Below are 57,671 nucleotides of genomic sequence, written 5' to 3' on the forward strand. Positions count from 1 at the left end.
GGATAACTACGGACAAGAGAACCTACCATGAAAACAGCCAGGCCTGGATTTACCGTTTTCCTAAGGAAGCCTGCCAGGCTTGCGAATTAAGAGAAACCTGCACCAAAAATAAGAACGGGCGCACCATCTCGGTAAACAAATATTACCAGGTCCAGATGGATGCCCTGGCATACAGCAAAACCGAGGAATACAAACAGGAGATCAAAAAGCGCTGTCCCATTGAAGGTACGGGAGCAGAACTGGTTTACCATCATGGATTGCGGCGTGCCCGCTACTGGGGTACGCTTAAAGTCGAGTTTCAGGCTGTGTTTACCGCCCTTGCGGTGAATATCAAGAGGTGGGCCAGGATCAGGCTGGCCAGCCTGAAGACTGCTAAAATTCGTCATGCAGTATAAATAGGGGGTAGTCTACCCTTTTTCAAGGAACAAACCTTCAAAAGGAGGCTTCTTGGAATGGACAGCAGTTAAATTCGTTTTTTAAAATAGCAAATCCACCATTAAATTCCAATTAGATGGTATTGTCTACCAATACAAACTGGTTGGGAAAAGGAATTATGCTTTTAGTTGGGGTTTATCGACTGTCTCTTATTACTAAACCAATTAAACTAACCTTTGCATCAAACTCTTTAATTTGTCTGTTCATGTCGAAAGCCCTCCTAAAAATACAAACCCGCTATCCAGCGGTTTTCTTGGCTATCTGCCTCCATTAGTTTCCTTTAATCCATAAATTCCCTACGACACCCAGTCCTCCAGGTTCGGCACTTCGTACCCCATGATTTTCAGCAACTCCGGCCCTCTGGTTTCGATTTCCCCGGCCACCACGTCCGCCGCGGCCCGGAAAAAAACCGTACAACTCCACAAACCGGTACGCGCTGTACCAGCGGTCCTCGAACCCCTGCCTGTCCCAGTCCCGCATCAGTGCATGGATGAGGTCACCAAGGTCCGCTTCAAATTCGTATCTGGTCGGCCGCCCCATAGGGTTTGACTCAATGAAATATCTCGCCCAGCCAAGTGATAAGCCGTACATTGGGATTTATCGAAGGCGGGATCTCTTCCACCCCGGTTTTAGGCGCGTCGAACAATTTCAAAAGAGCGAGAATCATCAAATCAGATACTCTCCCGTAAGGAGCGGACACGCTCATGCAATACCGCGCTCCGTCTTCGCTGACGGTTTTTGTGAAACAGACGCGGGTTCTCCCCGGGAACAAGGCCCAATGCCGGAGATGCGGCATCGTATGGGGATCGTGGACGTATTTTTCCGCCGCTTCCTTTAATTTTTTCGCTATCTTTTTTGCGGAAAGCACGTCGGTGGCTACGTTTTCAATCATATCTTCCGTAAACACAACGAAACCTCCCCTTTCATTTTATCGACACCTTCCGACATTTGCTCCATAAACAACAAAAAGCCTTCCGGCTTATTTTTAAGGCGTATAGAGTTCCGGGTCCGGCGGCGTTATACCGAAAATTTCGAGACCATTTTTCTGAATGCCTTTATCGACGTAATAGGCAGCACTTTGAGACAGCCCGTACATTTCGGCGAACCGGTACACATTATAACAGCAATCCTCAAATCCCTCCTTGTCCCACATGATGGCGTAAATCAACGCGCCCATGTGCGCTTCGAGTTCGAGTTTTTCACTCCGATTAATTATGTAAACATCATCCATGAGCCGGTTCATGCCCGGGTGGAGCACCCGGTGAAATATTTCGTGCAGAAAGCAGCCGATTCGCCGGCGGTCACTCAAGTCGGAGGATAATAATACTATAGGTAGCGCAAACGTGTTGAAAATACCGCCGTGGATGATCCTAACAGGCACGGACAAAACATCGTTTATTTCCAAATAATCTGCCAGCTCTCCCGGATTGAGAAGCCCGTACTGTTTGATAATTCGCATAACAATTTCGAGAATCCAATCAAACATGCGGCCCCAGCTCCCCGCGGCTCCTTCTTTCGAGAAACCTTCTGGTGGCTTTCCCCTGGTTGGGAAAGTCCTGGAGCTTGATGTTTTTCTTCGTCCGAAGGTAGTCAATAATATGAGCCAGCATGATTTCTAGGTCCTTAATAATATCTTCGTCCATTTCCTTTAAGGGCAAACCATCGAACATGGCTTCCCCGTTTTGCAGGATTTCCTGGAACGCTTCTTCGAGTTCTATGCGTCGTTGAGAGAGGGGGAGGGGTTGGGGGGTGGAAGAAGGCTCAATATATCCAGCGGCTTCCAACAATTTTTCGTAGGGATAATTATACGTCTTTGCTAATTTTTGTAACACTTCAACGGATGGTTTGATTTCTTTTCCGCTACGAGGATCTACCCCTTTTTCAAGCATGCTTAAATAGGTATGGCTGATACCCGATTTTTTTGCAACATCTCGTAAGGGTTCATTTCCCCTAAGTTTTCTTAATAATTTACTTAAAGCAGTTTGCATTCTTGATTCCCCTTTCTTTTGTAAACCTTGCTTTACTTATTGTAAAGTATTATTTACTAAAACAAAAGAGGAAATTAGAAAAATCTTTGTACAACATGCTTGACATGACGGCAAGTATGTATTACAATGCTTTTAGAGAGGTGACCCTGTATGAATAGACTTCGTCAAATTAGACGTGCGAGAGATATCAGCCAGGAATCTTTGGCAAAGGCTATCGGCGTTTCCAGACAAACAATCAATGGAATCGAAAGGGGCCGCATCAAACGTCCTTCTGATGAAATAATGCTCGCCATAGCTAATTATTTTGAAATGGATGTTAGTGATATTTTTTATACCCCGCTTGTTCAACATGTTTTACAACGTAAAGCAATTAATTAATTGAAAAGCGAGGTGACCTTAAATCCAACCGAACGAACCGCAACCGCGAACCGAAACCGCCAAAACTCACGTCTCCCAGCTAACCCGTGCCGAGGAAGAACTAAAGCACGCGCTGCAAAGGGCGGAAAAACACCAACCAGGGGAATGGATTGACTTTGGAAGCTGGGCAGTCGGCTACCTGGCCGGGTTCGCCCGAGCGCTTATGATTCTGGTGCCGGAAGTCTGGAAGAAGTACCGTGAGGAATTGACCGGGAAATACACCGGATTTTAAAAAGAATGGGGTTTTGTTCAAATTCACAAGAAAGCGAGGCGGCCTAAAATGCGCTACACGGTTTTCCGCTACGTCGGCCCGGTTCGCGGCCTCCTGGAAGCTGTACAGGCATGGATCCAGCAGAGCATTCACTGAAAAGGAAAGGAGCATGAAGAAATGACTTGCGAAGTTTGCGAACTGGAAGCGGTAAAAGTCAAATGCCCCGAATGCGGAGCTCGCTTTTTCCAAGTCTACACGGGGGACTTCGGAAAATGGAAACCGGAAAACTGCCCCAGGTGCAAATGCAATGTCTCTGGGTCGGCTGATGGGGATTTGCAACCCGAGGGGCCGTACTACCTGTCGGTCAAGATCGATCCGCTGAGCGGCAAACTCTATGAAAACCGGATTTAGGGGAGTGAGTTTGAAGATGCCGGCGCAAGTGATCCAGTTAATAGACGAGTTCCGGGCCTGGAAGGCCGTGGCCGAACTCACGGTGGCGGAACTGGCCGTTTTCAAGAACTAAAAATCCGAAAGGAGCGAAATATCCGTGCAAAAACAAAACCTTGTGGTGGCGGAGGCCCCTAAATTCGAGCTGGCGGTGCTTGACGGCGCGAACCAGGAAAACCTGGAGGAACTTATCAGAGAAAACTTCGGGGATGTGGAAATTACCTCCATTTTCGACCGCGTGAAGTTTCCGACGGGAGGAGCTTTGAATTTCGAGCTTCCCGTGGAAGATCCGGAGAACCCGGTCTTGATGCCTGAAATCGTGGGGGTGATCGTGGATCATCATCGGGTCAACGCCTACTGGCCCGGCGAGTTCACCGGGGAAGGAAACCCGCCCCAGTGTTACGCTCACGACGGAGTGCACGGTGAGGGCAACCCTGGCGGGCTTTGCGCGGTATGCCCCCTAAACAGGCCCGGCTCCAAAGGCGAAAAGAGAAAGGCTTGCAAGAACATGTGGCGGCTCTTCATTCTCACGTCCGGAGAAGCATTTCCTATGATGCTTACTTTACCCCCAACGTCGGTAGGAGCGTTTTATAAGTTTCTCAAAGCTTTTACGTTCAAAAACCGCCTGAAATTGAACCAAGCAGTAATAAAAGTTGGTCTCAGGCGCGTCAAAAACGCCAACAATGTACCCTACGCCGAGGCTACGTTCAGCGTGGTGGAAAAACTCCCAGACGAAACTTACGCTCGAATTAAAGCCTACGTCGAAGCAATGAAACCAATCCTTCGGCGCCCCCCAGCGGTCCGGGCTGGCGAAATGGCAGGAACTGTAGACATCCCGGCAGAAGAAGTCGCCCAAGGAGACCAGGCTTTCGAGGAACTCCCATTCTAACTAACTCGGGGAACTCCCATTCTAACTAACTCGGTAGTCCGGGCGGGGGAGGTCCCGCCCGGATACCAACCAAGCTGAATTAGAAAGGAGCACAAACTGTGTCTGATGTCAAAAGAAAGCCCGAAATCACAGAAGAAGATATCTGGAAAGAGCCTGTTATAGCATTTTTGATTACAAAAATCCCTTATTATTCTAAGGGTCCTAACGGAAGAGAACGCAAGTACACCGTCAATTGCTATCCGATTACCTTCGATTGGGAAGGAGCTACCTCAAATGATACGGGAGTTGAGCTGGAGGAGGAAGAAAGAGTACTCGGGATAATTCCTGCCCCGCCGGAATCCTTTTTGGTGACGGGCTTTCCTCCCGGTGAAAACGTGGCAGTAAAACTCGGTTACGAATTTTCGGGAGCGTTCAACCCAGACTGGAAAGAGGAACTGGCTCGGAAAAGCAAAGAAAAGCCAACCAAGTAACTGGCAAAGAAATCCATAAAACACACTGGACCAGAGGGAATTCAGGTGTGGTCCAGTAGTGGTCCAGTAAAAATCCAGTAACGACGCGGGTTTGCGGACTTACTGGACCACACCAAAAAAATGTGTGGTCCAGTAAAAAATCCAGTAATGACGCGGGTTTGAAGGCTCACTGGACCACAAGTACAGCAAAAAATCGATTTTTTGCTGGCGGTAAACTTTTTGTTTAGCTTACTAAACATAAAATCGATTTTCTCACCTCTACGCTGGAGGTGCAATTATGCCAAAGAAATATTCCTTTTTTGAGAAAGATGGCAAAATATGGGCCGAAGACGAAGAAGGAAACGTAACCTGTATATGTACCACGCTGGCCAATATCATGAGGATTGAAATTTGCGAAGAAAAAGGAGAACGGTGGTACGCAACGACTGTCGGCGAACCCTTTTGTTGCGATGTCCGGAGTTTGGTGAAAAAAGGAGGCAGTGGGATCGCGCACGCTATAACCTCTGCCGGCGCGTGGGTGAACCCGAAGCTCCTGGGCTTGTATTTTGACGAGATGATTGTGCAAAAGTGGAACGAACTCATATTGAATGCCCGAAAAGTAGAAAACGACGACAACGACCCGGAAGCCATGTCGGTGTACGAAGCATTCTGGGAATGGGTCGATAATTGTCTGGAACAGTTCGGCACAAATTACGGTGAAGGCAACTTCGGGTTCCTCCTCAACGAGGAAGGTTTGCGTATCGCTGTAGTCTGGGTTTCCACGCTGGCTAAATTTTTTCATGATTTTAGGATAAGAGAAAAGAACGTCAGGGAATCGGTTTTAAATTACTGGAAAAAACAAAAATGGCTGGGCGGCTTGAAAGATAAAAAGTTTGACATCAACGCACTGGAGCAAAACAGATTTCAAACCCGTGCCTGGCACAGAGAATCAGGTAGGCGTCGGAGAGCTTATGCTGTATCCGCTGTCGGTCTTAAAGATATGTCAGTTATTAATTAACAGAAAAATCCATAAAACCACTGGACCAGAGGGAATTCAGGTGTGGTCCAGTAGTGGTCCAGTAAAAATCCAGCAACGACGCGGGTTTGCGGACTTACTGGACCACACCAAAAAAATGTGTGGTCCAGTAAAAAATCCAGTAATGACGCGGGTTTGAAGGCTCACTGGACCACAAGTACAGCAAAAATCGATTTTTTCAAGACAGGGGTAACAAAAGAATGGGCTGGTATCCCCAAAAGGTAAAACCATCGAAGAAACGCACCACCAGTCATTCCCAAAGCAGGAATAACTCACATCTCATTAAAATAACTTCCTGGCTTACGGCGCGAATAAGTGTCGCCGAATCCCGCGACCCGGAACTCCGGCGCCTCAAACGCCTCCTGGCTTCGCTGGCGGAGACCAGGGCGAAAGTCGAAGTCCGCCCCGTGAGCCTGGCCGAAATAGAAAAACAGTGGAAGTTCGACCGCCTGCAGGGCCGGGCCACCAGCTACTACGCCCTGGAGGAACAGGTTTTGGTAACCGACCTGCCTTATGTAACAACGACCCACAACCAGGAGATCGTCACGGCCGAGATTGAGCGCCGCCGCCGGAAACTGGCCTGGGAAACGGCGCAAAACTTCTGGCCCCTCTGGTCCCTGGACGATGACGAGCGCCGGGCCGTGCTTGCCCTGGCGGGCGTCCGGGAACCGTTGCCGCCCGGCCCGGCGGCGTTGCCTCTGGAGATGGCGGCGAAGTACCGGGTGACGGTGAAACGGGCTGCCGGGACCGGCGGAAACGATGACGGCTGGGAACCGGACCCGGAGGTGCTGGAGGTCATGGAGTCCTGGAAGGCGGTGTTTACGGAGGAGAACCAACGCCGCGTGACGGTGGCCGAGGTGGCCGGCGGGAACGACACCGGCTACCTGGAAAAGGGCCGGAAGCTGAACGTGATGTACGGGAGTTCCGGAAAATCTGAGTGAGAACATGCCAGGATTTCATTAATTTGGTTGATTCGTTAACCAGGTTGGATGAAAGGAAGTGATCCAAAATGGAGAAAGGATGCCACTCCTGCTTGAACTGCGTGAAATTGCGGCGTTCCAACACTCAGGCCAGTTGCCTGGCCCTTAAAGAGTTGGTGGGCAGAAACGGAAACTGCTGGGCGTACTCCAACGACCCTGACTTTTGGAAACGATACGAGAAAGCCGTCCGACAATATGCCGCGGTACACGGTCAGTGAAAAGGAAGATAACATGAAAACGTTTGCCCGCCAGGTATGCCTTCCATGTTTCACGGGAGAAATGATTAACGGTGGTGCTGTCAGTGGCCTACGCCGAGCCGACAAGGGAAATTTTAAACGAAGCCCTGAGCGGAAACGAAGAGACGAACAGCTTCATTTACGAAAACTATTTTCGGTTTATCCGTCACATAGCCGGTAAATTCGGCAACGTCGGGCTTGAATACGACGATTTGATCAGCGTAGGCCACGTCGGTTTCCTCAAAGCGCTTCGTACGTTTGATCCGGGAAGGGGGATCAAGTTCGCCACATATCTGGCCTCCTGCGTCAAAAACGAAATTCTGATGGAAGCGCGGAGGGCCAAAAGACAGAACAGCGGTGGGTACTTCCCGGTCAGCATCGACGCGCCGGTTTATTCCGACGGCGAAGGCAGCGAATTGACCCTGGCGGATATCGTTCCCACTCACGAGGATTACGACGCCTCACCTACCTTGAACGAAATCGAAAGGATTATCAAGGGCTTGCTGGAAAAGATGTCTCCGGTCACCAGGAAGGCCGTCGCCGCCATGCTGGCCGGGAAAAACCAGCGGGAAGCCGCGGCTCTGACTGGAATCAGCCAAACATACGTAAGCCGGATATACAAAAAGTTTTTGGAAAAACTGGATGCCGGCCTGGTGCTCGCGGGAATAAGGGAAACCAGTTACCTCAAGGAGTTGGAACAAATGAAACCAAAGTATCCCCCGGAAAAGGTCCGCGAAGTGAAAAATCTACTCCGGGAAACAGATCTCAAATACAAAGAAATAGCGGAGAAAGCGGGCGTACCGTACAGCATGGTGGCCTATTACGGCAACCAGATAGATCGCGACAGGATTTCCAAAAGCGCCGGCGACCCCGCTCGCGGGAACGGGGGAATTGTTGCTCAGGGAAACGAGTCCGCCGCATCCGAACCAGCGTCGCGCGGGCAAGCGCCGGCGGAAGCGGAAATTGACCTGGCGGCGGTTGGAGCGGTGATGCCGGAAGTAGCCGCCGCGACCGATCCGGCGGAACCGGAAATGCCGGGCGCGAACAAGATAATGGGGAGCCAGGAACTGGAGGGTGAACGCCAAATGGGAACGCCGGTGCCGAATTCCAGGATTGAGCGGGCGCAGCCGCCGGCGAGCGGAGTAGTCACGTACCGCTTATCTCCGGAAGAACTGGCGGCCAGGTACGGACCGCCGAAGAACAGGTCGGGCGAAAAACCGGACGTTAAGGAAGCGCCGGAAGCGGAACCGTCCCCGGTGTCCTCTGAAACTTCCGGGCGGGAAAACCCTGGAGAACCGCCGCGAAACGGAGAATTTGAGGTGGGTGGAACCGCCGCTTGCGGTGATTGCGGCGAGCCGGAAGGGAATGTCATGGGACTGGTTGACTGGTGTAAACCGAACATTCCGGCGGGTAAAGAACCCGTGATCAGCGTCACGAAAAACCAGACGTACTTAAACAGCGTAGCGGGAAAAATTTTCAGCGACGCCGGCGTGCGGCAAGTGAGAGTGGGTGTCCTTAACGGCACGATTGTCGTAGCCCCGGCTGATAAGACGACCAGAAATTCGTTCCGCGTCGCTTACGACGCCAAAAGCCTGGCCGCGAAAATAGGCGGCGCCGGTTTAGTTAAGCAGTTGCTGGCGAAGGGCGTGGTTTCCGGCAAATACCTGCTTGCGAAAAACGAGCGGTTCGGCTGGTGGGAAACGGCCGAGCTGTTAAAGGAAGGGGAATGAGTGATGAGTCATTTTTTCACCGTGGTTCTGGTACCCGCAGATACTGAAAACATCGAAGAAAAAGTCAGCGAATTGCTGGCTCCTTATAACGAAAACCGTGAAGTGGAGCCTTACGAAACCGATTGTTGGTGCATAGGCTTGAAAGCGCGCCAAGAATCGCGGGAGATCGCCGACGAAAAATACCGGCCACTAGATGAGATTCGAAAAGAATTTTGGACCGACGAACGGATAAAAAAAGCGCTCGAAAATCCCGATATATTCAAGGTTACAGACAAGGAATGGGAAAACTTCCCCACCCGGCTCGAATGGGAGCATGTCCGCGAACAAGCGGAGAAAGATCACCTGCTGTATCAAAAACCGAACCCGGAATGCCAGAATTGCGGCGGCACGGGCAAATACATAACCACGTATAACCCGCGAGCCAAATGGGACTGGTGGGTTATTGGCGGCCGTTATGACGGGCGCGTCGGAAGCGGTTCAGCAAACCCCAACATTGCCCCGGTATCCGTGTTGTTGGAAAAAGATGTCATGCCATTCGCCGTTGTGACGCCGAACGGGAAATGGCACGAACGAGGTAAGATGGGATGGTTCGGCATGAGTTTTGACAACAAAGAGGAGAATGACTGGACCGAAAAAGTCCGGAGCATTTTCGAAAAGCATCGGGATTGCCTGGCGGTAGGATGTGATTTGCATATTTAACAGCAGCGGAGGTGAAACTTTGGTCCCTATGCGCTTAAAAGGGAAGATCGCCCCGGGTACGTGGTGGGATTTATCGCCGACGAGGGGTTGGCGCGGTTGCTCGCCGCCGCTCCGGAGCTTTTAAAGGCATGTGAACAAGCACATGAATACTTTGCCTCAGCTTCCCTTACGGAATCTGATTCCCGGGAAAGCGTTTTGGCGCGGATGTTGAAAAACGTGATCAGGAAAGCGGGTGGGAAAAGTTAACCATGGAATCTTTCAATGGCAGGCTGCCTGTTCGGTGGCAAAAAGATATGCCGTCGCGATGATCACGGCGGCAGCATTAGCTCCGGGTGATATCACAACGTAAATATGGCTCCTTTTCATGGCATTGTAATCAAATTCCCCTCCTCTCCCCACTTCAGGGCCGGGTGACATAAAGTCCGGCCCTGAAGCTTTACAAGGGGTGATGAATTGTGACAGCCTTATGTAAAACTCGCAAACATTGCGCCAAGTGCGGAGAAATATTCCGTTGCAACAGCAACCGGCAGAAGTGGTGCCCGAAATGCAGCGAATACGGTAAACGAGAAACAAGCCGGAAAACCAGCGCCAGGTGGAGGGAGAAGAAGGCGACCGAAAAGCGGATCCAGCGGGAATCATGGTGACATTTTAGACGACCTCCAAAGCCTTGATATACAAGGATCATTTTGTCCGCATTTAGACATTGCGCGTAGGTAAATACGTGTCCGGTCTAAATGCGGACAAAATCGGCCTCAAAAAGCCGTTTTGAAAGCGAGGTGGCAAAGTGCAGGTTATTTTAGAACCGCTGGCGGATTTTTCCCCAGCCGTCAAACATGGAAAAGGCTGGTGCCCGTATTGCGGTCGGGAAACCGCATTCGGCTGGGATTTCCGGCTGAACGTCGCCCGTTGTCTGGGCTGCGGTATTTCGGAGCGGGATTTTTACGTCAGGAAATTCAATAATTTATGGCCTGACGGTTCACTGGAATCTTACGAGCGATCCGTGAAGAAAGCCGGACTGGAATACGACGCTCCTTTTCCTTGGGAAAAGAAAAAGCCGAAAATTAACATCCCTGAAAGGCGTCAATGTGAGTGTGAACTGTGCGGGAAAGTTGTTCCGGCTGCCAATAACAGGCAAAAATACTGCTCCGATTGCTCCTTAATCGCCCGGCGAAAAAAGGAACGGGATCGCAAGCGGAGAGTTAGGCATGGTTGTCAACCACCCCTCAATAAATTGAGGGGCTTGCCCTGGCGGGGGCAAGGGCAACTGGTTGACTAGGCGGCGGGCCTATGCCCGCAGGGGTCCGTGGGGCTATCCAATCACTTCCGGATGTTTCGCCAGTCCGGATTATGTGAGGCAGAACCGCTCAATGCCGCGGCCGACAAAGACCGGCCTAAGCCCTGCGGACAGCGCCGAGGCGACAATCACTCCGAAAGGAGGCCGTGTATCGGCAAATGATTACCAGAGTGCCTGTGGTAAGTATGGATGGAAAACCCCTCATGCCAACCACGTCCAGAAAGGCCAGATTACTCATAAAGGACGGTCTAGCAAAGCCCCGGAGGAACAAGCTGGGGCTTTTCTACGTCCAGATGCTCCGTCCCGTGGGCACGAAGACCCAGCCGTTTTCCCTAGCCGTAGACCCTGGGGCGAAATACGACGGCGTAGCCGTAGCCTCCCACTGACAAGTGGAGCTGATGGCTATGGTTTTCCTACCGAACGATGTTTCTAAAAAGATGGAAACTCGCAGAAATCTGCGCCGGGCCAGGAGGTACCGTAAGACGCCCCGGCGCCCGGCCAGATTCGACAACCGCAGGAGGAAAGGTTACTGGCTGGCCCCCACCCAGCGGTCCAAGGTGGAGACCAGGCTGAAAATCGTCCGGGAACTTTGCAGGGTTTACCCGATCAGGCTTATTGTTACCGAGGATATGAGGTACAACCACCACAAGTACCGCGACGGCAGGTATTTTTCCACGGTCGAAATCGGCAAGACCCTCACCTATCGGGAGTATCGGAAAATAGCCGAACTGAAGCTTGTGGAGGTCTCCGATACGGATGCCTGGCGGGAAAGATTTGGTCTTACAAAACAAACGGACAAAAAGTGGGAGCAGGTGCCGGAGACCCATACAAACGATGCAGTGGCGATGCTGATGGGCATTACCGGCTGCCATAATAACCCGGACGCCCCTTTTTATGTTTGGCGCAGGCTGCGCTACGCCCGGCGGAGCCTTTACCGGCAGAATCCGCAGAGGGGCGGTGCCCGCCCGCGCTTCGGGGGCACCGCCAGCGGCGGCTTCCTCCGCAAAGGCGACTGGGTGGAGGCGGAGAAGGCCGGCAAAATATATCGCGGCTGGGTGTGCGGCCTGCCCACGGAAACCACGAAGCTTGTGGGTGTGGCGGACGCGGACGGCAAGCGAATTGGGCAGTTCAGTCTGAGAAAGGTGAGGTTACTGGCAAGATCAACAGGATTCTCGTGGAAGGAGGTGAAGGCCACATTCACCCAATTTTTATTGACAGGAGATGGTAGAAATGACAAGTAACCTCCAATTCGGAGATTGGCTATCCGATGACGAAACGCAGGAGTTCGACCCCTATGGCCTAGTGCCGTCGGCGGAAGAAGCGGCGCTTGAAGCCCTGGAACCGGAAAATGAACCGGACCGGCTCGACGCCCTGATGGTTCGCGCCGCCGGGGGTGATGCCGCGAGAGACGGCGGGGAGCTCGGGTTTTTGCTCGCCGAGGCGCTGGACCGGGAACCCTGTGACGGCAGGCGGGAAAAAGTGACCCTGAAAGTTAGAGTACCCATGTCGGCGCCGGCGTCTTTCCCGGAGGACGATCCGTATTGCCGGCCCTTCACCCTGGACGAGGCCCGCGCGACGCTGGCGAGCGGTGGGGATACTAAAAAAGCGAAGGTGCTCATGACTTATCTGCCCGATCCCGGTCTCTTCGACGAGGACTACCGCCCCCTGGGCAGAAGCCAGGCGATCGTGGCGGAAATCAAGGGACGCATCGTGCATCTTTTCCTGCAGCACAGGCCGGGAGACGGAAAACGCCGCGCCGGGTGGCGGATAATCAGTATCATGGTCGAGCACGAAGCAGCCGTAGCCCAGCGCGTGCCGTTCGATTTCGGCAAATACGGCATAAGAGTCGGGGCGAAAGTCAATAAGCCGGTAACCGGCGTGGTCGAGGCGGTGTACCCGAATTTTGCCTACATCCGTACGAGGTGGGACGAGAGGGTGATTGTATACCCGGGGGATTTGGCGGCCGCACCGGAAAAATCTACAAAGGGGGTTGCGAAATTGTGATTGTCAACCACCCCTCAATGAATTGAGGGGCTTGCCTTGGCGGGGGCAAGGGCAACTGGCTGACCAGGCGGCTGAGAAAGCAGCAGGGGTCCGTGGGGCTACCCAATCACTTCCGGGTGTTTCGCCAGCCCGGATTATGTGAGGCAGAACCGCTCAATGCCGCGGCCGGCAAAGACCGGCCTAAGCCTTGCGGACGGCGCCGAGGCGACAATCACTCCGAAAGGAGGCCGTGTATCGGCAATGTTTCAAAGAGTGCCCGTGGAAGGAGGTGGCGGCGCATTCCTCCCCTGAATGAATTCAGAGGAATCCTGCGCCGATGATCTTGAAAAAACCGGTTCCAGCTCAGAGTCTAGAGCCATAAGGCTTTCAGAGTTTTTGGAACCGGTAGAACCGGTTTTGCCAGCAATTCATCATGTATTTTTTTTAGCCAGGGACCACAAAATCCCCGGCTTTCGCATTTTTAGGGGGCCGGATTTTCTCGCTCCTTGCCGACCCCTTACCCGTTCCTCTTCCTGGTAAATCCCCGGGCACAAATAAATAATGCCCGGGGATTTCTTTTTTTAAGCATTCCAGGATGGGAAATATAGCATCATTGGAACCGCTGTGATTATATTCACAATATTGTGAAGATTCGCCGTCTGTTCCGTTCAGCACGGCAAAACTGTCAAGGAGCGATAAGGCATGAGCCCGGAAAACGACAAGAAGATACTGGCTGAAGCGCACAAAACCAAATTGCTCAATGCTGGCATACCGGAAAAAATGATCGAAACCGCCGGCATATTCTCCGTCACGGCTGATGAAATATATCAACTCACAGGTGTAAAAGTATTCAGCACTGGAATAGCCTTCCCTTATCCCGGGGAAAACAACTTTATACGCATAAGATTGGACGCCCCGAAGGGGGACTTGAAGTACGTTTCCGCCATCGGAGCCGGTTGCAGGTTATATGTACCGCCCGGGGCGGATTTGAACGCCGAAACGGTTGTGATCACGGAAGGCGAGAAAAAGGCATTAGTTGCAGTTACCCGCGGCATAAACTGCGTCGCCGTCGCCGGCATCGACGCCTGGCGGGAAAAGGGACCGCTGGGGGAAAAACAAGCGCCCGGGGACGCCATCCTCGGGCGGCTGAAAAAAGACTGGTCGGGTCAAACGGTAATCCTGGTCTACGATTCCGACATCACGCAATCTCACAAGCGTTGGAATGCCTTTCCAACCCTGGCGGAAATATTATACGACCTGGGAGCGGAAACTGTCAAGATTTTTTCGCTGCTGGCTTTGCCCGATCTGAACAAAACCGGCCTGGACGATTTCATCCTGGCCTACGAAAAAGCCGGGGAGGACGCCGTTTCCCGGTTCTGGACGCTGGCCGGGAAAACGCCGGAATGGCTTCCCATGGGAACCGGCGCGGAGAAATACGCCTCCGCCCGGCTGAAATCCGCCGATCCGGAGGCGCAGGTCCGCGGCGCCGCCGCGCTTTTGGCCGCCAAGGGCGAATACATCCTCCAACAGACCCTGGCGGCGATTATGAAGGCCGGCGCGGCGAAAATGCTCGCTAAAAGCGCGAAGAAAGCCCTGGAAGAGGCGGAGGCCCGCCAGAAATGCACATGGAAACCGGATCCGGGAGCCGGCGCCCAGGAAAGCGTCGCCATCACGGACGTTTTTCCGCCGGCGGCACAGGTCATTTCGCCGGAGTTCCCTATGCCCCCCGTGAACCTGGAGGGCTGGGGATGGGACATCGAGGGCGGAAAGATCGTCAGGGTGAAAACCAGCGACGACGGAAGCCGCATCGTCCGCCCGGGCGTGGACACCGTGGCTTTGCTGACCGCCTGGCTCTCCCCGGTCGAGGAAGGCGGCGAGGAAAAGTGGGAGCTGAGTTGGCTGCAAAACAAAAAGTGGGTCCGCCGGCACTTTTCGTCCGGGGTGCTCTTCGACACCCGGGAAAAGCAGACGCTGATCAAAGCTGGCGTCGAAATCAACAGCAACAACGCCGAGATAGCGGTAGAATGGTTCCACTCCCTGCGTGTCCTGGTCACTCAAAACGGGGTGACGCTCCCGACCGTCCGCACCGTTTCCCGGTGCGGGTGGCACGAGCTGGACGGAAAGCCGATCTTCGTCCTCGGCCGGGAGGTCATTACTCCGGACGCCGGAGCGCTCCCGCCGACGGCGGACGGCGGGGAAAACCCGCCTGAGCTAGAAAAACCGGACGACATCGACTGGGCTGGAGACGTGTCCCCGCTGGAGCGGCAAATCCTGGCCAGCTTCGGCGTCCGCGGCGACCCGGCCAAACACAAGGAATTCCTGCTTTCCGCGTGTCTGAAGCACCCGGCCATCGCCTTCGGTATCGGGTGTGCCGCCGGCGCGCCGCTGATCAAATTGGCTCAGGGAGCCGGCTTGGCGCCGGATTTCGCCGGATTCACCGTGATGATGTGTTCGCGGGACGCCGGGCGGAAAAGGCACCAGGGGAAAACCACCTGGTCCCAGGTCGTGGCCAGCTTCTACGGCAATCCGGCCGTGGGTGAAAACGGCCGGATCCGCTACGCCGACCGGACCGGGGTGAGCACGGGGGTGCTCCTGAGTACGTGTTGCGACCTGACTGTGCATCTGGACGAACTCCAACTGATGAACCGTGGCACGGGTAAACGTGGCGGGAAGAACGAGGTAGAGCATTTTGTCCGCACTGTTACCCAGGGCATGGACCGGGAGCGCGGTGCACGGGGCGGTGGCGGTCGGCGGACGCGCACGTTCCGCACGGTTGTGTTCGCCACCGCCGAGTCCGACGTTACCGTCAGTTTTGAAACCGGCGGCGGGGCGCACGACCGGATCATGAAATTGCCCCAGCTCCTTTCGGAAGAGAGCGACGAAAACCGCGCTGAGGCTGAATATATGAGCGCGTTCTGCATGAAAAACTACGGTTGGGCGGGGAAGGAATATTTGCAGTGGTTGCTTGAATTGACGGCCGCCGGCAAAGAAAGTGAAATAGCCGCCGAGATCGAACGGGCGGTAAGCACGATCCGCGAATACTTCCTTCCCGACGACGACCGCCGGGGCAGCGCCGGCCGACTGGCGACGCGGGCCGCGATAGGGTTGGCCGGCCTGTCGCTGTGGTTGGAGCAAATCGGTGCAACGAAAGATGCTGCGAAAAAGGCGTTCGCCAGCTTCCTGGCCGCATGGAAGCAAGTATGCGACGGCATTGAACACGAACGAATCGACGAGAAGATCCTGGCTGTGATTCAGTCTTACGTGGCGGCGAACCAGGACAGGATCTACGGCCTGCGCGGCGACGCGGAACCGCGGAACCCGGTCAAGTGGGTGGGCGCAAAAGCGAAAATCCAGGGCAAGGAATGTGTGGTGCTGTTCGAGAACGATTTGGCCGAGGAAATCGAGAGGCGTATTTCCGGCATGGCATACGAGCAGGCGCGGGAAATACTTAAATCCGACGGATGGATCTTGGTCAAAAAAGATGGAAACAAAACCCGGTATACGCAAAAGGTGCATAAGGGAAGCCTTTCCGGGCAGGGATTGGCTTTCCCTATAGAACTGCTCTTTCCGCCGGATGCGGAAGAAGGCAAAGAAGTGGGAGACGAAAATATGGATGTTCCGTTTTGACGAACAGATAGTTCTCAAAATCACAAGCATCCCATAAATGGAAAAGCTGCCCATCCCAATTTTCCGCGCCGTTGCTGGTTTTTTGGCTCTGTTCCCACTGGCCCCGAAAATGTTCCTGGCTGTGGTCACAACAGACCGAGAGGCTTTCCCGCCATGGGGCAAAAGGGCTGGAATGGGCTGGAAAAGTATGGATGTGAAAATTGGTGAGAACAGGCTCCAGCCCTTGGGAGAGTAAGGGGGGAAGGTAATTGGAAATAAAATGTTCTCATTGAGAAAAATCATAACTTATATAGGGGCCTCTCGATCACCACTTTTTTAGATCTGATCGATCACCCCCCTATATACAGGGGTTTGCCTGTAACGATCAAAAAATGCGAACATTTAGCTGGAAATGGGTTTACATCCCTTGTCTCCCAAGGGGTGAGACCTGTTACCACCGACACAGGTGTGAAAGAACATCATTGATGACCCCTTGGAAGGCAAGGGCTTTCGGAGCTATGCCGTCGCACCGGACAGGCCGGTTTGTTACCACCATTGAAAAACCCAGCAATGACGGGGGCTTTTGGGCTGGAAGCAAATGGTGTTTCTGGTTGGTAAGTTACGATTTTCACAAATGGCAGAGGTGAGTTTTTTGTCAATTTTTGATGTTATTCGTAAACACGCGCTGGCTGAAGAAAAATGGGCTTTCGATGTCCTCTATTGCCCCCGAAAAAGAGATTGCGGGTACTGGGTGGACGTCGCTGAGCTTTCCCAAGAACAACAGAGCAGGATACGGCAATTGTACTACGGCCAGTCCACCCGGGTGATGTGCCCTCAATGTCGGGAAAAAGTGATGCGGTACTATCAAACGACTGTCATTATTCATCGGTTTGAAGGGTTTATCTTAACTTTTCTCCATCGAGTGCAGTTGCCCGACTATTCCATGGTCTATGACCACCACTGGGAAAACTGCTTGCAAAAAAGAAAGCCTTTCCTGCTTCTTCAGGCCAATGGACGGCTTTTTTCCGTGGAGTACGACCTGGCCACGGTCCGGCGGCCGGACGGCTTTTTGCCCGCCGTCTCGGAAAAGCAATGGTACAGGGAAGTCTATCTTCCTTTTGCCGCTAAATACGACCGGTATAAAGCCTTCTCCCCGGTGCGCGGGACCCTGTTCTGCGCGCCCGATAAGGCGTACGAAGCCGCCCGGGCCGTCCTGGCTTTTTGGAAAAGAGGTGCTGAAAAATGAGCGGTATTTTAGCCGGATTAAAAGATACCGTGCCCGTCCGAGATCTGCCCGCCGCCGCGGAGGAAATCATGGCCGGGGCGCCGGGCCTCACGCCCCGTCCCGGCCAGCTTCGCATGGCCAAAGCTGTGGCCCGGCTTCTCGCTGGAGAATGGCCGGCCCTAGCGGTCGAAGCCGGGACGGGCACGGGGAAGTCGCTGGCCTACCTGGTTCCCGCCATGCTTTGGACCGTGCGAGAGGGCAAACGAGTGATCGTGGCTACCCGGACGAAAAATTTGCAGACTCAGCTGGCTGAAAAGGATGCCCCGCTCGCCGCCGGGCTGGTTTCTGAATACCTCTCCCGTCCGAAACCGTCCGTAGCGGTGCTGAAGGGCAAGGGTAACTATCTCTGCCCGGTGGTGCTGGAATTGGAGTTGAAAGAGGCCCTGAAGAAGGACCGCCGTGCCCGGTACGCCTGGCGGCGCGGCGGGGCAAAAAAAGGAAACTGTCCGCCGCTTTCACCTAAGACGGTGTTCCTGGCCGCCCTCAAATTCTGGGCGGCGATCGGTGGAAGCGGGCAATTGGACGACTTGCCCGCCTGGCCCGGCATAGCGGCCGGCCAGAAAGAGCGGGAAACCTGGTTCTACTCAGTAAGCGCGGCGGCCGACGACGCCGCTTGCGTCCGGTGCAAGGTGGACTGTCCCTTCGCCCGGGCGAAAAAGGAAGCGGCTCGGGCGGAAGTGGTGATTACCAACCATGCGGTGGTCGCGGTGGACTGGATGCTCCGGATTAAAGCCGGAATATCCCTTTTCCACGGCAAGGAAGAGGCCCCGCCGGGAGTGCTGATTTTGGATGAGGCGCACAATTTCCCGGACTCGTTTCGGGGAACGCTGGAAGTTTCCTTTTCCCGGCACCGTTGGACCAGGCTGAGGGACGACTTGAAAAATTTCGTCAACGAAGCCACCGAGAGGATTTACAACGCTTCCTCCGGCGTGGAAAAAGCCGAATTCGCCGAAAAAAACGGGCGGGACATGGCCGCTTTTGCTTTCCTGGCCGCCAGGGCGGACAGGCGGGTAGACGCTTTGTTCGCGAAGCGCTCTGCTGGTTCCGAAAGAGCGGCCGGAGAAGGTGACAGCCGCCGGGCCGCCATATTCCCGGAAGACGTGGGTGAAGCGGAGGAATGCGCTGCCGTCGCGCTGGAGGAATTTTTGTTTGCAGCGGAAAGTGTCATGAGCCGCTATTTGGCCCGCCTCGCCGGAAGCGACGTGAACCTCGCCCGCAAGGCGGAGCGGTTGTTCGACCGCATGGATGCCGCGCGGGAAGCGGTCGAGCGGGCCGTTTTGCTTCTCGGCCATTACCGGGAAGGCGGAAATGACGCTTGCTGGTTTGAAAAATCGTCGTTCCGCGCCGCGCCGGTAAAGCTCCAGGAATACTTTCCCGATCTGTGGCGTCTCTATCCGGGCGGAACGGTGTTCACCAGCGCTACATTGTTTCCCTTCCCCCAATCAGAAGGGTTCCGGTGGTTTCTGAGGGAATTCGCCCTGCCCGGCGGCGCCGCATGCGGCGCTGTGGAAAGCCCCTTCGATTATGACAGGCAGCTGAGTCTTTATATTCCGACCGACGACTGCCTTCAACCCAAGAGCGGGGACAAGCCGCGTAAACTCGCCGAGTTGGTGGCGCGGGTGGCCAATTTCACCCCTGGGGGCGTGCTGGTGCTGTGCACGTCGTTTAAAGAGATGCGGGCGGTCGCCAATTTTCTGGCGACCGAATACGCTACCGGGCGGACGTTGCTTGTCCAGGGTGACGCCGGCAAAGCTGAGCTGGTGCGGCGTTTCTCCATTGACGGGCGGGCGATCTTGATTGGCGTGGACAGTTTTTGGGAAGGCGTCGATTTCCCCGGGGACATGCTTACGGCGGTAGTCATTTCGAAACTCCCCTTCCCGGTGCCCGACGATCCAATAATCGAGGCACTTACTTACATGGCAGGCGGCGGTTGGCCCGCTTTTCAAAAAATAAGCCTTCCCATATGCGCCACCAGGTTGAGGCAGGGCGTCGGGCGGCTGATCCGGCGGGAAACGGATACGGGGATGGTTATCATAGCGGATCCCAGACTGCCCAGAAAATATGAAAAACTGTTCGCTGTATTGCCGGCCGAACCCCAGGTCGGCTTGATTTTTGGGAGAAGGGAAAAGAAAACGGGCTAACTTCAGTGGTTCGCTTTATGAATTTCCGCCGGGAATACACCTGAATTTATTTAAATGTACTAAGGTCAGGTGATGAAAGGCGGCCAGGTTGATTATCCGCAGCGGTGCTGACGGAGAGGTTGTTGGAGCCTGGCCGCAATATACCGGCGGGCTAAACCCCGGCTGCCTGGTAACAGGGCGGCTTCCCCGGCGGGTGGGATGCAGGTGATCGTCTGAACCGTAGGGGGCGGGCCGTGTTGGCGCGGCCCAATGGGTGAGTTGATGAAGTCTGGCAGAAATGTACGGGCTGAGATGAAACCCGACGGAACCGGACGTGAACCCGCAAGGGCACGTAATTCCCGGGGAACTCTGGGTGGGTTCGGGGTGTTCCCTCTGGGGGAATCCTCCGAATTCATTCGGGGGAGGACGTCAAGAGATGGCTTTCTCCAATATACCGACAAACTGGAGGGCAGGCGTTTCAGCCGATGGTCTGAAAACTTTTTCGGAAAGGAGATGCGGCTTCCGTGAACATGGCTTTAGAAATCTTTCGAGACAAAACTGTCCGATTTATACGCAACGATGGAAACGAAATATGGGTTCCTGTCAATGATGTAGCGGATGCCATTGGTTATGACCGTGAAGTATTGCGTCGGTTAGTTCATAGAAACATGGATCTATTTAAGAACTATTGTTCCCTCGTCATTATAGTCTTGGAATGAATTGGTAATAGAGAGGTACTTTGTGTTAATCGTGACGGATTAGTTGCTTTATTGGTTAAAATCACTGCCAACCGGATTAAAGACGATAATCGTCGTCAGATAGTCCTTGAATTTCAGAAATGGGCAATCGAGACAATCAGCAAAATTTTGGCCGGCGAATATAAGCCAGAAGAATTCCAGCCCTGGGCCGCCATACTGCGGGAACACCTGGAAGCCGCAAAAGCGTTAATCGAAGTCACTGGCGTCAAACCCGGTATTGCCTATGCTGTTGCTATTGAGGCCGCCGAAAAAGAGACCGGGCGGTCGCTTGAGTCGTATAAAAAGCTTTTTTCTTCAGCAACAGCAAAAACCGAAGAAAAACCTGTACCAGCGACAACGGAGGAAAATATCCTGGACATTATCCGCGACTATATCCATAAAAATAGAGAGAGAATCTATGGATTCGGCACTGAACTCGCTGAAACCCCAACCAATCCAGTGAAGTGGATGGGCGCCAAAAGCAAAGTGAACAAAGAAGAATGCATTGTACTTTTTGAACGTGCGTTAGCCAAGGCTTTAACCCGGCATAATTTGGACATCACACAGGTAAAAAGAACGCTGAAATCGGCGGGGCTGATCATAACGCGGAAGGAGGGTCACAAGGAGCGTTTCGGAATCAAAATCCACAAAAGGGATCTGCAGGGCAGTGGGCTGGCTTTTCCCGTCAATTCGCTGTTTTTGCACTGATCCTTGCTCTCAAAATCACAAGCATCCCATAAATGGAAAAGCTGCCCATCCCAATTTTCCGCGCCGTTGCTGGTTTTTTGGCTCTGTTCCCACTGGCCCCGAAAATGTTCCTGGCTGTGGTCACAACAGACCGAGAGGCTTTCCCGCCATGGGGCAAAAGGGCTGGAATGGGCTGGAAAAGTATGGATGTGAAAATTGGTGAGAACAGGCTCCAGCCCTTGGGAGAGTAAGGGGGAATGGTAATTGGAAATAAAATGTTCTCATTGAGAAAAATCATAACTTATATAGGGGCCTCTCGATCACCACTTTTTTAGATCTGATCGATCACCCCCCTATATACAGGGGTTTGCCTGTAACGATCAAAAAATGCGAACATTTAGCTGGAAATGGGTTTACATCCCTTGTCTCCCAAGGGGTGAGACCTGTTACCACCGACACAGGTGTGAAAGAACATCATTGATGACCCCTTGGAAGGCAAGGGCTTTCGGAGCTATGCCGTCGTACCGGACAGGCCGGTTTGTTACCACCATTGAAAAACCCAGCAATGACTGGGGCTTTTGGGCTGGAAGCAAATGGTGTTTCTGGTTGGTAAGTTACGATTTTCACAAATGGCAGGGGGTTGGTAAAATGCCCGGTTTACTTGTTGCTTTTCCTTTTTTCCCCTCGTTAGTGAACGATTCCTTGCCACTGGAGGAAATGTTCGCCGCCGCCGTGGATGTGGTCCGTAGGGAAACCTCCGCCGCGGCCGCCCGTTGGGCGAAAGAAGCCGCCCCGGAACTTTGGGCGGCGATCGGCGAGGCTGAAAAAGCCGTGGACGCCGCATACCGGAAAAATGACCGCCAGGCCGTGATTGAAGCCTGCCGCGAGTACATCCTGGCTTGGCGGGCCATAGCCCGGGCTCACGCTGCCGCCGCGGCCGGCGCCGGCGAGGATGGGGTTAATGAAACTTCGGAGACGGAACCCATCGAAGACTTTTCTCCCGCAGATCCGCATGGCGTTTTTGTTGGTTTTGATGAGTGCGCAAATTTGCGCGGCATTTCTTTTGAATCTTTCAAGAAAGACGCTGACAATCTTGGAAATAAGAATCTACTCAATATTGGTGCCCCCGGACAAGGTAAAGAAGTTTACGTAAAACAGCTCGGTAATGAAGACCCGGCGTCCGGCAAGGCGAGCGCTCCCGTCGTCGCCGGAACCCGCGCGGAGGCCCGGTTTGATGCAAATGGGCAGATGACCCTGTTTGCTACTCCGAAACCTGAACCGCCGGCCCGAATGGAGCAGGCGGACCTGTCCGGCTGGCAGGCCTGGCTGGACCGGACGGAAATAATCCGAGTCGCAGGCCTGGAAGCGTGGCGCTCCGTTCTGGCCGGAGCGCGGCGGGCCGGGATATGCGGGCTGGACACCGAGACTACCGGCCTCGATCCATTGCAAGACGAAATCCGTCTGGTTCAGCTGGCCCTCCCGGTTTACCCGGAAACGGGCCGCTTGACCGCCCGGGACGGCAAAGGCCCGGAACCAGGCGGCAAGGTGAAAAGCCACGTGTTGGACATGTTCTCCCTTCCGGAGGCCGAGCGCCGGGAAGTCCTGGAGGACCTGGCCGGGTTGCTGGCCGACGGTTCGGTGGTGAAAATTTTTCACAATGCTAAATTTGACCTGGCGTTCATCCGTGCTGGCTTGGGGCGCCGCATTGAAGTGAACAGGATATTCGATACCATGCTGGCCAGTCAGTTGGCGTGGGCCGGGTTCTATAGGCTGGAAGTATCCGAAAAGGCCACGAAAAACAGGCTGAAAGAAGTGTATCCCCATCATCGTCTCGCTGACTTGGCCAAGCGGCATCTCGATCTGGATCTGGACAAGACGGAGCAAGCCGGTGATTGGTCGGCCAAGGTCCTGTTTCAGAAGCAAATACAGTATGCCGGGTTGGACGCGGCTGTTCTCCTTCCGGTATATGAAATCGTGAATGAGCTTATCAGCAGGAATGGGTTGGAAAAAGCGGCGGAGTTGGAGTTTTCCAGCCTTCCCGCCATAGTGGAACTGGAATTGAACGGCATGCTTTTCGACGCGGCGGCGGCCCGAGAAATGTTGGCCAAAATATCGGCGGAACGGGACGACTTGAAAAAGCGGCTTGTGGAAATGGCTGAAAATGCTGGATTCAGGGCGATTCCGAAGAAATCCATGAAAAATTACTCGCCGGACCTGAATCCTTCCAGCCAGGACGATGTTTTGCGGTGCCTTGCGAAAATGGGGTATGTTGTTTCGGATACACGAGACGAAACGCTGCAAGACCTTGAAAAGGCGGGTTGTGAATTTGCCGCGGGTATTCTCCGTTATCGGGAAAGGGCGAAGAAGGCGAAATTCCTGGAAGAATGGTTAGATAAACAAAGCTCTGACGGCAGGATAAGGGCTAGTTACTGGCAGCTCAACCCGCACGCGGTCGGCCGGCTTTCCAGTTCATCGCCAAACCTTCAACAGTGTCCCCGCGGCAAGGAATTTAGGCGTTTGTTCGTTGCTCCCGCCGGGTGCAAGCTGGTGCTTGCCGACTACAGTGGGATAGAACTTAGAATTATGGCCTGGCTTTCTGGGGACAAAACCATGATCCAGGCTTTTTGCGACGGCAAAGACTTGCATCGGCTAACGGCGGCGGCTACGTCCGGGAAAGACCCCGAAAATGTGAGCAAAGAAGAAAGGCAGGCGGCCAAAGCCGTGAACTTCGGCCTGATCTACGGCTGCGGTCCCGGCAGGTTGCAACAAAGCGCAAAGTACGATTACGGCGTCGAAATGTCCGAATTGGAAGCACGCCGGGCCAGGGAAGCTTTTTTCCGAAAATATCCCGGCATAGCTGAATGGCACCAAAAACAAAAAGCGCTCATGTCGAAACCTGAGCCGCATTGGTTCCACCATATCAAGCAAGGGTTTTTTACCTTGCGTCTCGTTTCCGTGCGCACAGCCAGCGGCCGGAAACGGGTTTGGCCCAATTACGAGAAGCGTACACAAGCCCGATTTACCATGCTGGCGAACACGCCGGACCAGGGGACCGGCGCGGACATGATTAAGCGCGCGCTGGCGCGGGTTTACGCCGGTTTGCTGGAGCGCGGGTGGGAAGACGTGAAGATAGTGGAATCGGTGCACGATGAACTGGGCCTTGAATGTCCGGAAAATATGGCCGGAGAGATACGTGATTTTCTGGTCGCCGAAATGGCGGCAGCTGGCGAGGAATTTATTTCTCCCGTGCCGGTGGAAGTGGAAGCCGGTATTGGAAACAGTTGGGCGGAAAAATAGACCCGCCTGTGTTTTGTTTAGAGGCGGGTGTTCAGTAACTTACCGATAAGTTCAAGTTCTTTTCCTGTCATTTCACGGTATTCCGCGATACGTCTGGCGGCGGTCTTGAACACTCCAAGTCCTTCTCGTTTTCCTACAGCTATTACGGCAACAAATATGGTTTCTTTTCTGACTTGGTACACAATCCGGTAACCTCGAACAGGGGTCAATTTGCGTAAGCCGCTTAAATCGATGCCTGTTTTTTCGCCCAATGGTTTGCCGTATTCAAGAGGATTTGTTTCTAGTTTGGTGACCGCTTTTAACACTTTCAATCTGACGCCTTTATCCAGGTTTTCAATGTCCTCAACCGCTTCCGGGAGCCATTTAACTGTCCACTTCATCGTCGGGGACCTCCGCCAATTCTTCGCGGGTCACATTGAATCGTTTCAGTACATCGTTCATTGCCACCAGCGACTTCGGGGATTTGGAATGTTCAATGAGACGGCGCATGGCCAGGACGGCGAAGTAAATTTCTTCCGCTTTTTGCTCTTCAAGCAAGAGCTCACGGTAATCGTCCAGGCTCATCAGTACTGCTTCCACTTCTTGTTCCCTGGTAATGAAAATCGGCTTTTTTTGGGCTTTGTCCAGGTACGAACCGAGGTTCTTGCTGAGTTTGGATGATGAAACCAATTGGGAAGGACTGAAAAGCACAGGATCGTCACGTTCATTCATGATATTTGTACTCAACTCCTCTGCAACTCCTTTCCGTAAATATTTTATGAATATGATACGTATATTATACATCACTTAAACCCGTATTTAAAGATATTTTTAGTTAGGGCGGTGCTGTCCATGTTCCAAATCATCGTCGACAACATGATCCACATACCCGACGCGAGCAAAATCAAAAGCCACCATCCCTGGTTCTGGGCCGCTCTGGAAAACGACCTGACAATAGCGAACCCGGCGTACCTGGAAGCGGTCAAATACGGTCGGAGCGCGTACCGCATCCCGATGAACATTTCCCTCCTGGAACTGGACAGAAAGACGGGAACGGCGGTCCTGCCCCGGGGCTATGCCGGGCGGTTGCTGGGCCTGTTGAAAAAACACGGCGTTCCGCACGTCCTTGTCGACCAGCGCCTGGTTTTGCCGCCGGTGGACTTCCCTTCCGGCGGCCAAATAAAACTTCGGGACTACCAGGTGGAAGCGGTTGAAGCGGCCCTGAAAGCGACCCAGGGCCTCATCCAGGCGCCGGCCGGTTCCGGCAAAACGATTATCGGCATGGAGATTATCGCCCGCTTGAAACAGCCCGCTCTGTGGCTCACGCACACCAAGGATTTGGCCGAACAGACGGCGGAGCGGGCGGCGGCCGCGTTGGGCCTGCCGCGGGAAGAAATCGGTATGATCGGCGCGGGTTCGGAGAAAATCGGTGCTCGATTGACTGTAGGCATAGTGCAGAAGATGGCGCGGATGGATCTCTCATTGTTGGCAAACAGGTGGGGGTGTGTGGTGCTGGATGAGGTTCATCACCTCGGAGGGGCGGCTACATGGATTGACGTTGTGAGCAAACTTCCCGCCCGGTACAGGTATGGGGTTTCCGCCACAATAGCTCGTGCCGATGGCCTGGAGGCGGTCACCGAGCGGGTCATCGGCCCCATTTTGTTCGCGGTTTCCCGGGATCGGGTCAACGGCGCCGGCGGGCTGATCACTCCGCGGTTGGTTACCGTGCGCACCGGCGCGAAATCTACCGTGTGGACCCGTTATGAAAATTTGGCGGACAGATACCGGAAGTTGGGCAAAAAGCCACCCGTGGTTCCGTTCAACGAAATCTTGGATGAAATACTCAACGACGGAAAACGCAACTCCCTGATTGTGGAAGTCCTGGGCCGCGAGTGCCCAGGGCATTCCTCCCTGGTTCTGACCGAGCGGGTGGCTCACTGCGAAGAACTGGCCGTGGCGCTGAAAAAACGGCGTTCGGAGTTGAGAATCGCCACGGTGCACGGAAAACTGGGCAAGGTCAGGCGGCAGGAGATTCTGATGGCCATGGACAACGGGGATGTGGATGTTTTGTTCGCCGTGGACATTGCCAAAGAGGGGCTGGACATCCCCCGCCTCGACCGCCTGTTCCTGGTGGCCGGGGGACGCAACGCGGCGGAAATCGAGCAGAAGGTAGGCCGGGTTCAGCGTCCCTATTCTGGAAAAAAAGATGCGGTGATTTTCGATTTCGTTGACGAGAAGATAGGCGTCTTCCTGGCCCAGTACAGGGCCAGGTTGAAGGTGTACGGCAAACTTGGGATCAATTCCGCCTCTTGACATGCCGGATCACGTCCTGGATCTCGCAGTCCAGGAAGTCGCAGATTTTATCCAGCGTCTCCATCGAGACATACTCACCCTTGTTTATTTTAGCCAGGGTGGCCCCCGAGATGCGGAGCTTTTCCCGCAGGTCCTGCAGTTTCAGGTCTTTGTCGATGAGCGTTTTGAGCAAAGGCTTGTACGTGAACACGGTTTCTCCCTCTTTGTCAAACCATTTGTAAGATATTATAACCGAAAGGTTTAGAATTGAAAACAAAAAGTTTTTAAGAATCTCTTGACGGGTGGTTTATTTTTGTCTACAATAGGTTTAGAAATCTAAACATTTGGTTGACCATTTAGAAAAGAGGCTGCTCGCGAATGCTCGACCGCTCTCTAGTCTTCAGCCTCGCAAAACAGGCTCTGCAAGCTCGGAGTTCACCGCCCGGGCGCTTTCCGCCGGGCATGGTACGCTGTCCGCCGTGGAGAATTCGAAACCCGCGTAGCTGGGGTCAAATTCGGCCAGCGACAGATGCTCATCCAAAATTATTGACCGTTCACATAAGGGCGGTGTGGGTAAAAATTGGCGGCGGGGCGGCTTATTGAAAGAGGTGATCAACGTGCGTACCCTGCACAATCTGCTGCTAGTCATCGGCGCCGACGATATCCAGAAGATTCGACCGGATTGGCCGCACGAACGGGCCGAGCGGTTTTTGGGAGAGAACCAGGACGCCTTGTACGAAGCGATTTATCAGGCCGCCATGCAGGTGATCCGGAACTTTGTTATCTTAACGGAAAAAGAGAGGAAAACGATGGAAATCAAATGGCGAAAGGGGAGGGAATAGAGCGGGGCGGAGATGCCCGCTCCACAAACGTGGCGCGTTATTTTTTAGAGCGTGCCGAAGTCGCGATCCGTAAGCAAGAATATTCTTACGAACGTAAAAAAGCCCTTTCGGTTTTCCATCGGTATGTTTGGAAACAAGTAGCTGTAAGCGATTCTTTACCAGCTTTAATAGCCATAGCTGGTGAAATGCACCGCATTGTGGATACCGAGACAGGGACGGAAGTTTTTAGGAGCGCGCCGGGATCACTGCCATTTTGACGTGTTTCTGGGACCCAACGGTTCGCGAAAATGAAATGCGATGTTTATATCTTCACTTTGCACAAAGGAGAAAAGTGAAATGCGACTGTTGTATTTCACCGACACCCACCTCCGGGGCACCGCGCCGGCGGCCCGCACGGACGACTTCGCGGCCGCCGTCAGGGCCAAACTGTCGGAAGTGGTCAGGTTAGCTAACGAGCTGAAAGTTTCAGCCGTCCTCCACGGCGGCGACCTCTTCGACCTCCCGGAACCCGGACTGGGTCAGGTCGGGGAATACCTGGAAATACTCCGGCGGTTCCGCGCACCGCTCTATGTGGTGCCGGGGAACCACGACGCTTACGGCCACAACCCGGCCACCCTCCCACGCACCCTTCTGGGCTTCCTGGCCAGGATGGGCCTGGTCCGGCTGTTGAACCGGGAGCCGGTATACTTGGAAGGCGGAGGGGTCAGGCTCCAGCTCACCGGCCAGGGCTACCACGCGGGGATCGACCGCCGGGACCCGGGCCCGGACTACGCCGTGGAGAAACGGGACTGCGATTTCGCCGTCCACGTGGCGCACGGTATGCTGCTGCCCCGTTCCGTCATCTCTTCGGCCCCCTTCCTCCCGGCGGCGACCGCCGCCGAGGAAGCCCTGGAGGCGACGGGAGCCGACTACACCCTGGCCGGGCACTACCACATGCCTTGGGAGGTCCGGATTGGTGGCAAGGTAGCTTTGAATCCCGGCGCGCTGGTGAGGCTTTCTGCCCACCCGGACGAGATCGCGAGGACGCCCCGGGTGGTGGTGCTCGAATGCGCCGGGGGCGGCGTTTCGCACCGGTACGTGGCGCTGGAGTGCGCCAGGCCGGGCGAAGAGGTGCTGAGCCGCGCCCACCTGGACGCGGCGCGGGTCAGGGAGGAGAGCCGGGCGGCGTTCCTTGCGGGCCTGGAGTCGTTCCGGGGGGAGCGGTTCGCGGTAATGGAGCCCGAGGAAGTGCTGAGGGAGGTCCTCGCCCGGGCGGGCGCGGGGCCGGAGGTGGAAGCGGAAATCTGGCGGAGGTTTCAGGTGCGGGTTTCGTCGCCGTAGCTTGAGAGGTTTGGTACGTATTTGTGAGCTTCGTTTCGGGGAAGGAACGGTGATAGTAACATGCCAAATGAAATAGATCCGGAGGAAATCATCAAAATATCTGGTATACCTGGCGATTATACTATCGATCGTCAAAACAAAACTGTTCATTTTACTAAATACTACCAGCTCATAGCTGCAGCGTCCTACATGTACAAATACCTTCCTCCTGGAAGAAATAGTTTTTCTGCATATAACTGGCAGTGGCGAGTAGACAAGTAGAAGCGAAGGCTTAGAAACTCTGGAATAGGTTACCGGGGAGTGTTGTCTGGTGATTGAAAAGCTGACCATCGAAAGAAAATTTCAAGTTCCACCGGCACACCAAGATAGAGTTTGCCCCCGAGCGTTACCGTGCTTGGTGAAGTTATTTGGTAAAGCAGCTTATGTTTAGGATAACGAAACAAAAAGGAAGGGTTATTGTGCTTTCTGAAGATGAACAAAGGTTTATTAAACAAAAGTGCAAAGCTATACGCAGACATTTACGAGAACTTTTACCTATAGCAGAACAGGTTGAAGAACGTGCTCCCGAAGTAACAGAATTTGCGTTTGCCATCAATTTAGATCTTAACGATCTAGAAAGGGCATTAAAAGAAAGTGTCGCTGCCACATCAGGTTCATCTGGAAACCCTAAAACGTATCTTGCTAAGCATCCTGGGGCAGAGGAATTCATTCTTATTCCTGTTCGGAGTAGAGAGTACATGGATGTTTGGCGTAGGTTGCTTTAAAAACTAAGGGGTGGTTTTAATGTCGAAAGTTCACAAATACCAATTTTATTTTCGCATTGAGCCCGAGGCAGGAATGGCAATCGACGAAGATGGTAATCCCATAGAGTGTTATACCAAGATTGGCCTCGATAGAGAAAAACTTTTTTCTAACGGAGAATACGAAGAAGTCGCCGGAAAGTTGGCGGAGGCTTTGGCGGAACTCCTCGAAATTGAGAAAAAATTTGTTATTTCAGTCACTGAAGAAGAGTACCTAGCTAACGTTGAAGACGGTGAGGATATCGATGTCGCCTGCCAAGCACTCAATTAGGAGAACGGTGATAGATAATGTCCATCGACAAACTGACTGTTGAAAACTTCCAGTCCCACCGCTGTACCGAAATAGAGTTAGCCCCGGGAGTCACCATATTGGTCGGCGAGTCCGACGCCGGCAAGTCGGCGGTAATCCGCGCCCTGAAATGGCTTTTCCTGAACGAGCCGCGGGGTTCGGGTTTCGTCCGCCAGGGCGCGTCCGGGTGCCGGGTGGCCGTCCGGTACTCCGACGGCACCGGGGTCGAGCGCCGGAAGGAGGGGGGCCGGAACGTTTATACCATCAAAAGGCCGGACAGCTCGGAGGACGTTTACGAGGGGTTCGGCGTCTCCGTGCCTGAAGAGGTTGCGAATGTCACCGGCGTCCAACGGGTCGAGGCGGGCGGCGCGTCCTTCGCGCCTAACGTGGCCGGCCAGCTGGATCCTCCGTTCCTCCTGGGTGAGCCCGGCTCCGTGGGCGCGGCGCTCCTGGGGTTGCTCTCCCGGGCCGACGTGTTCGACGCCGCGCTGAAGGACACGCTGGCGGACACCGCGAGGCTCCGGAAAGAAGCCCGGGTGCTGGAGGACGAGATCGCATCCCTGGACGTGGAGCTGGAAAAGTACGCCGACCTGCCGCGGTGGGAGGAAGCCCTGGGGGAAGCGGACCGCTTGCTTGAGGAAGCCGGGGCCGATTCCGGAAGGAAGGTCTTGCTGGAAGAGCTTTTTTCGGACCTGGAAGGGGCGAAAGCCTCCCTGATGGAGGCAAAAAAGGTGCTCGGGGCCGCGGCGGAACTGGACGCGGCGGCGGCCCTCCTCGCGGAGGCGGACGCGAGTGCGGCAGTGCGGAGCGCTCTGTCCCGGCTCCGCGGCGAAACCCTCTCCCTGCGGGGCGAGCTGGAGCGCGCGGGGGAAACGCTGACGGTTACCGGAGGATGTGCGGAGGCGGACGTCATCCTCGAAGCTACCGGTACCCGCGCCCGGGAACTGGCGGCACTGAAGGTTGCAAGGGATGACGCGGACCGGCTCCGCCGCGAGATCCGCGTTTCCGGGGAAATCGCCGGGGCCGCGGCGGGCGCGGAAGTTGCGAGTGTTACCCTGGCTGAGGTTGCGGCTCTCCAGGAAAAGAAAGCGCGTCTTAGGCTGGCGGCCGCCGGAATGAAGGAGGCGGCCGGGCAGGTGACGGTGGCCCTCGGAATTCTTAAGAAGACGGAGGGCACCGGAGGAGCGGAAAAACTATTGGCCGGGCTGGAGGAGGACCGGAAACGCTTTACGGCGCTGGCGGATTTGCAGTGCCAGTTGCGGGAAGCGGAAACGCGCGTCGAAGAGTCCGTCCGGATCGCCGGGGCGGGGGAAGCGGCCGGTAAGGCTGGGGACCTGATGGAAGCACTGGTTTCGCTGGCCGGGAATCGTGACGCATTGGCCCGTGCGCAGGGCGAGTACCGGCGGACGGAGTCCGAGGTCGCCGTGGCCGCCGAACAGGAAGCTGAAGCCCGTGCGGCGCTGGAGCGGAGGGCGGAAGAACTGGGGAGCTTGCTGAAAGAACTGAGTCGATGTCCGATGTGTCTCAATAAAATCGAGGGGGAGGATGTCCGTGAAATCGTCGGCCAACTTGTTAACTAACAGCGATGAACAGAGGATCGCTCGGCTGAAAAAGCGCGTCGAAGAAGCGAAAGCCGCCCGCGCTGCGGCGGCCGCCCGGAAGGAGATGGCCGAGAAGCGGCTGGCGGAGGTGGAGGCTCAGATCCGGGCGATGGGCGTGGAGCCGGACAGGGTCGAGGAAGAGATCGCCCGGTTGGAGATGGAGATCGCGGAGAAGATCCAGCGGGTCGAGGAATTGCTGAGGCCGTTCGAGGAGCTGGTTGCCCGTGCTGGCGTCCCTGACTGAGAGAGCGGCGCTTGTCCGCGCCGAGTACGAGAGGCGCCGCGGCCGCTTCGAACAACTGTCCGAGATGAGGCGGCACAAGGCCTCCCGCCTGTCCGAAGTGGAGCGGGAGACGGTTCGGTTGGAGAAGGCGGCGGACGTGTTCCGCGCGGCTTCCGAGGCGGCCAGGGAGAGGGTGCGGCAGAAAGTGGAACTGGTGGTCACTGACGCCCTCCGGGCCGTGTTCGGGCCGGGTGTTGAGTTCGCCGCGGAGGTCGTGGACCGGCGCGGCCGCCCGGAAGTCGAGTTTTCGATAATCTCCGATTACGGTGGGGCGTCCGTCAGGACGCCGGTCCTGGACGCCCGCGGCGGCGGGGTTGTGGACGTGGTTTCCCTGGCCCTGCGGGTGCTGGTGGCCGTTGCCACTTCTCCTCCGCGGGCCCCCGTTCTCCTGGACGAGCCGGGCAAGCACCTCTCGGAGGGCTACAGCCGCGCCCTGGGGGAGCTCTTGAAGGCCGTGGCGCGGGAGACCGGGCGTCAGTTCGTGGTGGTGACCCACGACCCGAGGCTGGCCGAGGCGGCGGACGCCGTGTACCGGGTGGAGATGGTGGGTGGGGAGTCGAGGGTTACGAGAATGACTGAATAAAGAGCGGCGGGGAAAACTCGGCGAAAAAACAGGAAGGGGTGGTCACGATGGCCGGTTACGGCAAAAACCGCCGGTTGAGTTCGCTAAACATGAGCAAGCACTACAGGCCGAAGAAGTGCCTGAAATGCGGCAATGTGTTTGTTCCCCTTAGCGGGAGAGCATTGTATTGTTTCTGTTGCCGGCGGTAACGGTTGAATTAACTTCGTAATGCCTGTACGCTGACGCACGAAAAAACTCTTTTCCGAGGTAGGGATGAAGATGCGTGCTGTTTATCAAGCCAACCGCGGACAGGCGTTGGAAGACCTGATAAAGCTGGCCAACGACCGGTACCGTGCCCGGAAGCTGGCCGTCATCCACAAGGTTCCCACGGCCTGGGTCCCCATTCGGGGGCCGGGCGGGAAAATAGTCAGCGCCAAGGTGGAGGAAAAGGCCGCCGTGGACTTCCTGGGCCACGTCCTCCTGCCTTCCGGCCCGCTCCCCCTGGCCTTCGACGCGAAGGAGGTGTCCAGGGGCGACCGATGGCCGCTGTCCAAGTTCGAGCCGCACCAATATGTATATCTGAGAGACTGCGCCCTCACCGGGGCGTTTTCTTTTGTGCTGATAGGGTTCGGGGAGCTAAATCGCTTTTTCGTTTTACCGTTTCCGGAACTGGAGAGGCGCTGGGCGGCGTGGAAGGACAGGACCGGCCCGGCGTCGGTGCGTGCCGGGGAGCCGGGATTGGTAGAAGTGAAATTTTGGGATTATTTAAGTTGTGTAGATTTTCGATATTGTAACCAGGGGAAATAATGAGATGCTCAACAAAAGCATGTTTTCTTCACAAACCGGGGAGTGGGAAACCCCGGCTTCATTTTTTGCCGTGCTGAATTCCGAATTCCGTTTCACTCTGGACGTCTGTGCCCGTCCGGAAAACGCGAAGTGTCCCCGGTTTTTCTCTCCCGAGCAGGACGGCCTACGGCAGTCCTGGGCCGGTGAAATCTGCTGGATGAATCCACCCTACGGCCGGGAGATCGGGAAGTGGGTGCGGAAGGCCTTTGAGGAGGCGCGGAGGGGCGCGGTGGTGGTCTGTCTGCTCCCGTCAAGGACGGACACCCGCTGGTGGCACAACTACGTGATGCGGGCCGCTGAGATCCGCTTCGTCATAGGCAGGCTGAGATTCGGCGGCGCACCCGGCAGTGCCCCGTTCCCCTCGGCGGTAGTAGTCTTTCGGCCCGGAGAACACCAGCTCAGGATGAGTTCCATGCATGCCAGGATTCCAAATTTTGAGAAAGGAGTTGAAAGACAGTGCCAAGCGTTAAACTCAAGGGCCGCGAATCGGCGAGGTTCAGGCCCTACTCCATGACGCCGCCCGCCCCAAGCAACGGCGGCGCACAGCACAAAAATCAGCTGAATGAAGCCCGCCCGCCGCTTTTCTTTCATGTGCGCGTGGCCTCCGCATCCGACCCGGAAAAGGTGGCCGGCTCCATAGCCAAGGCCTTGGCCGAGGGGCACGGTGTGGAAGTGCGGGCTACGGGCGAGGCCGCATTGGCCAGGCTTCTCCTGGCCCTTGGCCTGGCCCAGGCGTTCACGCGCAAGAACGGCGGCGCCGCCCTATTGGAAGTGGACGAAGTCGACCTTGACGGCGGCTCCGTGCGGGTGTCGGTATCGGGCCGCTGGCATTCCAAAAAACAGAAAGGGGATTTTTAAAATGGCAAGTGTTCTTTTTGTCGACCGTGCCCGCCTGTCAGAGGCGGTCCAGTTAGCCCGGAAAGCGGTTTCGGCGCGTTCCCCGCTCCCGGTGCTTTCCTGCGTCCGGCTGGCTTCCGGCGGGGAGACCCTGACGGTCGCCGCGACGGATCTGGACAGGGAGATCGAGGTCGCGGTGCCCTGCCGGGGAGGTGACTTCGAAGCCGTGCTCCCCGCGAAAGAGCTGGCCGAATTATTGCGGTTCCTTCCTGACGGGGAAATCGAGATCGAAAAGGACGGGGACGGCGCGGTGCTGCGCTACGCCGGGAACTCGGCGCGGATCAGTGGTTTTTCGGCGGATCAGTTCCCCGAACGGCCGGAGAACGCCCGGCTCGCCGGGTTTTCCACCGACGCCGGGAACTTGAAGGACGCCCTGAGGCGGGTGGTTTTCGCCGCCTCGGACGACACCACCCGGCCCGTGTTCACCGCCGTCTGCGTCGACCTCGAAGGGTCTGGGGCGAGGTTCACCGCTACGGACACCCATCGCTTGGTGACCCTACCGCTGGAAGTACAGCGGTACGGAGAAGAGCGGAAAAGCGTTCTCCTGCCGAAGGAGGCGGTCAACGACCTGATCGGCGCGCTGGGTGGACTGAAGGGGAACGAGGAGGCGGAAGTCTTTTTCGACCGGTCGGGGGCCGAAGTGAGGGCGGGCGGCGTGCGGGTTTGGTTCCGTCTCGTCGCCGGCGCTTTTCCGCCTGACACGGCGCGGCTTTTCAGCGTGCCGCATTCTTTTGCCGCGGAGATTCCCGACATGTCCGGGTTTGAGCTGGCGCTCCGCCGCGCCAAGGTATTCGCGGAGAACGACAAAAACAAGTCCGCCATAGCTCACCTCCATTTCACTGACAACGCGCTGACGGTATCCTCCGGTTCCGACAGGGGCGGCGTAGTTGAAAAGATTCCGGTCACCAACGTCGAGGGCGGGGATCTCCGCGTCAGCTTTAGAATAGATTATCTTCTCGATGTGCTGGAAGCAATCGAGCCGGAAAGCAAGTCTCTGACGTTCAAGTTCTGTAGTGAAACCGAAACCGGGACTAACCCCTACGCCTTGATCGCGCCGTCCGGGTCCGGGGAGGACGGGTACCGGTCCATCGTTCTCCCGGTGAGGAAGTGATGGGAGAGTGATCCAGCTTTCCCTGGACTTCGGTGTTCCCACCCCACCACCCGGCCCGGCGAGAGCGGGGCCGACTCCGGAGACGACCGGCGATACCCTCCCCCTGCCCGGCACCGAGGGCCTCCACCCCGAGTTTTGCCTGGTTTCGCCGGACGAAATCCAGGCGGATCCGCGCCAGCCGCGGCGCAATTTCTCCCGGGAAGGACTCCTCGAACTCGCGGCCAGCATCGCCCGGGTGGGGCTGATAGAGCCGCTGGTGGTGGAGGAGAACGCCGGGTCGGGGAAGAGGTATATCGTCATAGCCGGGGAGCGGCGCCACCGGGCCATTATGCTGGGGCGGGAATTATGGCCGGACAACCCGCACTTCCGGGAGGCGCGCTGTCTGGTCTTTCCGCCCCTGCCCGATGAAATACGTGCGGCGTTCCAGCTGGAGGAGAACCTGAAGCGGTCCGGCCTTAATCCCTATGAGGTCGCTTCAGGACTGCACCGGGCCAGGCTGGCCATGGCCGGGTGCGGGAGGCGGCCCGCGCCCGCCTGGGACGAGGTGTTGACGATACTGGGCATTTTCCCGGGGAAGGAGACGAGGAAATGGCTCCGCTAAAATCCTGCAACTGCGACACCTGCCGGTTTTACAATCTCTGCGGCGGCTGCCATCCTGAATGTAACCACGCCGGGTGCACCAGACCGTGCTCCTCCTGCGGCGTGCGGTGCCGCCGCCGGGATGACGTGGATGCATGGATCAAGGACGCGGGGGGTACCCTGGATCTTTCCTTCCCTGGCACAGTAAATTGGCCGCCGGTGCCGGGAGATCTCCCTCCCGTGATCCCGGAGGTGGACGGCTACCGCACGGCGGAGTACGACGCCGCGGCGGATTACCCGACGTACGCCGTCGGAGCGCCCCGGGTGTTTTCTAAGAAAGGGGCGGGCTTGCGTCCGAGGTGGCGGGGGCGGGATTCGCCCTGGTCCTGGGGCCGAACTACAGCGTCTACGGCGAACACCCCCGCTTCGAACACCTGATCAACATGCGGCGGAGCCTCCTGGCGGCCGTACGGCTGGCCTCCTTGGGAGTGCCGGTGGCGCCCAACGTTTACTGGTGGACGGAAAGGGACCTGGAGCGGTGGTGTCAGTGCGTGGAGAAACTGAAGATCCCGGCGGTCGCTGTCAACGCCCAGACCTACCGGACGGAGAAAGACTGGGCGTTCCTGCTTGCCGGGTTGAAACGCATGGGCGAAAAGCTGGGGAACCGGGTGACCGTTTTTCTGAACGGTTTGTCGCAGAAGGACCGGATTATGGCGGCGAGAGGGATGCTGCCCAAGGTAATCTTTTTGAGCCGTGACCTCCAGATGCGCGCCCAGCACGGGCGGGTCTTCGGGGCGAGGAAAAAAGAGTATGTGTATGGTAATGCTCCTACCCTTTTCCGTGAAAATTTGAATATTTTTCTGCGTCAAACCCTTGACATGTAGTGCGAGCATGATATAATTAGAACATAAAAGCACTACATGGGGGTTTGAAAATGACTGATGGAGATAAAATCAAAGCGGTGCAGGTGCGCGTCACGGAATCGGAGTGGCGGTTTATCCGCCGCCTGGCGGTGGAGAAGGATACCACCATATCCGACATTTTCAGGCGGTATATAAGGCACTTACAAGGTGGCGGAAAGCTCATCGGTTATGAGAATGAAAGAAGGTAAAAAGAGGTGGGTGCTAAAAAGAAGCAGGAGGAAGTCTTAAAGGTCGATTTTCATACTCACCCACTGGCTGACCGGTATTATTGCAGTTTCACCTCTCCCCGGACGCCAACGGGAAGGGACGCGGACGACATTGCGGAATTTCTGGCTACGGCAGCTGATCGAGACATTGATGCGATTGCGGTCACCGACCACGATTGCGTTGCTTCTGGTTGGTTTGCGAAAAGGGTGGCGGAAGAAGCCGGGCTTCCCATATTGGTTATTCCCGGCGTCGAGGTCACTACCAACTGCAACGGCTGGCGGGTGCACGTCCTGGCCTACAACCTCAAGGAGGACTTGCCGCCGAACACCCTGACCCCGTGGGAGGCGGTGGAGGAGGTCCATGCCCGGGGCGGCGTGGCGGTGCTGGCTCACCCGAAACGCAACGGTAATTACGGTCCGGAAATTTTTTTCCGGTGCTTGAACGCCGGTATGGATGGCGTGGAAGTAAAGAACCGGGTGAACGGCAACTTCGATCCGGCGTATTGGCTGGGTGAAAAATCGGAGTGGAACGAAAGGTTAGTGCAGACGGCGGGGAGCGACTGGCACTGGTACGGCAGCCGGCTGAACGTTCCGGGGGACTTTTCGGTGGATGTCCCGGTGGACTGGCTTACCGGGAAAGGGCTGATCACCCCGGAGGAAGCCGGGGAGGCGCTTTCGAGGCGGGCCGCAAGGGAACGGGAAAAGCGGGGCAACCGCGGGAAAGTTGCCGGAAGGCGTAAGCAGTGGGGCAGTTTGGATTCGTGGTGGCACGAATGGGACAAAGAATATTACGCCAGAGAGGAGTGGGTATAAATGTCAAAAGTGATCAAAAGGGTACCGGCGAAATGGGTCACAGAACAAATTGGTGGTGGCGTTATTTGTCCCGGAAAAGAACCGTGCCTGAAGTTTGTACTAACTGTGGAGCGATGGAAGTGCCGGATCCGGTACGATTTGTTGAAAGACGGGTCCCCGGCTATGTAGAGGTTCTTTGCGATTGTGGAGAAACCGTTATTTGTGATGGCTTCACCAACACGTGCGAGCGTTGCGGGCGGGATTACAATTGGAAGGGCGTGCGGTTGGCCCCGCGTAATCAGTGGGGCGAGGAAACGGGGGAAACGGTAGCTGATATCCTTTCTGTTGATTGCGAAAGGGGCTGGTAAAATGGCCAAATGCTACGTAACCAAGTCCGAACGGGACGAAATACTTTACCTTGCCGATCAGGTGCTTTCGCCCATGACCCAGCGGGTCAAAACCTTCGTGCACACTGAGAAGTGCTACGGCAACAAATGCAAGAAGCAGTGTGCGGAGCCGAAGGTATTTGTGCTTATTCAAATGCAGGGATGCATTCCCATGGACGCGCTGAACAAGCTCACCGAAGGGCAAATTGCCGCCGAAGTGGAAAAGGCGCTGGCCGGTCTCTTCAAGGCGGGAGAGACGGCGCCGGAGAAAGCGGGTGCGGCAAGATGACCGACCTGACCGACAGGGTCCGAGGCGGTATCTACGCCCTGGCCGTGGGGGACGCTCTCGGCGCGACGCTGGAGTTCATGGACAGGGAACAAATCCGCGCCCGCTACGGCGTGCTCCGGGAGGTCGTGGGCGGTGGCTGGCTGAACCTCAGGCCGGGGGAGTGGACGGACGACACCGAAATGACCCTGGCTGTGGCCGAGGGGATTCTGGTGGACCCGGAGAACCCCGTCCCGCACATCGGTGAAACCTTCCTCCGCTGGCGGACCACAAATCCACCGGATATCGGTGGTACAATCCGCGCGGTTTTCCAGGCTTACGACCGCCTGAAAGATTGGTATAGGGCGGCGGAGGAAGTCCACGCCCGCTCGGGGATGACTGCCGGCAACGGGGCGCTCATGCGGACGCTGCCGCTGGCTTTCGCCTACCCGGACGCGGCGGACCTTTATATGCGGTGCATGGAAGTGGCCCGGATGACCCACTGGGATCCGGAAGCGGGGCTGACGTGTTTCATCTACTGTCTTACGGTTCAAGAACTCTGGCGGTACATGACTTTCGCGGAGGCATACGGCAGGGCACTAGACGTGTTGAAAGACATCGTTCCCCGGGGCGAGATGGAAGACGTGGCCTCCAGGCTCGCCCGGAGGCTCGGAGACGTGGCTGGCTGGCCGAAAGATCGTCTCCGTCCCACCGGCTACACCGTTGACACCCTGGCGTGCGCCCTGTGGTGCGTCGCCAACACGGACAGCTTCGAAGAGGCGGTGGTTGAAGCAGTCAACCTGGGCGGGGACGCCGACACCGTGGGGGCGGTCACCGGGGGCCTGGCCGGGGTGATGTACGGCTACGACGCCATTTCTGCCCGGTGGCTGGACAAATTCGACGGGAAACAGCTGGAACGGTTGGATAATGCGGTCACCGGGCTGGTTAGGTTCACGAAAAAATTTTCCGATTGATGTGAGTCAACCACCCCTCAATGAATTGAGGGGCTTGCCCTGGCGGGGGCAGGGGCAACTGGCTGACCAGGCGGCTGCGAAGGCAGCAAGGGTCCGTGGGGCTACCCAATCACTTCCGGGTGTTTCGCCAGCCCGGATTATGTGAGGCAGAACCGCTAAATGCCGCGGCCGGCAAAGACCGGCCTAAGCCTTGCGGACGACGCCGAGGCGACAATCACTCCGAAAGGAGGCCGTGTATCGGCAAATGATTACCAGAGTGCCTGATTATCAGAGTGCCTGTGGTGGGCGTGGATGGCAAGCGGATTGGGCAGTTCAACCCGAAGAAGGTAAGGTTGCTGGCGAGATCAACGGGATTCTCGTGGAAAGAGGTGGCGGTGCATTCCTCCCCTGAATGAATTCAGGGGAATCCTGCGTCGATGATCTTGATGTGATTGAAAGGAGAGTGTTAGGCATGCCAATGCAGATGTATAGTCCGTTTTTTACGGAAGAAGAGATGAAAAAGTACAAGTTTCGCAAGGGCGAAAAGCTGACCATCTACCGCTTCCTCGAAACCCCCGATCAAAGCGTCATGCCGCCCATCTGGCCCACGGTAATCGCGCTGGTGCTCGAAGACGGGCGGTGGGTGTGGGCCGACGTACCGACGCATTTTTACACTGAAGGCACCGAACCGGCCATCGACGAGAAAATCGGCGGCTACCCGGATTGGCGGCTGGGCAGGATGTGGCCCGGCGTGTTCCGGCGCATCGAGACGCAGAACATGCTGGAAGCAATCAGGTATTGGGTGGAGGAAGGCAGCAACGGCCGGACCAACGAGGTGGCCATTGTTTACCGCACCGTGGTCGAACTGGGCGATCAGGCGGCGATGGACGCGGAGGCCGCCCGCATCATGGGCGAGGACGGCGATCAGATGCCGGAGCTTCCCGTTCCGGTAACCGGGATGAGCTTGTGGCGCTATTTCGCCCAGATCGGCATCGAAGAGTCCCTGCATCAGATCAAGATATGGGAAGCGGCCGGCGAGGTCGGCTTGGAACTGCCCCCACCGATGGAGTAGGGCCGGAAAGGCGGTGTGGTAAGTGATGGATGAGTGCGACATTTGCAAGAACAAAGGCAAGTTCTGTGATGTTTGTTGCTACAATTACGAAGATTATTTCGAGCCGCTACCGGATAAGGAAATTGAAGAAATCGAGCACGCGGAATTTCGCAAAGAAATTCAGGAAACGCTTCGTCCCGAGAAGATTCGGGTTTCAGTGCTGAAAGAATTTCGGGAAAAGTTCAACTTGGTGCGACGGTTTGGTTCCTCGGAAATTGTGAGGTATGCACCCGTGCAGGCTCTTGAAACAGCTTTGATGGCGACGAATACTCACGTCCTGTGTTATTTGCCGTGCGAGGTTCCGCCGGAACTCCAGGGCAAAGGGATAATAGATCTTGAAGATGCTTTCGCGGAAGCGTGTTCTTTAAGCGAATGGGCTACGCATGAATACACCCGGAATATTTTGAATCCTGCCAGGTATTGTTGTGCTTGTGATGAATTTATTGTTGCCGGCACAAAAGATTTTGGCGATGTTATTGCAACAGAAATTATTCTGGATGGAAGAAGGGTGTTTTTGAATAAAAAATATTTAGATCTTGTCATGGAAGCCATGGGGTCGGAAAGAGTAAAAACCTTTTTTGATTTTAAAGGAAGAGATTTATTATTGTTAACGAACTATAGTGGAGCAAAAGCGGTGATTATGCCACTTGTGTCGAGGGAATGTGATTAAGATCCCCGCCGGGAATTCCTTCGAATTTATTTATCTTGACTATGACCACCAAAACTTCCAAAGACGCGGCGAAATTTTCGGAGAAACTGCCTTCTTGCGTCCTGTGCCACGCCATCCGAGATATTAGGGCAAAGAAAAAAGCAAAGCGGTTCAAGCGCCTCTGGCCGTCGTTCAGCTACCAGAACTTCCGCGTGGAAAAAGAACTCTCCAAAGATGGCGGAGCCGTCTGGAAAGCTTCTTTTCCCACGCTGGAGAAAAGGATCGGGGTGCCCATCGTCGTTCAGTCCTACCAGGAAAAATACCTGGAAATGCTCCTCTCCGGTCAGGCCAAACAGGGCAGCGCGAAGCTGGTCAGGCACGGCCGGGACTGGTACATCCTCCTTTCTCTAACTATTTCGGTAGAAGAGAAACAGGGCAAAAAAATCATGGGGGTGGACCTGGGGCTGATTGACCTTTTAGTTGCTTCCGTAAACGGCCAAACTCTCTTCTTCTCCGGAAAAGGGCTGGCCTATACCCGGAGGCACTATGCGGAATTGCGGCACAGGCTTCAAAAAGCCGGGGCTTACCGCGCCCTGGTCAGGCTGGGAGACAAAGAACACCGCTGGGTAACGGACGTAAACCACAAAATCAGCAAAGCTCTGATAGACTTTGCCATCGCCCACGGGGTGACGAAAATCCGCTTGGAAGACCTGACCGGGGCAAGGTGGACAAACCCTCAAAGAAAAGAACAGCGAAAAGACCACGGAAGAAGCCTGCACTACTGGCCTTACTATCAGCTTCGGAAATTCATCGAATACAAAGCGGCTCTAGCTGGTATCCAGGTAGAGTTAGTGAACCCCGACCTGACCACCCTGACCTGCAGCCGGTGCGGGGAAGTGCGGCGGAGCCGCCCGAAAGGCCGCTGGTTCAAATGCCCGCGGTGCAAAAAGATAAAGCACATCGACGTAAACGCAGCGGACAACGTAGCCCAGGCGGTGAGCGGCCTTGCCGCGTGAGAATTGACCTTAGCGGTATGGAGTACAGCCTTCGGGCCGGAAAGTGCCGCTGCCCGGAAGGGTGGAGGGCAGGGGGTCCCTTGAACCTTCCGGGGCGGCGGTTGGCACGGCCCAATGGGTGAGTCGAAGAAGCCTGGCAGAAATGTACGGGCGGAGACAAATCCCGACCGGAACCGGGCGTGAACCCCGCGAGGGGCACGGAATTCTCGGGGTACCCCGGGTGGGTCCGGGGGGTTTCTCTCCGGGGGAATCCTCCGAATTCATTCGGGGGAGGACGTCAATGGAATCCTCCGAATTCATTCGGGAGAGGATGTCAAGCAAAAAATCTGGATCATTGTATGCGTCAAGCGGCGAAAATTCAATTCGAAAGTCATCGATTCAGTCTGGCTGGAAAGCTTGACGGCTACAGGGGATAATTTGACCAGGGTGCGAATCGAGAAGGTAAAAAGCTAACAGCAAACTCGGGAAGTATTCTCGGGTTTTTCTTTTTTGTCCCGAAGGGGGTTGGTGAAGCATGGGCGGTGGTGGCAAGAAGAAAAACAGTGCTGTGGGCATGGGCGGCGCTGGCGCGGGGTTCGGAGTCGGTGCCGGCATCGCCCCGGCCGCGTCAGGCGAAACGGTGGCGGTCAGCGAAAGTTATCTTCCAGACATGGCGGGATACCAAGCACTGGCAAAAGATATCTCAGCCGTTTCCGGGAGCTCCGGAAGCGGCGTGCCAGGCGGGGCGGCACCCCCGAAGGCGGCCGCGGCGGCTTCAAAAGTCGTTTCGGCGTGGCCCGCCGCGACGGTGGTGGGCATTGCCAAGAAGAAGGGCCTGTCGCACGGCGGCCTGGTTGGAGGGGGAGAACAACCGGGTGAGATTTCCATCCTGCATGCCGTTGCCAACCCGGCTTACCCGGAATCAACCAAAACCGTAACCACGGTTAATTTCGTCGCGGAAGAAGATTTCAAGGAACTCCCGCCCGAGATCCAGAAAAGCGTGGACGAGCGGGAAAAAGCCGCGGAAGAGGCCGTGATAGCCGGGGTGACACCTGACGGCGCGGCAGTGCTGGCCCCTCCGGCGCTTCCGGATATCCAGACGGTGCTCCAGAAAGCCCGGGAAAGCTTGAAAAACGGCACGGCCAACCTGAAGCTCGGCGTGTCAGCCTTTTCCCAGAAGGCCAAGGGGATACTCGACGTTATCACTTCCATGGCTAAGTCCAAGGAAGAGGTCCCCCGGGTCGGGCCGGAAGAATTCAAAACCAGGTCTTTTACTTTCAAAAAACCGGCGAAGGAACTGGGCGGCGTGCATGAAAAATTCATCTACGCCGACCAGGACGGGAAAGAGTGGCTCTTCAAGCCGGACAAGCACTCCGGCGGCGCGGTGGCCGCGGCGGAATCGGCGGTTTCCCGCATAGCTGCCATGGTGGGTCAGCCGGCGGTGGACGTCTTTGTTACGGAGACGCCTCACGGGAAGGGGAGCATCCAGCCCTTCGTCCAAGGCGCGAAACAGCTGGGAAGCGATCCCGTCAAATATTCCCCCGCCCAGATACGGGCGCTGGTCCGGGAACACGTCATCTCCTGGGCCACGTCTGAACACGACGCCAAGCATGACAACTTTCTCGTCACGCCGGGCGGAGTGGTGGTGGGCGTGGACAAAGGCCAGGCGTTCAAGTTTTTCGGCGAAGACAAGCTGTCTTTAGACTACCATCCGAACAAGCAACACGGCTCCCAGGAGCCGGTTTATTATGCCCTTTACCGGGCGGCGAAAGAAGGCAAGGTGAAGATCAATCCTTACGACGCTCTCCCGGTGATTGAGAGGTTCGAGAAGATACCGGATGCGGAATACAGGGAGATACTCCGTCCGGTGGTGGACGCGGCGGTGAATAGCCCGGCAAAAAATCAGATCGCCTGGTGGAAGCGGATGGAGGACTTCGCGGCCCAGCGGCTCGGGCACAAGCCATCGGACCAGGAAGTGGGCGAAGAGTTTCTCCGCCGGGCGTGCGAGCGGAAGAACAACCTCCGGAAGGACTTCGCGGAATTTTTCGGCAAGGTGCTGAATACCGCAGTGGACTTCAGTTAAGGTCAAAAATAATCAAAGTCAAGCCGGAAGGTGGTGTAGATAAATGCTTTTTCTGCAAAAAATTCTGGATGCAGATTGGTTTGAAGAGCGGGAAGAGATAGTTGATCGCCTGGGCATGCCGCGTTGTAACAGGTGCGGTGGATCCCTGCATATTGGGGATACGGTGGATGTTGCCTGGCCCTGGTTTGACGATTTTAACCTTTGCCGGGGCTGCCAAGATACCGGTATAACTGGTGAGCGGGGGTGATCTCCCTTGGGCGGCGGGAGCAAGAAGAAGAAAAGTGTCCACGCCCTGGGTGCAGGTGCTGGTGCGGCCATTTCTCCCGCCCTGGCTCCGGAAGCGCCGGAACCCGGCATTTCTTCTGGAGTCACGGCCACCATGTGGGGTTTGTATTGGAACTGGCAGTCCGACGCTTATAAAAAATACCAGGCAGGCGAGATCAGCGCGGTTGAATTATATACACAAGCTAACGGAACTGCCCAGAAATTGGGCATACCCGTTCCGCTGGGTATTGAACATTTGGCTGTGTTGAGCAGCGATCAGGAAAAGCTGAAAAAAGAGATGGCTCCGTTCGTGGAAACGGGCGAAGTGCAAAAGCCGTTGAATTTTGATTATATCGGGGTCGTTCCTATTGACAGCGATTTTTGGGGTTCTTATGACGAGGAGTATGCAAAATTTTTGGAAGGTAAAATAACTTACGAGCAGTTCCAAGAAAATCTTAAGAACGAGGCGGTGAAACAGGGTTATGTGAATGCGGAGGCGGTCCAGGGAGAGCAAGAGCCCTCTGGACCGTCTTCAGTCTCTGGTGTTTCGGGTTCCACACATCCTGCACAGCCGGCGGATGAACCAGCCGGTGCGGATAAAGGGGAGGGATCGCCGGAAGCCGCGGAGGCAACCGCCGTTTCTCCGCCCGTGTCGCCTCCCGCCTGGCTCCTGGACGCCAGCCCGGTCAACGAGGAATTCTGGTCTGAAGTGGCGGAATCCGGCCCGTTGGGGCGTCCTCTGATGGTCGCCGGACCGGACATCGAAGATCAAACCCTTACCGCCACCATGTTCAGCGACCCCGGTGGAGATCCGGGCAAAGACCGCCTGGTGCTTTTCGGCAAGATCCGCGAAGAGTCGGAAGCCAAGCTTCTTGACGCCCTTGATCTGGAGGGCGGGCACGTGATGAAGGTCAAGAAGCAGGTGGAACAGGTGAAGCCGCTCCCGGTGGACGAACAGGAAGGGTATTACCAGCAGCTTTTGAAGGTGGCCAAGAGCGTCAACCACCACACCGGTGAGGGCAAGGACAACGTGATCCCGGACCATACACTGAAGGGGATGGTGGAACTCAGAACCAAGCTCGAAAAACTGCAGGGCAGCGCCCAGGACGAAATGACCAAGGCCATGATCCAGAACTACCTGGATCAGCTGAAGACGGTGGAGGTCGCCGTGGCTGCCAAGACGAAGGCGCCTAAAGTTACTCAATTCACCGCCCCGCAGCTGGTCGAAGTGGAAGAAGAAGTCGTCGTACCGAACGCCTCCGGGGAGGGTCTTGCGGCCAAGAAACGCACGGGTTCCCGCATAGCGGCCAACGACGCCGGCGGACGCTCCGTATGGGACGGCCAGCGGGAAACCAACCAGTTTTACGGCGTCGAGTACGCCATAGACCTGGGCAACGGTTACCAGGCCGTTTACCACCCGAACGACGACTCCGTGCCGTTCTCGTTCCGGGGTACCATAGAGGTGATCTCCCCGCCGGGAGTAAAAGACGGGCGCGAAGCGCTGCAAAAGCTCAAATCCCTGCATTTGCACGCCGAGCCGCCCGCCAGCGCCCAGGAGGCCGAGGTCATGTACCTGGAGCGCAACATTTGGGCGCAGGGTTACGACAAGGACCCGGAATACATGGCCATCAATCAGGGGTTGGAAAACCTGGCTTTGAAACAGGAAGCCAGGCTGGTCTCCCAGCTCGAAGCGGTGTCGGGATTGAGCCAGGAGGAACAGTTAATCCTGGCTAAAGAGCTGATCTTGCAAAACGAACGGTCTCTGCTGGCCGAAAAAACCCGGTCCCTCAAGCGGTTTTTCGAAAAGAAGCTGGGCCTGGCTCCGGGCGGCTTGGAAAAATTGCCGTCTTACCGGCCGGTGCCCGGGGCGGCGCAGCAGAAGAAAGGTTTTCATTTCTGGAACCGGTTCGATCTTACGTCGGAAGCCGTGCGCCAAAAGACCAAGGGATACGTAATTACGCACAAATTGGAGGGAGTCGGCTCCGACCATAAAACGTCTTCCAAGGCCGACGTCCTGTGCCGGATTATCGAGAACGGCGGGGTGCTGGCGTCCACGGAGCTGCGGCGGCGCATGGGCGTAAAGCATTCCGGTATGTCTTCCTCCGAGGACATGAAAACCGGCGGCGCCAGCTACGCTTTCACTTTCTTCCGCAAAGCGAGCCAGCAAAAAAGTTACGACATTGTATGGGACCCGGAAACGTTGCTTACCCGGTCTGACTGGTTCGCCACCAAGCAAGACGATTTCGGGGCGACCAACCCGAAAGATCACCATTACGGCAAATCGGGACGAACGAGAAAAGTCGAGGACCTGCCTGATTACGCCAAGGACGCTAACGCGGGCAGTCTCAGGGCACAGGTAATGTTCAAAAACGGCATAGATTTGCTGGGCGAGCACGCCCCGAAATATATTTTCGTGAACACGGAGGCTGACCGGCAGAAAGTGCTGGCTTCGTTCGCCAAGGCGGGCGTCAAGGAACTTAAGGGCCGCCCGGTGGAGGATGTGGTAAGGGTGAGGTAAGATGTTTGGCCGTGCGGTTTTGGAAGAAAGCTGCGCGGCTTTTTCTTCCTGGTGTCCTTTCCGACTTATCAACAGCTACCTAATTTGCTAAACAAAGCTATACATTTCTAACAAACCCAACCTCAAGAGAGAACCACAAAACGGTTCTCTCTTTTTTTGTGCCCAAAACCTTTCTATTTGGAGGTGAAGGAAGTGGCGGAAACCATAAGGTCAACGAAGATCGAGATCGACCTTGACGACCGGGATGCCGGCGGTGCCAACATACAGAAGCGCAAGTGCCTTGAATTGACACAGAAAATCCTGAACGAAGCCCGCGTATTCTACGTAACTTTCTTCCTATCGCTCCCGGAAAAATTCGACGAACGGATCACCTATTATTCCGAAAAGCACGGAGAATACCGGGAGCGCAAACTCAACTCCAAGGAACTTTTAGCCTGGGCCGAATCAATAACCGTATCCACCAGGGAGCACCCGGACGTACTGGACGAACAAAACTTCAGCCTGAAATTCTCCGGCATGCCCGTGGTCTACCGGCGGTCTGTCATCAATGACGCCATTGGGAAAGTCAGGAGTTACCTGTCCCATTTGAAAAAGTGGGAGAAAAGTGGGGAAGGAAAAGGAAAACCCGGCTGGCCCAAAGCGGACAATTACCCGGTGCTGTACAAGGGCACGTACAGCCTGCAATTAATTGGCCTTGATCGAAAGGGCAGCTTCGTCCGGATCAAAGTGTTCGACGGGAGCAAATGGGTCTGGGTTAATTACCCGGTCAAAATCGGGCGGTGGCAGGAAAAACGGTTGGCTGAACCGGGGTGGGAAACGAAAAGCCCAAAACTGGTCATCGGCGCGAAGAAAATATTCCTGAGTGTACCGCAGGCCCGGGAAGTCAGGGCCAGGAAGGTTGAGGAATCCAAACTGGACCCCGAACTGGTTACTGTCGGAGTGGATCTGAACGTCAAGAACCTGGCGGTGGTCACGGTCATGAAGAGCGGCAAAGTGATCGAAACCGTATTCATTAAAGACAGCGGTCTTGACCGGCACCGGTACCTGCATTTAAAGCTGATCAGCAAGCACCAGCGCCAATCCGGCAAAGCAGTAAGAGGCGAACGTTTTGATTGGCGGCTCTGGTCACACATCAAGCGCACCAACCTGGACTTCGCCCACAAAGTCTCCCGGAAGATAGCCGACGTATGCGCGAAATATCCGAGGTGTGTGCTCATATTTGAGCGGCTGGGGCGTTCCGGGCACGGGAAGGGCGGCAAAGCCAGGCGGATCAACCGCAAGCAAGCCAACCAGCTGAGGGGCTTGATCCGGGATTTGAGCAAGCACAAGGCGTTCCAATATGGGACGGTCACGGTGGAAACAGACCCCCACGGCACCAGCCATTACTGCGCCCGCTGCGGAGAAAAAGGCGAGAGGTTCTCGTTCAAAAACGGCAAGCGGGTCAAGCGCGGGTGGGGCAAATTGTTCTACTGCCCGCACTGCGGGTATGAAGTCAATGCTGATTTTAACGCCAGCGTGAACGTGCACCACAGCTTTTACCGCGAGTACCACTGGCGTATTGAAGGTAAGGCCCGAAGCGGCTTAAAGCGCCCTGCCCGGTTACAGGCCGGGTGGGAAAAGCTCCCTTGACGGACACCCGGATGAGGGGAGCGCATGCCCGTATGCGGACGAGCATACACGGAAAGTGGTGGGGCTGCGGCTGAGGCAAGCGGGCAAGGTCCCGGCCCGGATTGTTTGCTTGCCTGTATCTTTTCCGTTGACCCGTTCCAATCCGGAAGGGACCGGGGTGGGCCGTATCGGAAAAGGGCGGCTGGAACGATAAACGTTTGGTTTGCTCCAAAGTCTATGTTTGTATAGCTTTGTATAGCAAATCAAGGGTTTATTGACACCACACCATGAATGCCGGCTCCATCAGCGGCCGATGCGCTTCAGCAGGCTTTTCTGAGAAAAAGAGGGGAATATTTTGAATTTCTCACATTGAAAGGAGTGATGCTGTGCCGGTTTCTTAGTTTCACTGAGTAGGTTAATGTAGGTTAAAACTTTAAAAATTAACAACAGGAGGTTTTTCAAAATGACCAAAGGCGAACTGATTGACGTGGTGGCAAACAAAACGGGGAACACGAAGAAAGTTGCGGCTAAAGTGGTGGACGCCGTGCTCGCGACGCTGGAGGAAGCCGTCCGTAGGGGCGAGGAAGTGCGTATTGCCGGTTTCGGCGCCTTTCTGGTTAAGGAGCGGGCGGAGCGGCAGGCGCGAAACCCGCAAACAGGTGAATCCATCAGCATTCCGGCCCGTAAGGCGGTAGTGTTCAGGCCCGGCAAGGAACTCCGGGCGGCGGTGAATTAACGCGGGATACATAGTCATCCCGTTAAAACAATTAAGGAGGAATCGCAATTTATGGCTAAAATGCGTCGAAAACCCGATCCGGCGGAACGGGAAGCCGCGAAGGAAACGGTCGCCAGGAAGCGCCCGGAAACGGTCTCCGTGAAGAGCATGATCAAAAAAGTGTCCGAACGGACGCGCTTCACCCAGAAGGACGTGTCCGAAGTGGTGCATGCCTATAACGAGTTGCTGGCCGAGCAATTGAGCAAAGGCCGGCGCGTTTACATTCCCGACATCGGCACGTTTTTCGCCGTTGAGCGTCCGGGCGCGGAGCGGCACATTCCCAACGCTTTTGGTCGCGGGCCGCGGACAATCACCATTCCTGACCGCAAGGTTTTGCGGTTCAAGCCGGCCCTGAGCTTAAAGGCGGCTTTGAACAAGTGAATACCCGTACCGTATGGAAGCCCGGCAGAGAGAGCATATCTCTGCCGGGCTTCTTTCTTTTCCGAAAAGGAGGTGACTTGTTTTGTTGTACCAGACCCACTTCATGGGTGGTATGGCCGCCGGGGCCGCCACGGCCCTGTTCCTTCACGTTCCCCCGTCTGCCGCGTTGCCCGTCATGCTGGTCTCCGGGGTGGCCGCGCTGGCCCCGGATGTGGACCACGGCGGGTCTCTGCCCAACCGGCTTCTGGGACTGGGAGGCAGGGTGGTGTCCGCAGTCGTGCCCCACCGCACCATGACCCACTCCCTGGCTTTCTGTGCGGCGGTGACTTTCGGTTTGCTGGCGCTTCACACCCCGCACATGTACGTTTTGGCCGCCGTGGTTGGCGTGCTGTCGCACCTCGTTCTGGACAGCCTCAATCCCCACGGTGTGCCGTGGCTCTGGCCCTTGGGGAAACACTTCAGCACGGCGCCCCTGGTTTTCGCCGCGGGGAGTTTCGGCGAAAACATGGTTGTCCGTCCCGCCATGTACCTGGCGGTTTTTCTTTGTGTGGCCAGGTTTCTGGGGTTCAATTTCAATTTTTAGGCGGAGGTGAGTGTCAAGGTGCGGAAGGAGTGGTTATAGCGGAATTCCTTTTTTTATGCACTTATTGACTGCTTATTGTGAACATCAAAAAAAGAAAGGAGTTGTCGCTTTATGGATAACGGGATCCCCACCGACGTCCTTTCCAAAGGTGGGTTGAACAGCGGCGGCATCAACGGAAGCACGGTCATCACGCCGTTCGTAACCATCATGAACGACGTGATCGCCGTTTTAGCCGTGATTTTCCTCGCCTACGCGGTGTTCCACCTGGTCCTGCACGCCAAGGACCTGACCTCGGGCAAGAAAGACATCCACAGCGTTCGCGGTTCCTTCATCAACATCGGCATCGCCCTGGTCATTTTAATGCTGAGTCTCACCAAGGGCTGGTACCCGCTTCTGAACTGGATTTACACCAACATCATTAGCCCCATTCTCGGGCAGTTCCATTAAGAAAAGGCGGTGCTGTCCGCGTGCGAAAATTCATGGCGGTTTTTGTTCTACTGTTCTTGATTTTTTCCATGCTCGCGCCGGCGGCGGTTTTCGCCGCTGACTCCGGCGCGAGTTCTTCCGGCTCTTCTTCCACCCAGTCAAATTCGGGAGGGGGCGGCGGGGATGGCGGCGAAAGCTGGCTGGCCCGACTGGTTCACGCTGTGGAAAGAGCTGTGGATGCAATCCTTAATTTCCCCTCTCGGCTTGCCGATGCCTTACTGAAGGCCATGTCCAGCGTATTTTTCAACATGATCGGGTCGACGGTGGACGCCATCCTCCAGGTGATGGACGGCATACTGGCAGTCGCCTTCCTCAACACCACGCTTTTATACAATATCCCGTGGGTGCTTCACGGAAACGCGATCGTCTGGATCATTTGCCTGGTCGTCGCGGTGCTTTTCCTGACGCTGGACGTTTTCCACATCCTTCACGGCAGAAAAGACGCGGTTCCCGTGTTGTTGACTTTCGGCGCCGCCATATTGCTTTCCGTGTTTTCGATCCAGATCGTCGACATCATGATCTGGTTCTCCAATACTACGGCCAATACTCTCGGCCAGGGGGCTTTGAACGCGTTGAGCGCCGCCGCGCACGGGGTTTCATTGAAGATAGGCAGCCTCACCGGAGACCAAATCGTCAGTTTTCCGTTTCAAAACCCGCAAACGCTGGGCACGGCCATACCATTCCACAACAATTTCATCACGCCCGTGTTCAGCACGAACATCGACAGCAACTACGTCCAGGGTTCCGGGGGAGTGATCGGCTACTGCCTGGCCGCCGCCGGCTGGCTATTGCTCTGTCTTCTCTGCCTGGCCAGGCTTTTCGTCATCTGCGTCGGAGCCATGCTGGCACCGCTTTACATTTCCTTCTCCATCATCGCCGCCCGACTGGAACCGGCGGTGGGCTGGCTGGCGCTGATGCTCCGGTCCGTGTTCGTCCAGTTGTTGTGGGTATTCGTCTGGACGGCCATGATCTGGGCCAACGTGAGCTATTCCACGCAGAATCTCAAGCCGCTCCTGGGCCTGTCCGCCGCGGGGGTCAACATGATTCTGCTTTTCGTCACCGCGTATCTCACCTACCGGTTTTGGGCCAAACCTTCCGTGGCGCAAATCAAAAAGCCACTGTCCCTGGCCGGCGGTGTAATTTTGGAGAAAGTGGGGCAGTTCGGTGAAACCGTGGGCCAGCTGGTGTCCGTAGCCGGCATGCTCACCGGCCAGCCGGAAGTTGTCGCCGCCGGCAATGCGGTGCGCGGCGGGTCCGGCAAGGTGAAGAACTACGGGGCCAGGGCCAGGGAATACGGTGCCAAGGGCATGTTCGACCTTTCCGGCAGGCCGCCGGAAGAAGAGAGTCGTCCGCTGACCGCCAAGGGCATGGACGCGCTGAAGGGCTACGCGGAGAAAAGGTACAGAGAGCATATGAAGCGCTTAGCGGAGGAAAAAGACGAGGAGGGCAAACCGAAGCACAAGCTTTACTGGACAAAGGGAGAGAAATTCATAGTGAAAGATCCGATAACCGATCTCCCGCAGGAAGTGCCCGTGAGGCCAAAAGATCATATCTACGCCGGTGAATGGAGCGATAAGTGATCATGAGAGTAGAATTTCCCGCCGACATCAGGGAGGACGTGCACATCTTTGGTACGTTAAGGCTTTTCCACCTGGTTTATTTAATCCCATCGGTCGTGCTCGGGTTGTTGTGCGTCGTCCCGCCGTTCCCCTGGGGAATGAAGCTGGTCCTTATACCCGGCGTGCCCTTCGCGGTGTTCTGCTGGCTTCTTTTCGACGTTCCGGGGATACTGCGCCGCCGGCGCGGGTTCAAAAAAGAAACCGATTTGCGCACGGCGGCCCAGGGGGATAAAAATATTCAGGAACTGGTCAACGTCAGCGAGGCCGACGGGATTTTCATCGTGACCCGGGACCAGGAGCAATGTCTTTACCTCGGCGTTACCCCCGGGGCGTGGGACACCAAGCCGGACGAGGAAAAAGACCAGGCGGGCGTCGCCTGGATGCAGGCCGTGCTCCGGGTGCTCGGCCACGGCATGAAGCTGGACTGCTTCGTGATCAACGACCTGGAAATACTGCGCGGCGGAGACGCCGGGGAGCCGGATCGGCCCGGGCGCTCCCAGCCGAAATCCCTGGCCAAACTTGCCGAAGCCCGGCGGGAATATTTTCGCATGCTGGGGGAGACCGGTTTTTCCCGGTCTTGTACCTATGTGGTCAGGATTTCCGCCGATCCGTTTTCCCTGGACTTTCACCCCAAACCGAAAAACAAGCAGGAGCGGGAGCTGAAAACCCGGCAGGTGATGGGCGAGATCGCTCGCGATGTGATGCAGAAATTGCAGGCGTCCGGGGCGTCGGCGGTCGTCCTGTCGCCTGAGCTGGTGCGCGACCTGGCGGCGCGACAGCTGAATCCGAAGTTGCATCGAGGCATGGAGCCGGTGCGCGGCGCCGCCTGGGAGTTGCCGGAGGTGTCCGGTAAAGACCGGGATCGGTCCAAGGAAAAGATCGTCCTCAATGTCGAAGCGGCGAGGGCGGAGCCGGAATTGGAAGTGGCGCGGGGAAATGCCCGCCCGGGTTTTGTTCCGCCTCCGCCGGCGGTTCCGCGGATGCACCGCTTGGATGGTCAGGTCGAAGAGCCACGGAAAAGCGGGAGCAGGTTACCGCTGCTGAAGCTGAAACCGGGTCTGCCGAAGCCCGCCGGCCCGCTGTCCCTGTTCTGGCTCGCGGCTCGTCCGTCCTTTGCCATGCTCAATCGGGGCAAGGCGAATCTGATCGTGATCACCCGGGGGTGCAACGAAAGTGCCCGGCTTTCGGGACTTACCAGCGAGCTTTACAGGCGCTACCGCATGGTCAATTCCGTGTGGTTCGAATGGAAGCGGGGGATGGCGGCGGACGACGTGCCGTTGGATGTTAGGAAGGCGATGCGCTCCGGCCACGTTTACATCGCGTTTTCCAATTCCGGCTGGTGGCCGGGGAGCGATGCGAAGGAATGTCTTTCCCTGCTGCAGGAAGTGGCCCGGAAGTACATGTGCCGCGTTGAGGCGTACATGCTGGGACCGGACGGTTCGGCGCAACAAATCAAATGAGGCGTATTTTGAGGAAAGGGCGTGGTGAAATTGCAAGTTGATATTAACCAGATAATCGTCGACGAAGCCATCTACCCTCGTTCCGCCGTTGATCCGGAAACGGTCGAGCGTTACCGGGAGGCGCTGGAATCCGGAGCGAAGCTCCCCCCGCTCGTGCTGATGCCCGACAACAGGCTCATTGACGGGCGGCACCGGTTGGAGGCGTACCGCCTTTTGGGGGCCGAAGCGGTGGAAGCGGAGATCGAAGAGCCGGCCGACCCCGACGTGCGGGCGGTGGAGAAGAACCTCCGGCACGGTCGCCCGCTGAGCAAAGCCGAACTCAAGGAAGCCGCCCGGCGGTGGTATGGGAAAAGGCCGGTTACTGAAATTGCCGGCTTACTCGGGGTTACACGGCAGACCGTGCAGAACTGGGTGGCCGACCTGGCGGCGGAGCGGGAGGAGGCCCGAGCGGAGGCCCGCGAGCAGGCCCTGCGGATGCGGGCGGAGGGGTTGACTCAGGAAGAGGTAGCGGAAAAATTGGGTATTTCTCAACAAACAATATCGCGATGGGAAAATCAGGAATACTCAAGTGTAAAAAATTTGACACTTGAGTATGAAAATATTTCCAATGCCAGCAGATGTGAAGAGGAATATGCGGCTGTAAAAAATTTGACACATGCATATGCATATACAGAAAATTCTAGTTTTCGGCTTTTAGATAGCAGCTTGGCGGCGGAGCGAGAAGATGCCAGGGCGGAGGGGTTGATCCAGGAAGAGGTGGCAGAGAGGCTGGGATTAGACCGGACTACTATTTCAAAATGGGAAAATATACCATGTGAAAGTGAGAAAAATTTCTCACCTTCACATGAAAATAATTCCAACAGGAAAGAGAACCAGTTTCAAACCAATCAACCGGACGAACAACCTGCAGTTGGCAAGCCAAAGCAAACATCCCTGAACACATCGTTGGAGCAGGTCGTTTCCCGGCGGGAATGCTCAAGTGAGAAAATTTTCACACCTAAGCATGAAAATAATTCCAGTTATGGAGATGGTGGAAAAGGACAAGAGATCGACCTCATGCGTGGAACCGGTAAAAATGAGGTTGATGGTAACGCAGAGGAAATGTCTCTGGGAGAGGTTGCAAAGCCACAAAAAATTGCAATGGAAATATGTGGTCGGGTTAATAATTCTGTAACGGATCAAGAAGGTGTGGAAGATAATGATAATGATGTTTTCAATTATGAACCGATTTTGACGAAAGAAAATAAGCCTTTTGCAGACTCGTTACGACCGGCGGCAGCGCACATTGACTTAATAAATACATCTCCCGTAAACTCGACTCCGGTTCAGACTCGCGAAAATAATAAAATGATTCAGCCACAAGCCAGTCAATCCAAGCAAAGTCTTAGGGACAATTCCGAATTTAGATCGTCTTTGGAAAAGGTCACTTCATTGTGCAGGGAGCTGGGCGGTGCCATTGACCGGGTACTTAAAAATCACAGCGATTCTCTGGCCGAACTTGCGCAAGAGAATGATATCGTTGACAGCGGAAGTCTTCGCGAGGTGGCCAGCAAAACGGCCGACGTAATGGCCTACACGATGTTCAGGCTTTCCCTGGAATTTTTAGCAGACCGGCTGTCCGGTCTTTTTGATTTGTTGGAAAGAAAGCCGCCCAAGTTTGTCGTGTTGAAAGGGGGGAAAAGCAATGGCGAAAAGAATTAACGCCGAGGCGTTGCTGGCCTTGTTGCAGGAAAGGCACCCGGAAGGCTTGCCGGTGGGGGAAGCTGCATTGCTTCTTTGCCAGAGCGACGGCCCACGTCAACGGGCCAGGGTGTACCGAATGGCCCGGGCGTTGCGGGAAATGAATATCGTCGTTTACGCCATTGGCGGTGTCTACTATTTGTGCGGCGGGGATGCGGAAAAATTGTTGCTGGTTGGCGAGCGCAAGGAAGCCCAAGTGATCGGTAACATAGATGGTCTTTTGCGCGTCGTAGAAGAAACGGTTGATGCGCTGAAGGCAAGCCCAGATCCCGCGAAAGCCGCGCTGTTCCGCCAGCTTTGTCGCCGGGCGCGCGAAAGGATCTTGCGGTTGGCGAAGAAATTGGCGTAGGTACAAACAGGCCCGGCCTTGTGCGCCGGGCTTTCTTTTTGCGCAGCAACATCGGGTATCGGGAAAGGAAGTGGTTGCCATAAAAACCCTGATTGTCGCAGAAAAACCGTCCGTGGCGCGGGACGTCGCCGCCGTGCTTGGCCGTTTCACGAAAAAGGACGGTTGGCTGGAAAACGGGCAATACGTCGTGTCGTGGGCGCTGGGCCATCTGGTGGAATTGGCCGAGCCGGAAGACTACGACAAATCGCTGAAAAAATGGAGCTTGGATACCCTCCCCATCATTCCCCAGCGGTTCAGGATCCGCCCGGTGGAGAAGACCAGAAAGCAACTTGACATATTAAAACGGTTGCTTAATTCCCCCGAAATCGGCCTGGTGGTCAACGCTTGTGACGCCGGGCGGGAAGGGGAATTGATTTTCCGCCGCGTCTACGCCTGGTGCGGGTGCAAGAAACCGGTGAAAAGGCTGTGGCTTTCCGAAGCGACACCGGCGGCGGTCAGGAAAGCCCTGTCGGAACTCCGGGATGGGCGGTACTTCGACGACCTGGCCGCGGCCGCCGAAGCGCGGAGCCAGGCTGACTGGATCGTGGGGATGAACGCCACCCGGGCCTTCACGGTCCGGCACGGAGAACTGCTCTCCGTTGGCCGGGTCCAAACTCCCACTTTGGCCCTCATTGTCGCTCGGGAGCGGGAGATCAGGGAATTCGTTCCCCAGACTTATTGGGAAATCTGGGCCATATTCCAGAAAACCAGCGGCGAAACCTATGCCGGCAAGTGGTTCAAAGGGGACAGCGATCGCCTGTTTGACTTCAAGGAAGCGGAGGCCGTCGTAGCCAGGGCCGCCGGGGCCGACGCGGGCAGGGTTGTCCGCGTGGAAAACAAGCGGGTGAGGGAACTCCCGCCCATGCTGTTCAACCTCAACGACTTGCAGAAGGAGGCCAACCGGAGGTTCGGGTTCACCGCCCAGCATGTGTTGGATGTGGCCCAGGCGCTGTACGAAAAGCATAAGCTCTTGACCTACCCCAGAACCGACAGCCGGCACTTGACTTGGGCGATAGCGCGGGATACCCTGGCCTCCCGGCTGGCCGCCATGGCCGCGGCGCCGGAATACGCCGGGTTGGTGCCGCGGGACCCGGCGCCTCTGGGCAAGCGGTACGTGGACGACGCCAGGGTGACCGACCACCACGCCATCATCCCGACGGCTATCGCTCCCAACCTGGCGGCGCTGGACCAGGATGCGCGGCGGATTTACGATCTGGTGGCCCGCCGGTTTCTGGTCGCCTTTTACCCGGAGGCCGTTTATGCCGAAACTCTGGCGGTGACCGAAGCCGGCGGCGAAACGTTTTTCTCCAAGGGGCGGGTGGAATTGGAGCCGGGGTGGAGAATGGTTTACGGCCGGGAGGGCGTCGCGGAGAGCGATGACCATGCTTTGCCTTCCCTTGTTGAAGGCGAGCCGGTTTCGGTGGAGGACGTGAAGCCGCTGGAAAAGCGCACCAAGCCGCCGGCCAGGTTTACTGAAGCCACCTTGTTGGCGGCCATGGAGAACGCCGGCCGACTGGTTGACGACAAGGATATGGCCGATACGTTGAAGTCCGCCGGGG

Annotated in this window: 59 protein-coding genes and 1 pseudogene (1 of these 60 running past the window's edge); 53 read left to right on the forward strand and 7 right to left on the reverse strand. The window is 56.0% G+C overall.

Annotated features, from left to right (window positions below):
- A partial coding sequence (locus tag GFC01_RS05900; protein ID WP_194174835.1) for a transposase occupies positions 1-395 on the forward strand: 395 nt, incomplete at its 5' end.
- A 336-nt stretch (positions 396-731) separates the two neighbouring features.
- On the opposite strand, the gene GFC01_RS19705 is transcribed toward GFC01_RS05900, so the two are convergent.
- The 4 genes from GFC01_RS19705 to GFC01_RS05915 form a co-directional block, all read right to left on the reverse strand.
- Positions 732-860, reverse strand: a complete 129-nt coding sequence (locus GFC01_RS19705) for a hypothetical protein (protein ID WP_279233434.1) — start codon at positions 858-860, stop codon at positions 732-734.
- Positions 861-985: 125 nt separating this feature from the next.
- Complete coding sequence (locus GFC01_RS05905; RefSeq protein WP_152945719.1) at positions 986-1,342, reverse strand: hypothetical protein; 357 nt, start codon at positions 1,340-1,342, stop codon at positions 986-988.
- A 78-nt stretch (positions 1,343-1,420) separates the two neighbouring features.
- The gene (locus GFC01_RS05910; RefSeq protein ID WP_152945720.1) at positions 1,421-1,921 is read right to left on the reverse strand and encodes an ImmA/IrrE family metallo-endopeptidase; all 501 of its coding nucleotides are present in this window, start codon (positions 1,919-1,921) and stop codon (positions 1,421-1,423) included.
- Positions 1,914-2,423: a helix-turn-helix domain-containing protein gene (locus tag GFC01_RS05915; RefSeq protein ID WP_152945721.1), complete on the reverse strand. Its 510-nt coding sequence runs from the start codon at positions 2,421-2,423 to the stop codon at positions 1,914-1,916. Before GFC01_RS05915 ends, GFC01_RS05910 begins: the two co-directional genes overlap by 8 nt.
- 150 nt (positions 2,424-2,573) lie before the next feature.
- Between GFC01_RS05915 and GFC01_RS05920 the strand changes: the two genes are divergently transcribed.
- The 16 genes and pseudogenes from GFC01_RS05920 to GFC01_RS05995 all read left to right on the forward strand — a co-directional run bounded on the left by GFC01_RS05920 (position 2,574) and on the right by GFC01_RS05995 (position 24,526).
- A complete protein-coding gene (locus GFC01_RS05920; RefSeq protein WP_152945722.1) occupies positions 2,574-2,801 on the forward strand; it encodes a helix-turn-helix transcriptional regulator in 228 nt (75 codons plus the stop codon).
- A gap of 427 nt (positions 2,802-3,228) precedes the next feature.
- Positions 3,229-3,462, forward strand: a complete 234-nt coding sequence (locus tag GFC01_RS05925) for a hypothetical protein (protein ID WP_152945723.1) — start codon at positions 3,229-3,231, stop codon at positions 3,460-3,462.
- Between the two features lie 136 nt (positions 3,463-3,598).
- Positions 3,599-4,387, forward strand: a complete 789-nt coding sequence (locus GFC01_RS05930) for a hypothetical protein (RefSeq protein ID WP_152945724.1) — start codon at positions 3,599-3,601, stop codon at positions 4,385-4,387.
- Positions 4,388-4,485: 98 nt separating this feature from the next.
- A complete protein-coding gene (locus tag GFC01_RS05935) occupies positions 4,486-4,857 on the forward strand; it encodes a hypothetical protein (RefSeq protein ID WP_152945725.1) in 372 nt (123 codons plus the stop codon).
- A gap of 277 nt (positions 4,858-5,134) precedes the next feature.
- Positions 5,135-5,854, forward strand: a complete 720-nt coding sequence (locus GFC01_RS05940) for a hypothetical protein (protein ID WP_152945726.1) — start codon at positions 5,135-5,137, stop codon at positions 5,852-5,854.
- Between the two features lie 218 nt (positions 5,855-6,072).
- On the forward strand, positions 6,073-6,813 hold the full coding sequence (locus tag GFC01_RS05945; protein WP_152945727.1) for a hypothetical protein: 741 nt from the start codon (positions 6,073-6,075) through the stop codon (positions 6,811-6,813).
- 328 nt (positions 6,814-7,141) lie between these two features.
- A complete protein-coding gene (locus GFC01_RS05950; RefSeq protein WP_152945728.1) occupies positions 7,142-8,818 on the forward strand; it encodes a sigma-70 family RNA polymerase sigma factor in 1,677 nt (558 codons plus the stop codon).
- A gap of 3 nt (positions 8,819-8,821) precedes the next feature.
- Positions 8,822-9,517: a hypothetical protein gene (locus GFC01_RS05955; protein ID WP_152945729.1), complete on the forward strand. Its 696-nt coding sequence runs from the start codon at positions 8,822-8,824 to the stop codon at positions 9,515-9,517.
- 784 nt (positions 9,518-10,301) lie between these two features.
- Positions 10,302-10,793: a hypothetical protein gene (locus tag GFC01_RS05960; RefSeq protein ID WP_152945730.1), complete on the forward strand. Its 492-nt coding sequence runs from the start codon at positions 10,302-10,304 to the stop codon at positions 10,791-10,793.
- A gap of 176 nt (positions 10,794-10,969) precedes the next feature.
- A pseudogene (locus GFC01_RS05965) lies at positions 10,970-12,052 on the forward strand (RRXRR domain-containing protein).
- Complete coding sequence (locus GFC01_RS05970; RefSeq protein WP_152945731.1) at positions 12,042-12,815, forward strand: hypothetical protein; 774 nt, start codon at positions 12,042-12,044, stop codon at positions 12,813-12,815. The pseudogene GFC01_RS05965 and the gene GFC01_RS05970 overlap by 11 nt, the downstream one beginning before the upstream one ends.
- A 681-nt stretch (positions 12,816-13,496) precedes the next feature.
- Positions 13,497-16,421 (forward strand): DUF927 domain-containing protein, encoded by a 2,925-nt coding sequence (locus GFC01_RS05975; protein WP_152945732.1) that lies wholly within the window; start codon positions 13,497-13,499, stop codon positions 16,419-16,421.
- 562 nt (positions 16,422-16,983) lie between these two features.
- Complete coding sequence (locus GFC01_RS05980; protein WP_152945733.1) at positions 16,984-17,646, forward strand: hypothetical protein; 663 nt, start codon at positions 16,984-16,986, stop codon at positions 17,644-17,646.
- Positions 17,643-19,826, forward strand: a complete 2,184-nt coding sequence (locus GFC01_RS05985; protein WP_152945734.1) for an ATP-dependent DNA helicase — start codon at positions 17,643-17,645, stop codon at positions 19,824-19,826. Before GFC01_RS05980 ends, GFC01_RS05985 begins: the two co-directional genes overlap by 4 nt.
- Before the next feature lie 749 nt (positions 19,827-20,575).
- Positions 20,576-21,250, forward strand: a complete 675-nt coding sequence (locus GFC01_RS05990; protein ID WP_152945735.1) for a hypothetical protein — start codon at positions 20,576-20,578, stop codon at positions 21,248-21,250.
- A 627-nt stretch (positions 21,251-21,877) separates the two neighbouring features.
- Positions 21,878-24,526: a DNA polymerase gene (locus GFC01_RS05995; protein ID WP_194174836.1), complete on the forward strand. Its 2,649-nt coding sequence runs from the start codon at positions 21,878-21,880 to the stop codon at positions 24,524-24,526.
- A gap of 17 nt (positions 24,527-24,543) precedes the next feature.
- Here the strand turns inward: GFC01_RS05995 and GFC01_RS06000 are convergent, their stop codons facing one another.
- Positions 24,544-24,906: a type II toxin-antitoxin system RelE family toxin gene (locus GFC01_RS06000; protein ID WP_152945737.1), complete on the reverse strand. Its 363-nt coding sequence runs from the start codon at positions 24,904-24,906 to the stop codon at positions 24,544-24,546.
- Positions 24,890-25,237 (reverse strand): type II toxin-antitoxin system Phd/YefM family antitoxin, encoded by a 348-nt coding sequence (locus GFC01_RS06005; protein WP_194174837.1) that lies wholly within the window; start codon positions 25,235-25,237, stop codon positions 24,890-24,892. The genes GFC01_RS06000 and GFC01_RS06005 overlap by 17 nt, the downstream gene beginning before the upstream one ends.
- A 120-nt stretch (positions 25,238-25,357) precedes the next feature.
- Here GFC01_RS06005 and GFC01_RS06010 point away from each other — a divergent pair, with 120 nt between their 5' ends.
- Positions 25,358-26,818, forward strand: coding sequence for a DEAD/DEAH box helicase (locus tag GFC01_RS06010; protein ID WP_152945739.1), 1,461 nt, complete (start codon positions 25,358-25,360; stop codon positions 26,816-26,818).
- On the opposite strand, the gene GFC01_RS06015 is transcribed toward GFC01_RS06010, so the two are convergent.
- Positions 26,802-27,008 carry a helix-turn-helix domain-containing protein gene (locus tag GFC01_RS06015; RefSeq protein WP_341473784.1) on the reverse strand — a complete coding sequence of 69 codons (207 nt, stop codon included), beginning with the start codon at positions 27,006-27,008 and terminating at the stop codon, positions 26,802-26,804. The genes GFC01_RS06010 and GFC01_RS06015 overlap by 17 nt on opposite strands.
- Positions 27,009-27,396: 388 nt before the next feature.
- On the opposite strand from GFC01_RS06015, the gene GFC01_RS06020 reads away from it, so the two are divergent.
- The 35 genes from GFC01_RS06020 to GFC01_RS06185 all read left to right on the forward strand — a co-directional run.
- On the forward strand, positions 27,397-27,639 hold the full coding sequence (locus GFC01_RS06020) for a hypothetical protein (protein WP_152945741.1): 243 nt from the start codon (positions 27,397-27,399) through the stop codon (positions 27,637-27,639).
- Positions 27,618-27,896 (forward strand): hypothetical protein, encoded by a 279-nt coding sequence (locus GFC01_RS06025; RefSeq protein ID WP_152945742.1) that lies wholly within the window; start codon positions 27,618-27,620, stop codon positions 27,894-27,896. The genes GFC01_RS06020 and GFC01_RS06025 overlap by 22 nt, the downstream gene beginning before the upstream one ends.
- A gap of 79 nt (positions 27,897-27,975) precedes the next feature.
- Positions 27,976-28,959: a metallophosphoesterase family protein gene (locus GFC01_RS19710; protein ID WP_194174838.1), complete on the forward strand. Its 984-nt coding sequence runs from the start codon at positions 27,976-27,978 to the stop codon at positions 28,957-28,959.
- A 458-nt stretch (positions 28,960-29,417) separates the two neighbouring features.
- Entirely contained in the window at positions 29,418-29,723 is a 306-nt protein-coding gene (locus GFC01_RS06035; RefSeq protein ID WP_152945744.1) for a hypothetical protein, read from the forward strand.
- Between the two features lie 19 nt (positions 29,724-29,742).
- The gene (locus tag GFC01_RS06040) at positions 29,743-30,030 is read left to right on the forward strand and encodes a hypothetical protein (RefSeq protein ID WP_152945745.1); all 288 of its coding nucleotides are present in this window, start codon (positions 29,743-29,745) and stop codon (positions 30,028-30,030) included.
- 17 nt (positions 30,031-30,047) lie between these two features.
- A complete protein-coding gene (locus tag GFC01_RS06045) occupies positions 30,048-31,628 on the forward strand; it encodes an AAA family ATPase (RefSeq protein ID WP_152945746.1) in 1,581 nt (526 codons plus the stop codon).
- Positions 31,600-31,893 carry a hypothetical protein gene (locus GFC01_RS06050; protein WP_152945747.1) on the forward strand — a complete coding sequence of 98 codons (294 nt, stop codon included), beginning with the start codon at positions 31,600-31,602 and terminating at the stop codon, positions 31,891-31,893. The genes GFC01_RS06045 and GFC01_RS06050 overlap by 29 nt, the downstream gene beginning before the upstream one ends.
- On the forward strand, positions 31,874-32,515 hold the full coding sequence (locus GFC01_RS06055) for an AAA family ATPase (protein WP_152945748.1): 642 nt from the start codon (positions 31,874-31,876) through the stop codon (positions 32,513-32,515). The genes GFC01_RS06050 and GFC01_RS06055 overlap by 20 nt, the downstream gene beginning before the upstream one ends.
- A 258-nt stretch (positions 32,516-32,773) precedes the next feature.
- Positions 32,774-33,301, forward strand: a complete 528-nt coding sequence (locus tag GFC01_RS06060) for a Holliday junction resolvase RecU (RefSeq protein ID WP_194174839.1) — start codon at positions 32,774-32,776, stop codon at positions 33,299-33,301.
- Positions 33,302-33,320: 19 nt separating this feature from the next.
- Positions 33,321-33,854: a phage N-6-adenine-methyltransferase gene (locus tag GFC01_RS06065; RefSeq protein ID WP_243137294.1), complete on the forward strand. Its 534-nt coding sequence runs from the start codon at positions 33,321-33,323 to the stop codon at positions 33,852-33,854.
- On the forward strand, positions 33,797-34,198 hold the full coding sequence (locus GFC01_RS06070) for a stage V sporulation protein S (protein ID WP_341473785.1): 402 nt from the start codon (positions 33,797-33,799) through the stop codon (positions 34,196-34,198). The genes GFC01_RS06065 and GFC01_RS06070 overlap by 58 nt, the downstream gene beginning before the upstream one ends.
- A 1-nt stretch (position 34,199) precedes the next feature.
- Entirely contained in the window at positions 34,200-35,348 is a 1,149-nt protein-coding gene (gene dnaN, locus GFC01_RS06075; RefSeq protein WP_152945752.1) for a DNA polymerase III subunit beta, read from the forward strand.
- A gap of 7 nt (positions 35,349-35,355) precedes the next feature.
- A complete protein-coding gene (locus GFC01_RS06080) occupies positions 35,356-35,949 on the forward strand; it encodes a ParB/RepB/Spo0J family partition protein (protein WP_152945753.1) in 594 nt (197 codons plus the stop codon).
- Entirely contained in the window at positions 35,937-36,365 is a 429-nt protein-coding gene (locus GFC01_RS06085) for a hypothetical protein (protein WP_152945754.1), read from the forward strand. The genes GFC01_RS06080 and GFC01_RS06085 overlap by 13 nt, the downstream gene beginning before the upstream one ends.
- Positions 36,287-36,811 (forward strand): DUF4417 domain-containing protein, encoded by a 525-nt coding sequence (locus GFC01_RS06090; protein WP_152945755.1) that lies wholly within the window; start codon positions 36,287-36,289, stop codon positions 36,809-36,811. The genes GFC01_RS06085 and GFC01_RS06090 overlap by 79 nt, the downstream gene beginning before the upstream one ends.
- Positions 36,812-36,861: 50 nt before the next feature.
- Positions 36,862-37,038 carry a hypothetical protein gene (locus GFC01_RS06095; RefSeq protein WP_152945756.1) on the forward strand — a complete coding sequence of 59 codons (177 nt, stop codon included), beginning with the start codon at positions 36,862-36,864 and terminating at the stop codon, positions 37,036-37,038.
- Positions 37,039-37,044: 6 nt separating this feature from the next.
- Positions 37,045-37,869, forward strand: a complete 825-nt coding sequence (locus GFC01_RS06100; RefSeq protein WP_152945757.1) for a PHP domain-containing protein — start codon at positions 37,045-37,047, stop codon at positions 37,867-37,869.
- Between the two features lie 348 nt (positions 37,870-38,217).
- On the forward strand, positions 38,218-38,523 hold the full coding sequence (locus tag GFC01_RS18735; RefSeq protein ID WP_194174840.1) for a hypothetical protein: 306 nt from the start codon (positions 38,218-38,220) through the stop codon (positions 38,521-38,523).
- The gene (locus GFC01_RS06105; protein ID WP_194174841.1) at positions 38,520-39,473 is read left to right on the forward strand and encodes an ADP-ribosylglycohydrolase family protein; all 954 of its coding nucleotides are present in this window, start codon (positions 38,520-38,522) and stop codon (positions 39,471-39,473) included. The genes GFC01_RS18735 and GFC01_RS06105 overlap by 4 nt, the downstream gene beginning before the upstream one ends.
- A gap of 451 nt (positions 39,474-39,924) precedes the next feature.
- Positions 39,925-40,524, forward strand: a complete 600-nt coding sequence (locus GFC01_RS06110) for a hypothetical protein (RefSeq protein WP_152945759.1) — start codon at positions 39,925-39,927, stop codon at positions 40,522-40,524.
- A 22-nt stretch (positions 40,525-40,546) separates the two neighbouring features.
- Positions 40,547-41,233 carry a hypothetical protein gene (locus GFC01_RS06115; RefSeq protein WP_152945760.1) on the forward strand — a complete coding sequence of 229 codons (687 nt, stop codon included), beginning with the start codon at positions 40,547-40,549 and terminating at the stop codon, positions 41,231-41,233.
- A gap of 41 nt (positions 41,234-41,274) precedes the next feature.
- Positions 41,275-42,228: an RNA-guided endonuclease TnpB family protein gene (locus GFC01_RS06120; protein WP_243137299.1), complete on the forward strand. Its 954-nt coding sequence runs from the start codon at positions 41,275-41,277 to the stop codon at positions 42,226-42,228.
- Positions 42,229-42,742: 514 nt separating this feature from the next.
- The gene (locus GFC01_RS06125) at positions 42,743-44,290 is read left to right on the forward strand and encodes a hypothetical protein (protein WP_152945762.1); all 1,548 of its coding nucleotides are present in this window, start codon (positions 42,743-42,745) and stop codon (positions 44,288-44,290) included.
- A gap of 43 nt (positions 44,291-44,333) precedes the next feature.
- Complete coding sequence (locus GFC01_RS06130) at positions 44,334-44,537, forward strand: hypothetical protein (protein ID WP_152945763.1); 204 nt, start codon at positions 44,334-44,336, stop codon at positions 44,535-44,537.
- Positions 44,538-44,543: 6 nt separating this feature from the next.
- A complete protein-coding gene (locus tag GFC01_RS06135) occupies positions 44,544-47,072 on the forward strand; it encodes a hypothetical protein (RefSeq protein WP_152945764.1) in 2,529 nt (842 codons plus the stop codon).
- A gap of 192 nt (positions 47,073-47,264) precedes the next feature.
- Positions 47,265-48,701, forward strand: a complete 1,437-nt coding sequence (locus GFC01_RS06140; protein ID WP_152945765.1) for an RNA-guided endonuclease TnpB family protein — start codon at positions 47,265-47,267, stop codon at positions 48,699-48,701.
- A gap of 442 nt (positions 48,702-49,143) precedes the next feature.
- Positions 49,144-49,416, forward strand: a complete 273-nt coding sequence (locus GFC01_RS06145; RefSeq protein ID WP_152945766.1) for an HU family DNA-binding protein — start codon at positions 49,144-49,146, stop codon at positions 49,414-49,416.
- Between the two features lie 51 nt (positions 49,417-49,467).
- Entirely contained in the window at positions 49,468-49,836 is a 369-nt protein-coding gene (locus GFC01_RS06150; protein ID WP_152945767.1) for an HU family DNA-binding protein, read from the forward strand.
- Positions 49,837-49,918: 82 nt separating this feature from the next.
- Positions 49,919-50,419: a metal-dependent hydrolase gene (locus tag GFC01_RS06155; RefSeq protein ID WP_152945768.1), complete on the forward strand. Its 501-nt coding sequence runs from the start codon at positions 49,919-49,921 to the stop codon at positions 50,417-50,419.
- A gap of 111 nt (positions 50,420-50,530) precedes the next feature.
- Positions 50,531-50,866, forward strand: coding sequence for a hypothetical protein (locus GFC01_RS06160; RefSeq protein ID WP_152945769.1), 336 nt, complete (start codon positions 50,531-50,533; stop codon positions 50,864-50,866).
- Between the two features lie 20 nt (positions 50,867-50,886).
- Positions 50,887-52,485 carry a hypothetical protein gene (locus tag GFC01_RS06165; RefSeq protein WP_152945770.1) on the forward strand — a complete coding sequence of 533 codons (1,599 nt, stop codon included), beginning with the start codon at positions 50,887-50,889 and terminating at the stop codon, positions 52,483-52,485.
- Positions 52,482-53,984 (forward strand): hypothetical protein, encoded by a 1,503-nt coding sequence (locus tag GFC01_RS06170; RefSeq protein ID WP_152945771.1) that lies wholly within the window; start codon positions 52,482-52,484, stop codon positions 53,982-53,984. The genes GFC01_RS06165 and GFC01_RS06170 overlap by 4 nt, the downstream gene beginning before the upstream one ends.
- A gap of 24 nt (positions 53,985-54,008) precedes the next feature.
- Entirely contained in the window at positions 54,009-55,685 is a 1,677-nt protein-coding gene (locus GFC01_RS06175) for a helix-turn-helix domain-containing protein (protein ID WP_152945772.1), read from the forward strand.
- Positions 55,669-56,073, forward strand: coding sequence for a hypothetical protein (locus GFC01_RS06180; protein WP_152945773.1), 405 nt, complete (start codon positions 55,669-55,671; stop codon positions 56,071-56,073). The genes GFC01_RS06175 and GFC01_RS06180 overlap by 17 nt, the downstream gene beginning before the upstream one ends.
- A 70-nt stretch (positions 56,074-56,143) precedes the next feature.
- Positions 56,144-57,671, forward strand: partial view of a DNA topoisomerase 3 gene (locus tag GFC01_RS06185; RefSeq protein ID WP_341473786.1) — the 5' portion only. The gene runs 254 nt beyond the window's last position; 1,528 of the gene's 1,782 nt are visible here — the first part of the coding sequence; the start codon lies at positions 56,144-56,146; its stop codon lies beyond the right edge, outside the window.

Source organism: Desulfofundulus thermobenzoicus (assembly GCF_009428905.1).
In the GTDB taxonomy this organism is placed as follows: domain Bacteria; phylum Bacillota; class Desulfotomaculia; order Desulfotomaculales; family Desulfovirgulaceae; genus Desulfofundulus_A; species Desulfofundulus_A thermobenzoicus.

Excerpts from the sequence above, each read along its gene's own strand:
- GFC01_RS06010 (WP_152945739.1), top strand. The coding sequence starts at position 25,358 with ATGTTCCAAATCATCGTCGACAACATGATCCACATACCCGACGCGAGC.
- GFC01_RS06060 (WP_194174839.1), top strand. The coding sequence starts at position 32,774 with ATGCGTGCTGTTTATCAAGCCAACCGCGGACAGGCGTTGGAAGACCTG.
- GFC01_RS06045 (WP_152945746.1), top strand. The coding sequence starts at position 30,048 with ATGTCCATCGACAAACTGACTGTTGAAAACTTCCAGTCCCACCGCTGT.
- GFC01_RS05970 (WP_152945731.1), top strand. The coding sequence starts at position 12,042 with ATGACAAGTAACCTCCAATTCGGAGATTGGCTATCCGATGACGAAACG.
- GFC01_RS06160 (WP_152945769.1), top strand. The coding sequence starts at position 50,531 with ATGGATAACGGGATCCCCACCGACGTCCTTTCCAAAGGTGGGTTGAAC.
- GFC01_RS06085 (WP_152945754.1), top strand. The coding sequence starts at position 35,937 with ATGGCTCCGCTAAAATCCTGCAACTGCGACACCTGCCGGTTTTACAAT.
- GFC01_RS06065 (WP_243137294.1), top strand. The coding sequence starts at position 33,321 with ATGTTTTCTTCACAAACCGGGGAGTGGGAAACCCCGGCTTCATTTTTT.
- GFC01_RS05985 (WP_152945734.1), top strand. The coding sequence starts at position 17,643 with ATGAGCGGTATTTTAGCCGGATTAAAAGATACCGTGCCCGTCCGAGAT.
- GFC01_RS06130 (WP_152945763.1), top strand. The coding sequence starts at position 44,334 with ATGCTTTTTCTGCAAAAAATTCTGGATGCAGATTGGTTTGAAGAGCGG.
- GFC01_RS05955 (WP_152945729.1), top strand. The coding sequence starts at position 8,822 with ATGAGTCATTTTTTCACCGTGGTTCTGGTACCCGCAGATACTGAAAAC.
- GFC01_RS05920 (WP_152945722.1), top strand. The coding sequence starts at position 2,574 with ATGAATAGACTTCGTCAAATTAGACGTGCGAGAGATATCAGCCAGGAA.
- GFC01_RS06000 (WP_152945737.1), bottom strand. The coding sequence starts at position 24,906 with ATGAAGTGGACAGTTAAATGGCTCCCGGAAGCGGTTGAGGACATTGAA.
- GFC01_RS06145 (WP_152945766.1), top strand. The coding sequence starts at position 49,144 with ATGACCAAAGGCGAACTGATTGACGTGGTGGCAAACAAAACGGGGAAC.
- GFC01_RS06040 (WP_152945745.1), top strand. The coding sequence starts at position 29,743 with ATGTCGAAAGTTCACAAATACCAATTTTATTTTCGCATTGAGCCCGAG.
- GFC01_RS06005 (WP_194174837.1), bottom strand. The coding sequence starts at position 25,237 with ATGAATGAACGTGACGATCCTGTGCTTTTCAGTCCTTCCCAATTGGTT.
- GFC01_RS05910 (WP_152945720.1), bottom strand. The coding sequence starts at position 1,921 with ATGTTTGATTGGATTCTCGAAATTGTTATGCGAATTATCAAACAGTAC.
- GFC01_RS06150 (WP_152945767.1), top strand. The coding sequence starts at position 49,468 with ATGGCTAAAATGCGTCGAAAACCCGATCCGGCGGAACGGGAAGCCGCG.
- GFC01_RS19710 (WP_194174838.1), top strand. The coding sequence starts at position 27,976 with ATGCGACTGTTGTATTTCACCGACACCCACCTCCGGGGCACCGCGCCG.
- GFC01_RS06025 (WP_152945742.1), top strand. The coding sequence starts at position 27,618 with ATGGCGAAAGGGGAGGGAATAGAGCGGGGCGGAGATGCCCGCTCCACA.
- GFC01_RS06180 (WP_152945773.1), top strand. The coding sequence starts at position 55,669 with ATGGCGAAAAGAATTAACGCCGAGGCGTTGCTGGCCTTGTTGCAGGAA.
- GFC01_RS06105 (WP_194174841.1), top strand. The coding sequence starts at position 38,520 with ATGACCGACCTGACCGACAGGGTCCGAGGCGGTATCTACGCCCTGGCC.
- GFC01_RS06125 (WP_152945762.1), top strand. The coding sequence starts at position 42,743 with ATGGGCGGTGGTGGCAAGAAGAAAAACAGTGCTGTGGGCATGGGCGGC.
- GFC01_RS06110 (WP_152945759.1), top strand. The coding sequence starts at position 39,925 with ATGCCAATGCAGATGTATAGTCCGTTTTTTACGGAAGAAGAGATGAAA.
- GFC01_RS05915 (WP_152945721.1), bottom strand. The coding sequence starts at position 2,423 with ATGCAAACTGCTTTAAGTAAATTATTAAGAAAACTTAGGGGAAATGAA.
- GFC01_RS05975 (WP_152945732.1), top strand. The coding sequence starts at position 13,497 with ATGAGCCCGGAAAACGACAAGAAGATACTGGCTGAAGCGCACAAAACC.
- GFC01_RS06095 (WP_152945756.1), top strand. The coding sequence starts at position 36,862 with ATGACTGATGGAGATAAAATCAAAGCGGTGCAGGTGCGCGTCACGGAA.
- GFC01_RS05940 (WP_152945726.1), top strand. The coding sequence starts at position 5,135 with ATGCCAAAGAAATATTCCTTTTTTGAGAAAGATGGCAAAATATGGGCC.
- GFC01_RS18735 (WP_194174840.1), top strand. The coding sequence starts at position 38,218 with ATGGCCAAATGCTACGTAACCAAGTCCGAACGGGACGAAATACTTTAC.
- GFC01_RS05995 (WP_194174836.1), top strand. The coding sequence starts at position 21,878 with ATGCCCGGTTTACTTGTTGCTTTTCCTTTTTTCCCCTCGTTAGTGAAC.
- GFC01_RS05945 (WP_152945727.1), top strand. The coding sequence starts at position 6,073 with ATGGGCTGGTATCCCCAAAAGGTAAAACCATCGAAGAAACGCACCACC.
- GFC01_RS06120 (WP_243137299.1), top strand. The coding sequence starts at position 41,275 with ATGACCACCAAAACTTCCAAAGACGCGGCGAAATTTTCGGAGAAACTG.
- dnaN (WP_152945752.1), top strand. The coding sequence starts at position 34,200 with ATGGCAAGTGTTCTTTTTGTCGACCGTGCCCGCCTGTCAGAGGCGGTC.
- GFC01_RS05925 (WP_152945723.1), top strand. The coding sequence starts at position 3,229 with ATGACTTGCGAAGTTTGCGAACTGGAAGCGGTAAAAGTCAAATGCCCC.